Below are 42,811 nucleotides of genomic sequence, written 5' to 3'. Positions count from 1 at the left end.
TGTTGGTGTTACTACTGGTGTTGGTGTTACTACTGCACTGCCGTTTGGTTCTTTACCATATACTAATACACCATCATCATATACTGCCATATTAGGATTATTTACGCAGCTATTATTAGATGTTCCTGTAAGTCCCTGGAATGATGGACTAGTAGTGTAATCCCATAAACAAGGTGCTTTAATTCTGAACTGGCATTCACTTCTTTGTTCACTTTGTCCACCTGGATATATTTTAGCTCCTACTAAGCTGATTTCAACGTAATAAATTCCCTTTTCTTCATCCCATGGTTTTAATGCAGAGATTGTTTCACCATGTTGTTTGTAGTTAGCAGAAACCTCCATGTTGCTTGCGCTATATCCGGCAGCAATAACCTGGCTGATATCTACAAAATATCTATATGTCAGCTTGTCAGTAATTCTTGCAGGCCAAGCAGTATGATTAAATACTACTGATTTAATTTCAATAAAGCTTCCTGTTGTACGTAAATCCTGAGCATTGATACCAGCTTGAAGATAAATTTCCTCTCCAACTGTTTCTACTGCTGATACATTACTAAGAACTGTTCCGCCGTACTCTTTATACATTTTTGCCATTAATCCTGTAAATCCAGCATTGTAATCTGTTGCTACTTCATTGTTTACATAATTTGTTCTGTCATCTGTATAGCTGTCATCTGAACCTGGTCCACCTACTAATGCTCCTACTAATGTATGTCTATTTGTTGCAGGTGCTCCGCCACAGTTATTTTCCCAGCCGCCATGTGCTGTTCTGTGGTGAGGATTAACTGGTGCGTTTTCTCCAAATCCACATACAAAGCTGCGTCCTGTGCTTCCTAAACAATAATCTGCCTGTGCTTTTGCAAAAGCTTTTAATTGTGTTGCCAAAGTTGCATCACAATCTGCTTCTTCTGCATAAACACTTGCTAAAAATGCTTCTGTACTTGCATATCTTAAAGAACCCCAAGTATCTCTAAATGCTAATCCTTTTGGAGTGTAATTTATTTTTTTGCCATTCAATCCAACTGACCAGTATTTCAGGTTATTTTCAATAGCTGAAACATATTTTGCATTTTGTGTTAATCTTGCAAGAAGTAACGATGTACCAATTTGTTTATTATCCCAGCTCTGAGTCCAGTCATAAGAAATGTCAGTTGTTCCTTGAATCATTTCCCAATTGTTGGAGTAAGTCATTGCTTTGTTAAGATAAGATTCCTCTCCTGTTTTCATGTAAATCCATGTACTTGCCCATGAAATATCATCTGCATATCCACTGTAAGATCTGTAATATGCACCTGCTACGGAATTATAATAAGTATCACTAGCCATTGTTTCTGCCAATGCTAATAAGCTTTTTGCTTTTGCAATACAAGTAGCTGCATAGGCTGGATCACTTTCTGCAAAAATAACAGAAGCTGCTGCCAAAGATGCTGCTGTGCTGGCTGCAACACAAGAACCTGGATGACTTGCATCTACATAATAAGATGGTCTATCCATTTGCATAATTTCTGCTGCTCCCCAGAATGCATGATCAGCACCACCATCTCCTACCTGGAAATAGTACTTGTCTGCTGTAGGATGACATTTAATAAAATAATCGTTTGCAAATTTAATTTGCTCTAATATGTATTCATCTTGACCTGTCTGTTGGTAAACTTCTGGATCTTCATAATAGGACCATGCTAACATTGCAGCAGTATAAGACATAGGAAGGTTGAATTTCACATGATCACCAGCATCAAACCATCCTCCTGTTAAATCCAGACCATTATCCTGTCCATCTGTCAGACAGGTATCTGAACGCCAGTTTGTTCTAATGTCATCCTGTAAAGGACCAGATTCCTGAAGTTCATAGAATACTAATGATTTTTGAAGAACTTCTGCATAATTATAAGAAGAAGCTGCTAAAGCTCCTGCACTTTTACCGCCAACCGCAATACTACTTAATGCTAAGGATGCGATTAAGGTAGTTCCTACCATTTTCTTAACTAATTTCATAATTCCCTCCTTATGAGTAAAATCCCGGCAGCTATGTTCCTGCTGCCGAGATCCTTGGTTTATAAGTTATTTATTGTCTCAATCCTCTAATTAGCTTGGAATATTACCATCTACTAATACACCATCATATAATACGGCTGGACCGTTTACATATGAGTAGTCATTAGACTGGTTGTAGTTTGCCCAGTTGGACTGTGCAATACGTACAGCTAATTGAACCTGACCTGCTGGAGTTAAAGTTACGCCTGATGCATTGAATGTAACTTCTACATAGCAGTTAGCAGTTGAAGTAGGATTGCTCATAGTTACAACATTGTATTTTACATTTGATGTTAATGCTGCATACCATGGAGCTACAGTTGTTTGTAATGCTGCATGGTCAACATAAACGTTTTGTCCAGTTGCTCCATCAGATGTGAAGTAGTAACGTAATGTAATCTTAGATACATCTACGCTGCTTTCAGTTGTAGTGAAAGTGAAGTTTCCACCAAGTGTATTGCTGGATGCTCCGCCTTGTGGGCTGAAAGTTACATTTACATCTTTACCTGTTCCTGCTGTTGGAGTAGGTGTTACCACTGGAGTAGGTGTTACCACTGGAGTAGGTGTTACTACTGGAGTAGGTGTTACTACTGGAGTAGGTGTTACTACTGGAGTAGGTGTTACCACTGGAGTAGGTGTTACTACTGGAGTAGGTGTTACTACTGGAGTAGGTGTTACTACTGGAGTAGGTGTTACCACTGGAGTAGGTGTTGGATTTGGATCTGGATATCCTTCTGGGAACAGAATTGCTAATGTACCATTTGCTACAGCATATTCTACTTGTGCCCAGAATCTATGATATCTCATAGTGAAATCTGTTCCACTCTGGTAGCAGGATAATAATCTCTGGAAGTCAGGATCATTTGCATACTGTGGACGTAAGTCATAGAATGTCACACCAGATTTAATCTGTGCACCTGTTGCAGTTGTTCCTGTAAATCCTGCTGGTACATATACTTCTTGTTCGAAGAAACGGTCAAAGGAACCGCAAACTTCTACTGTAGAAATACCCTTAGAATCTGAGTAATTATCATTAATGCAGTCAAGAAGTCCTTTTGCTGTATCATAGTATACTTCAGCGCTTGTAGCTGGAGAATACTTAGTAGTTGCTGCTGCATAATATAACAATGCATTTGCTAAGGAACCAGCAATACCAAGATCCTGTCCGTATGCTTTTACTTCTACATGAAGACTTGGATTTCCTGTAGATGTTCCTGTCCAAGTATCTGGCTGTCCTTCCCAGTCAATTGTTGATGGAATTTCAAATGTTCCATTGTTGAACAAATGAACTTCTGACTGAGCCCATGCTGCCCACTTGTCAACTAAAGCTTTAACCTTAGTATCTCCTGTGTTGTAGTAGTATTCACACATACGTTGCATTGACCAAGCCTGCATACCAAACCATGTGTTACTTCCTGGATCAGCATATACTGGATTCTCTAAATATGCCATTCCGTAGAATGTGGAAGTTCCTGCTGGATATGTGCTGTACTGACCATTGTAGGAGTTTGTACAACCACCTGCAATCGCACCTTCAGCTGATTGTAACCATGTATATAATTCAATCTGTCTCTGCAAGCTCTTAGCCCAGTCGGACTTAGCTGTAGCAGACTTTGGAATAAACTGTGTATCATTTGATAATACCCATGCAGCCATTGGATTCTGATATCCAAAGTGAGAATGAGAAGAACCAATTCTCCAAGCCCAAGTATCAGTTGTTGCACCACCCCATGAATAGTACCATGACATTAAGTAGTGAGCTGAATCACGGCCACTTGCTGGTGTAGTAGATTGTGCACCAATCTTCATAAAGTATTTATCAAAGAATGAGTATCTTAAATAGTCACCCATTTTACTAGCTTTTGAAATCAAAGCACTGATATCAGTATTTGTTTCAGCAGCCCATCCTTTTGCTTGATACATAGCTTGAATCAAACGTGCATCAGCATCAGGAGCATTTGTATAACGCCATTGTTTTGCATAACTGTTATCAATTGTGAATAGTGGTAAGAATCCGCTGGAACCACCCCATTTGAATGCTTCCCATGATGGATGTGGAATTGTTTCCCAAGTTGATTCCTGCTCACCACGTTGGAATGTATTGATGTAAGATGGAGTAGTTGTTCCATCTCCTCTTTGTCCATAACCATAGAAGTTATCAACGTCGATTAACCAATGCATACCATAAATTTTTGATGTACCATATGTATTAGTCAATTCATAGTAAAGTGGATCTTGTCCAACGCTTTTGCCGAATTGTAACTGACTTGGATATTGATCTGGTGTACCATATTCATTTGCTAATGTAGCTGGACTGGAAGGATTGTATCCTGTCTGTCCTGGCTGATCTGCATCTGTTGGAATATAATATTTTTCAACTACGTCCCAAGCTTTTGTAAGTCCGGACCAGTTTCCTGAGAATTTACCGTTCATAGCTTCAAGCCATACTAAATAACTTGCTGCTTCAGATGTTGACTCATGTCCTTGATCAGGAGCTTCAACTAACATAGTTTCGATTGAGTGGTAAGGAATTCCCTGGCTATTGAAATAACCATTGTTTGTATCTTTCAGTTTGCTGTACATATCAAGAAAACGTTGTTCATAAGTAGCGCCAACACTACCACTTGCTGCGCTTACAGTTGCTGATGCTAATGGAGATACACATTGCACACCTACTAATAGTGTAGACCCCATAACACAGATTGCCCTTTTTAACTTCTTATTTAACATTAGACTCCTCCTTAAAAAATTTATTTACAATGCTTATTATAAAACTTCTAGAGGACAATTCAACATTTTGTGGCTATTATGTAGCATATGTTTACACGAAATGCAATTACGCCGTTTTTTTATGCAAACACACCAAAAAAAGTCGATAAAACTATATATAAGACAATGTTTTTACTAATTTTTATAGACCCACTTTTCTCTGCATGCCTTAATTTCATTGTGTATTATTTACTTTTTAGGCACAAAAATGATGTATTTATTATACATTTTTTTACTTGCTGAAAATCTGGGATTTGTTATTATTTTCTTTTTATGATACAATATTAAGTGATTGCTTTGTACTATATTGTGAATAGATTTATATAGCGGATCTGCCGCTGGAAAGAAGGTTTTATTGTTATGAAAAGAAGACTTTTGCCTATTCTTATCATACTGAATATTTTTTATAATGCACTATTTTCTCCAAATTCATCTATTCTCGTAAAAGCTGCTGATCCTGGCAATAATACCATGGAACATCCAAAAGAAAACGAAGAAAGGAGTCAGAACAGGATAACAAAAACTGAACCCGAACCAACAGCTTTTCCACCTGTAGGACCAGTTTATATGCCCGTTTTTCCTATTCTTCCAAGCAGCCCTCCATATCATTCCGTTGTTCCTGAGAAACCTGTTATTCCTCAGAAACCAGTTGTTCCTCCAATAGAAACTACCGAGCCCAACACAACTACATCTGAAACAGCAGAGAGCAAGTCTGCTTATCTCTCGCAGGTAACCGTTGCACCAACAAAAGAAACCATATATCTGGCTCAGACTTCAAAACTGTCATTAAGATATCCAAAACAGCTTTCTATTGGTGATATAAAAATTACATATACCTCTAATGATAAAAACATACTTTCCGTATCTAAAAAGGGCGTAGTTACAGCAAAACATGCTGGCATTGGTAAGATTACCGCAACCATCAGTATTTGTGGAAAAAGCAAACGAGTTGTCTCTCGTATTGTTGTGAAAAAACCTTATATTTCATTTACAAAAAAAGTATCCTCTTTATCCGTGAGAAAGACTTATACTTTTCAGGCCGTTGGATTTGGATATGCTGACCCGGTTCAATATAGTGTTTCCGATCAGCGAATTGCTTCTATTAACAAAATTTCCGGGAAGTTTACTGCAAAACGAAAGGGAACTGTATACGTAATTGCAAAAACTGGTTCCTCATTAAAGAAATACAAAGTTCGAATTAAGTAAATATTTTTTCTGCAAAGGATGATTTCTTATGACACTAAGACATATGAAAATTTTTGTTTCGGTATGTGAATTTAAAAGCATGACAAAAGCTGCAAATCACCTATATATGACACAGCCATCTATCAGCCAGGCTATTAAAGAGCTAGAAGAGTTTTATGGTATTACTTTATTTGAACGGCTAAACAGAACACTCTACCTTACATCTGCTGGCGATACTTTATACCAGTACGCATTTCATATTGTAACTCTATTTGAAGATGCAGAACGGTGTTTGAAAAATTCTGATTCACTTGGTATTTTGAAGATTGGTGCTAATATTACAATTGGAACTACCCTGATTGCTGATTATATCCATCAATTCCATGAGCTGTATCCTGATATTACTGTAAATGTTACCATTCAAAACTCCGTTACAATCGAACAGATGATTTACAACAATGAACTTGATTTTGCGCTAGTCGAAGAACTGCATCGAAACACTTATTTAAAAACAAAAATATTTTGCTCCGATCGAATTGTAATTGCTGCTTCACCAGAGCATCCATTAGCAAGCAAAGACACCTTATCACTTAGCGATATTTTAAAGGAACCTTTACTTGTACGGGAAAAAGGTTCTGGAGTACGTGATTTATTTGAGCAGATTGTGTTAAGTGAAGGTTATTCTTTAAACCCTCAATGGGAAAGCTGTAGTTCAGAAGCACTTATAAACGCTGCCAGCAATAAACTAGGACTTGCCATTCTTTCCTATCGCATGATTTCTCAGAACCTGCATAAAAAAGAATTAATTGAATTACATGTAGAAAACTTAAATCTACACCGCAATCTTATGGTGGTATACCACAATAACAAATTATTAAGCAAAGCTGCACGTTCTTTTATTGAAATATGCATAAACAGTGGTCTTTCTCATATAATAAATTAATGATTATTGGGATTGGAGAAACACAGGTGGATCCAGAATGCCGAAAAAGAATTATTAGTGAAGCTTATGCTGACTTTATGATTGATTATGGGGTAAGTTTAGATACAATCGTTGCTAATTTAGGAGCATGCTACGAACCTCTTATTGAAGATACTGCTATAGCGTATGTTCCCATTGAAAATATTCCAAAAAATTTTTTTCAGCTCTATGGCTATGGTGCCTATCCAAACTGCTATGGTCTTTTAGACATTGGCAGCCTGGATGCTTCAGGTGTTTCAAAAATACAAAACATACCTAATTTTGATTTGTTTGGCCAGGGAGTACTGATTGGCCTCGTAGACTCTGGGATAGATTATACTCACAGTACTTTTCGCAATGTAGATGGCACTTCAAAGATAGCCGCTATATGGGATCAGACTATTGAAAGTGATTCTTCTCAGCCAGAAGGCTTTAGCTTTGGAACAGAATACACTCAGTCCCAGTTAAACTTTGCTTTAACCAGTCCTGACCCTTTTTCCGTTGTTCCTTCCACCGACGACGTTGGACATGGAACTTTTTTAGCAGGAATTGCTGCTGGAAATAGAATCGAAAGCAATTCCTTTTCAGGTGTTGTGCCAGATGCCCAACTGGCAGTTGTCAAGCTAAAACCTGCAAAAAAATATCTGCGTGACTTTTGGCGTATTCCTGACGATGCTGTTTGCTACCAAAAGCATGACTTGATTCACGGCATAAATTATCTTGTAAAGCTGGCTGAACAGCTGAAAATGCCTATATCAATACTTATTGGAATTGGAACTTCCCAAGGAGCCCATGATGAACGTGGAGCATTAAGCAGCTATCTTTCTACCATTTCGACTAAAAAGGGAGTTTCTCTTACCATTGCAGGTGGAAACGAAGGAAATACAGGCCACCATTATTACGGCACAATTGAAAAAGAAGAGGAATTTGATGAAGTAGAACTAAAGGTTGGTCCAAATGAACAGGGTTTTTCTATGGAACTATGGGCAAAAACACCAACTACTTTTTCTATTGATCTCCGTTCTCCAAACGGTGAATATATCGCACGGATTCCAGCGCGGTTAGGTGAAAGCAGGGAAATAAAATTCATCTTGGAGTCAACGGTAATTAATGTAGATTATCAAATTGCAGAATCCCAATCTGGAGATCAGCTGATACTGGTACGATTTCGAAATCCCAGCGAAGGCATATGGAAATTCAAGGTGTACAAAAGTGGAAATCTAGCACTAAATTATCATATATGGCTGCCCATGTCAAAGTTTTTAAATTACAATACTTTTTTTATAAAATCAGATCCGAATTATACCTTAACGTCACCTGGTAATACCTTTATACCAATTGTGACAACTGCCTACAATTACATTGATAAAAGTATTTATTTGGAATCTAGCCGGGGCTTTATGCGAAATGACAATATAGCTCCCACTTTGGCTGCACCTGGCGTAAATATGATTGGACCAGCACTACAGCATGGTTATACCATTGGAAGTGGAACAAGCATTTCGGCGGCTCACACTGCTGGTGTTGCCGCAATGTTTCTGGAATGGGGCATTATAAGAGGCTTTTTCCCTTCCATGAGTACTGTTGAAATTAAAATACTGTTGATACGTGGGGCACAAAGAAATCCTAATCTGAGTTATCCCAACAAAGAATGGGGTTACGGTATTCTTGATTTATATAATGCCTATGTCAGCTTACGTGGAGATGAATAAGAGGATGCCCTGATAATCAAGCATCCTCTTACTTACCCTTATATTAAAAGTTTACGTCTTCTCCATAATAACAAGCAGTTAATAACTTTTCCATCTCTTCCTGGCTTGGTGTTCTTGGATTTGAACCTGTACAAGCATCTGAAATCGCAAGAGCCGCAATCGCTGATAACTTATCATTAAATTCCTTTTCATCAATAATGCCGCCCTCATATTCCTTAATACTATTTGGAATACTTAATCTTTCATTCATGGCCTTTAATTCTGCTACCAGTGCAGCTACCAATTCCTCTGTTGAATCACCCTTTAACCCAATAAAACCTGCAATCTCTGCATAGCGCTCTGCTGCTTCTGCATTTTTTGCATTAAACTGAATTACCCTTGGTAAATACATAGCATTCGCGCAACCATGTACAATATGACCACCACTATATGCAGCCCCTGTCTTGTGCGCCATAGAGTGGACAATGCCTAATAACGCATTGGAAAATGCCATACCTGCTAAACACTGTGCATTGTGCATACGTTCTCTTGCATCCGTGTCACCTTCATAGGATTTTTGAAGATACTTATGTATCATCTTAATCGCATGTAATGCAAGTGGATCTGTATAGTCACAATGTAAAGTAGAAACATAGGCCTCAATTGCATGAGTCATAGCATCCATACCTGTATGCGCAGTTAATTTTGCTGGCATAGTCTCAGCTAATTCTGGATCTACGATAGCAACGTCAGGTGTTATATTAAAATCCGCTAACGGATATTTTATTCCTTTTTCATAGTCAGTAATTACACTAAATGCAGTAACTTCTGTAGCTGTTCCAGACGTAGACGGAATAGCACAAAACTTTGCCTTTGTACGCAGTGCTGGGAAATTAAATGGTACAATTAAATCATCAAATGATGTCTCAGGATATTCATAGAATGCCCACATTGCTTTAGCAGCATCAATTGGGGAACCTCCACCCATAGATACAATCCAGTCGGGCTTAAATGCTCTCATTGCCTCAGCACCACGCATAACTGTTTCAACACTTGGATCTGGCTCAACATTTTCAAAAAGCTGAACTTCCATACCCGCTTCCTCTAAATACTTAACAGCTTTGTCTAAGAAACCAAAACGCTTCATAGAACCACCGCCGACTACTACAATTGCTCTTTCTCCCTTCAAGTTCTTAAGCTCTGCAAGAGAGTCCTTGCCATGATACAAATCTCTAGGTAATGTAAATCTTGCCATAATAAATTCCTCCTAATTGTATTATTTGTTCTACCAATGATGCACTTTGAACCTACTATACTGCATATTTATCCATTGTATTCTATCAGACTATCGGGCTATATAATAATCTTTGACTATATTTTAACACTCTGCCAAAAAATTGTAAATACATTTGTCATATTATTTTCTTGTTAAAACTTTCCTCTACTGCTGCTGGATCTAAAAAAACTATTTCATCTATATCCAATAGAAATCGCTCTCTTGGCGTCATTTTATAGTTTGGCTGAATTGCATTAAAATATTCTCTATAATACATTTTTAAGAACAAATAATTAAGCTCTTTCAAAGAAGCATATCTGCCTCTTTCCATCCTGCACTTCCACTTTGTAAAACACTCTTTCCATCTGTTTACTTTTCTAAAAAACAGCTTTTCATCTACATAAACAGTACAAATTCCTATCCCTTCAAACACTTTATAAAACCTGCTCATTTCAGAGAAATACTGTTTCGCCATTACAATTTTTTCAGGTATACCATATGTTTTCAATGCGCTCTTTGTTGCATTTTTCACAGTGCATGGACCATCTGTTAGAAAAAGCTCTCCGTATAACAGCATTTCACTTACGTAATCTTCAATAAATAGCAGGCTGGTCTTGGTTCTGCATCCATTTAACAAAACAACTGGACCTGCCAGCTCACCTGTAAGCCAGCAGTCATTTACATGGCTTTCCCCTCTATTACCCTCTTTTTTCTTCAAGTTCTTTACCATTTTTTCATTTCCTTTCCACATTTTTTCCTCTTAATGGTATCAAATGCTTTCTTTAAATACTATTAAAAAGCTATGTGGAAATAGATATCACTTATTTGGCAGATTTAATCCACTGCTCATATGCCTGCTCTGGCAACATTGGTCTGGCAAAATAATACCCTTGTATTTCATCACATTCTAGTGTTTTTAAACATTCCCACTGCTCTTTTGTTTCAACACCTTCGGCAATGACATGGATCCCCTTTACTTTGGCAACCCTGACAGCTGTCTGCACAATAGCATAATCATAAGAGTCTTGGGCAATATGATCCACCAATGGTTTGGCAATCTTTATTCTATTAACCGGAAGATTTTTTAAGTAATACAAAGAAGAATATCCTGTTCCAAAATCATCTATTGCAATAGAAATTCCCATATCTCTAATTTTTTTTAACGCAACAATAATTTCCTTATTTTCTTCCAGCTCAATGCTTTCTGTAATCTCTATTTCTATAGATTCTGGTGCCACATCATATTTTTTAAGTGTATCTTTCAAATCCAATATAAATTTTTTTTCATTTAACTGCTTCACAGAAACATTAATTGCCATTCTTAGTTTATAAAAGCTTTTTTTCTGCCACACTGCAATCTGCTGGATTGCTTTTTGCATTACCCAGCCTCCAATCGGTTTAATAAAACCTGTTTCCTCTGCAATCGGAATAAACTGACCAGGAGATATCCATTCTCCCCCCTTTGTTTTCCATCGTATTAATGCTTCAAATCCAATCAGACTTCCATCCACAGCAAGGACTTGTGGCTGATAACACAAGAAAAATTCTTCCTCACAAATAACCTTTTTCAGCATAATCTCAATTCTATTTTTTTCAAATATTATTTCACCTAATTCTTCATCAAAAGCTCTTGCCTGGTTATACCCTTCTGATTTTGCCTGTAGCATGGCTAAGTCAGCATTCTTAATAAGTTCCTCACAGCTTCTTGCATCTACATGAAACATAGATACGCCTATATTAACGGTAACACGTATCTCATATTCTTCAATCTTATATAAATCACTACTGAGCTGAATCAGATGTTCTGCAATTTCCATTCCTCTCTCTATACTATAAATTCCTTTCATAGAAATAATAAAAACATCTTCTCCGTAAGAAGCCAGTAAATCTTCTTCTCCATAACTATATTTATTCAGCCTTTTTCCAACTTCAGTCAGTACCTTTTCTCCAATATCATTTCCAAACATTGTTTTAATTAGTTTATATTTATTAACATCAATATAAAATACAAGAATTGTTTCCTCTTTCATTAACTGTTTTGCCTGTTTGTTTATTTGCTCCAGAAAATATCTCCTGCTGAGTAGACCTGTTACAACGTCCCGTTTTAATAAATCATTTAATTCCTTTGTTCTTTCTTTTACTTTCCCTTCTAACTCTGCATTTAAGTTCCGTTCCCTTACCAATAATTCATCCCTGTAAATATTTTTCTGGGTATAATTAGATATTACAAAGTAAACCATAATAATAGAAACTAGCATAAGTAAATATTCTGCTTGAATTCCTGCAAATATAATTAATAGCAAAGGTGCGGCAAAAAGCAGTACCCCATTTCTTTTTCCAACATCCCAGTTTGTCTCTACTTCGGCTTCCTGTACATTCATCTTCTCTTTTAGTATGCTTCCAATTGCCAAAAATGCAAATGCCATAACATATCCACCGTCTAATAATGAATTAGGTTCATAGACCGAATAATAATATTCATAATAATATATAATGTCGACTATAACAAATACCAAGCTGCCAAACAATGTAATTTTTAACGATAGTGCCATCTTGCCTTTTCGTATGGAAAAAAACCAAATGCAGTTCCATATAAATATTAGCAAATCAATAAATAGAGAAAGCATGGCCACCCAGTCATTTTTCACTAACATGGCGTTCTGCAAATTACGGTTTAGAAATATAACCCATACCAAAATCATACTACACAGAGATACAGCAAAGGCATCAATTAGGACCTGTATCCCCCTCCATCGTTTTAATTCTTGATAGCCTAATACTACAAAACTACTAATCATGAATAAATTGGTGGCTGAATAACCATAGGTAATCACCAGATTTTCATTGGGATCTGTCTTAAGTATCAGATCTGAAATGCACCACATGGCATCACATAAAAACCATGAAAAAACGCTGAGAAATAAAAGTATCCCAGCCCTTTTCTGCAAGGTTTCCTTTTCTTTCAAATAATATCCTTTTCGTATATAATACGCTGCTATTACTGTAACAATTGGAGATAATATGTTCCCATAAGTATTAGATTTTAAAACAACACTAGCAAAATAAGACGCATATAGTACCATTGTCAGAATAAATTTTGAAATTTTCTTCAAATTCATTCCTCCCTACTTTCATGTACAGCTGTAAAAACTAAATATGAAAAAAACCAGCCATTTCATTTAGCTTTACTGCACTTTCTTTATTTTCGTTTGCCTGTTGAACCACATCACTAGTTTTGGCAGCTATCTCGGATACTTTTGTTGCAATATCCATAGCGCCTTCAGCACCTTCACTGGCGGCTTTTGTTATTTCATCAATGGCGTTCCGAATCTGCTTAATGGATTCATAAAGTTGTTCTGACGTATATTTTATATCTATTACAACCTCCTGTACCATGTCTGCATCTGCTGCATACTGATTACTTGTCTGCATCAAAACCTCATAGTCCTTAATTACCTGATTGTCTACAAAATCCAATAAACTTTTTGAATCCGTCACCACACTTTTTACCGCATCCGACACATCATTGGTAATCTCATCAATCTGAGAAACGGCAGATTTTGAATTTTCAGCTAAAACCCGTATTTCTTCTGCCACTACAGAAAACCCTTTTCCGGCTTCACCAGCTCTTGCTGCCTCAATTGCTGCATTTAATGCCAGCAGATTTGTCTGTGACGTAATGTCTAATATGGTTTTAGACAGAACTCGAATTTCTTCAATTGCATTTGTTTTCTTAATGGATTCTCTTAACTGCTTATTCGTAACCTCATACAGCTCTGTTGCACTTTTTTGCGATAAAGAAGTTTCTGATTTTAATTTTGATGCTCTCTCCTTTATTTCCTTTGCAAGCACCTCACCACTTACTGCCTTATCTTTCATCTGGGTTACTTCATTTTCAATTTCGTATGTGGACGCATTCATTTCCTCTGTTGACGCAAAAGTTTCCTCCATTCCCGCTGATAATTGCTGAGTTGTAGCGGAAATATCTTCTAAATTTCCATGTACATATTCTGTACTTTTCACTGAATTCTCTGTAGATTCTTCAATTCTGCTAACTTCCAGCTGTATCCCCTTAATGATATCTGCAATTTTTTGCTGCATATGAAAAGAAGAATTGGCAATCTCGCCCACCTCGTCCTTACGTTTCAAAACCTTCTTTTCAAAATGAAAATCAAAGTCCCCCTGCTCCATAGACTTCATACGCTCTTTTACTAAAATGATGCCTTTAGAAATGGCATTACCTAGAAGGTATGATACAACCGCACCGGCAGCTATCATGATGATAGACAACCCCAACATCCATTTTATCGCATCTGCAATTCTGTTCTGCACAACGTCTGTGTAAATTCCCACAAACCACATGCCAACTACAGTTCCATTACCATCTTTGATTGGTACATAATAACTTTGTGCTGACTTCCCTAAAATTACAGCTGTCCCTTCATATACCTGTTTTTGTTCCAGCACTGTCTGGATTACATCCTCTGACGCTTTTGTATTTACTTTTCTCTCTCCCTTTTCATCGGTAACATTCGTTGCTATTCTGGTGTCATTCAAAAATATAGTTGCCAGGACCTCTGTCTGATTGGTAAACGCGTCAATCACTTCAAAATTATTGTTTATTACGGTATCACCTTTAAAAAGCTGATCTCCTTCTACCTTCCACTCGCCTGGATATCTTGCATCCAGTAACTGATAGCCCATATTGGAGTAATTTCTCAATTCCTCTCCGTTTTCTGATTTTACCAAATCATTTACTTCAAAGTAGAAAAAACTATTTACAGTAACAGTTAATCCCAAGATAACCACAACTGCTGCAATTATAATTTTCCATTTTATCTTCATAGTTACGCTCCTTACAACTTAAATTTTTCTTCTATTTTGATTTCATCAAAAAAAGTGACCTGGTTTCTGCCCTCTCTTTTTGATGAATACATAGCACTATCTGCATTTTTTAATAGTTCTTCTGCACTTGTTCCACTCTTAGGAAACTCTGCAACCCCAAAGCTGCTGGTTACGGTAAATTTTTTCTCTTCCTGACAAAACACACTGCTCATCAACTCTTCCCTAATTTTATTCAGATATTCCAATACTCCTTTTTTATCTATCTTCTGCATAATAATTAATCCAATCTCATCTCCTCCAAGCCTCCCAATGATATCCTCTTCATGTAATTGCTTCTTAATTCGTTCCACCAGTTCGATTAGTACAAAATCCCCTATCTGATGTCCCAGCGTATCATTAATGGTTTTAAAGTTATCAATATCTATAAACACCACGTATATTTTTCTTTCTGTGTGCTTGAAATTTTCTACCTGCATAGCTAATTCTCCGATAAACATTTTTCTATTTAAAACCTTCGTCAAATCATCGAAAAAGGCCATTTGCTTTAATTCCTTTTCCTTCTTTTTCAGCATTTGGTTTTGATTCATTAATAAAATATTCTGTTCATTCATATTTTTTTTGTACTTATGCAGCAGATTAACAACAAGAAATGCTGCTCCATACGCAATGATCCCTGGAAGCGGCCTTGTGTCCATATTTACATAAGAATAAATAGACGTCAAACTGAACGAATATGTAACCAGCACTAAAGCTGTATAAAACCCCGTTTGAACCTTACTTAATGCAAGATATACTGCAATTAATAATTGAAACTGAGCGAATACCCCCTGCACCGAATTCGTCATTAATTCTACTTTACCTATGTGTATAGATTGTTTCCCTCTGCTCATCGTTATTAATAAAACGGATAACAGAATATACAACACTATACTAACGCAGTTCATTACTGCTCCCAGCCTTTTGGGAGCATCTTCATTTTGTTTCTTTTCCCCAAGTCTTCCCATACCGTCATCTTCCTTTACATCTTCAGCTATATTGCCAATAACACTACATCTTTCTAAATAGATATTATACCACAAATACATAATATTGCACATGTTTTATTCCGTGGAAGCAATATTGCACAAAAAAACTGTCAAAAAATAATCCGATATATCTTTTCCATATCCAAATATGTCCTTAAGGTATCTGCCAGTATATCATACTGCTGCTCCTTATATCTTGCAAAGTCCATCAGCTCCACCTCTGGCAGTGATAATCCTTTTTCTGCTGCAAGGGCAGCTACAAGCTTTTTCACTATCCGTTCTTTATCGAAAATACCATGTACATAAGTTCCAAATACATTTTCCACAAATCCACCCTCTGGTTTGTTTATTCCTTCGCTGTCATTTATATTATGTATACAAGCCACTGGCAGCATAGGGTGCACGCATACTGTATTTCCCATATGAATTTCATATCCTTCAAACTCCTCACCCGAAAGTTCTTTTAGTAACCCTTCCATCGTCTGAAAGCTCCCTCTTACCCTAGTTCGCGTCTTTTCCCTTTGAAAAATAGTTTTCACAGGAAGTAAGCCCATCCCTGAAATGGTGCCACCCTCTTCTATTCCCAGTGGATCGCAAATTTGTTGTCCCAGCATCTGATAGCCACCACATATGCCAAACACCAGTTTTCCTCTGGCAGCAGCCTTTAAGACAGCTGCTTCTAATCCATTTTGGCGCATCCATAAAAGATCTTTCATTGTATTTTTTGTTCCTGGTACTATAATCATATCTGGATTTTTCAAATCAGCTAAGCATGCTGCATACCGAAGAGACACTCCCTTTATATTTTCCAATATGTTAAAATCTGTGAAATTAGAAATTCTAGGAAGTCTAATTACTACAATATCTATTGCTTCTACATTCCTTTTTACTGTAAATCGGTCTGATAAGCTATCCTCATCTTCCAAATCTATCTGCATAAATGGCGTAACTCCTATAACTGGAGTACTTAACCGTTCTTCCAGCATATGCACTCCTGAATCCAAAATAGTTTTATCACCACGGAATTTATTGATAATTAATCCCTTAACTCGTTCTCTTTCTTCTAACTCCAACAATTCCATGGTTCCAACTAACTGGGCAAATACACCGCCTCTGTCAATGTCTCCTACCAAAAGAACTGGTGCATTTGCCATTTTTGCCATTCCCATATTCACAATATCTTCTGATTTTAAATTAATTTCAGCTGGGCTTCCAGCCCCCTCTATTACAATAATGTCGTATTCCTCTTCTAATCTTCGATACGCCTCCATGACAGAAGGAATCAATTTCTTTTTGTATTGAAAATATTCCCTTGCACTCATGTTGCCAATTACCTCACCATTGACGATAACCTGTGACCCAACATCATTTGTTGGCTTTAGTAAAATAGGATTCATCCAGACAGATGGCTGGATTCCTGCTGCCTCGGCCTGCATAACCTGTGCCCTTCCCATCTCAAGACCTTCCTCTGTTATATAAGAATTTAACGCCATGTTCTGAGATTTAAACGGTGCCGTCTTGTAGCCGTCCTGGGCAAAAATACGGCAAAGTCCAGCTGTAAGAAAGCTTTTTCCAACGTTAGACATCGTTCCCTGTATCATAATTGATTTTGCCATTACCTTGTACCTCCTTCAGTACCTTAATAAATTCTATATTTTCCAGATGGTTTTTTACAGCAATCCGGTAATATCCTTTTTCTAAACCTCTATAATTACTGCAATCTCTAATTAGTATCCCTTTTTCCAAACATTTTTCGTACAAATCTGGCTCTGCCGAAAAAAATAAATAATTTGCCTTTGAACCTATTACAGCAAGATTTAGCTTTCTAAACTCATGAAACAAATACTGTCTTTCCTGATTCAGTACTTCCATGGACTCCCTTACATAATTCGTTTCCTTTAATGCCGCAACCCCCGCCATCTGTGCCAGCAGTGAAACGCTCCATGGCTGACATACCTCTTTCATTTTTTTGATCAAATCTTCATTTTGGCAAATTCCATATCCCAAACGTACTCCTGGCATGGTATATAGTTTTGTAAATGCTTTTAAAATAAAGATATTTTTGTATTTCTTCCATTTTTTCTTTACAGAATAACATTCCTCTTTCTTTACAAAATCCATAAAGCATTCATCTACTACCAGCAGGGAATTGTGCTGCCAGCACTTCTCAATTATTTTATCTAGCAACCCTGCTTCTATTAAATGTCCTGTAGGATTATTGGGATTGCACAGAAAAATAAGTTCAACATCTCCTGTTATCTGTTCCAGAAAATCCTCCTGCAACAAAAAACCTTTTTCCTTTTTTGTCTGAAAATAATTAATATGGCACTTTACCACATTTAACGCCTGCTCGTATTCAAAAAATGACGGAACTGGCAGCAATGCCTTTTGGGGCTGTACAGCTAATACAAGGGCATAAATTAAATCAGCCGCTCCATTTCCACAGATAATTTGTGGCATTGGAATGTTTTCTTTTTCTGATATAGCCATCCTCAGTTGGGTGCAGTTTGTATCAGGATACTGGTGACACAATCTGGCTCCCTTCTCCAAAGCTTCTATTACTCCGATTGGTGTTCCCATTAAATTAACGTTTGTAGAAAAATCCAGTATTTTTTGATAATGATAAATGTCCCCGCCATGCTGATACATAGTAACTCCCTTCTTCCTTACAAAATTAACAGCAAAAATCTGACTCCGTCTAACAAAAGAATACCCAATACTGCCGTAAGATAGAGAAGCTCATTTGATTTTTTAATATCACTAATTTCCACTGTTCTCAGATTATCTCCTATTGTCTGCTTATGATACAATGTTCCAAAATAGCTGGCATCTCCTCCCAGCTGAATTCCCAGTGCCCCTGCCATAACCGCCTCTGTGTGTGCTGAATTGGGACTGGCATGATGATAGCGATCTCTTCTGTAAATCTTCCATGCATTTCTTGTATCATATCCTTTTATAATAGCTGCCAGCAGCATTAGGCCAGCGGATAGCCTAGCTGGAATAAAGTTCAGTATATCATCCACTTTGGCAGCAGCTCGACCAAAATAGAGATATTTTTCGTTTTTATAACCTACCATGGAATCCATAGTATTAACTGCCTTATAGAAAAAGCCAAGTACCGCCCCGCCAAGTGCAAGGTAAAGCATTGGGGCAATGCTTCCGTCTGAAGTATTCTCAGCCACCGTTTCTACTGCCGCCTTTGTTATACCTTCTTCCGTCAAATTTTCTGTATCTCTCCCAACTATCATGGATACTGCCCTCCTGGCCCCCCTTATATCATTATGTGACAATTCCTGATATACCTTCATACTTTCCACCTTTAATGCCTTTGTAGCAAGAAGCTGCCAGCAAAAAATACTTTCCAGAAAAACTCCGGCACATCTGTTCCATCCGTAAAATGTATATAGTAGTAAAGCAGGCACTCCTGCTGCAAATACCGCCACTGCAACTACAAGGGTAATTCCCCCTATCCATTCTCCCCTTTGTGTTTTTGGAAATATACTCCTCAGCCACTTTTCTAATACCGTAACCAGCTTTCCAATCCCCCTTACTGGATGCCAAAGCCAGTGGGGATCTCCTATGAGCAAATCCAATAGAAAGCCTAGCAATAAAGCAATGCATGAATCTTTCAAATACTGCATAGTTTTGTTATCCTTTCTTTCTTATCATCAAATTCCAGAACATATCCATGCCCATTTTCTACTTGCCAGGAATAATAATCCGTTGGTGGTTCCGTATATCTTTCTAAAATGCTCATTATAGTACCACCGTGAACTACTAATCCAATTGTTTTATATCCTGCCTGAATACTTTCCTCTACTACCTTCTGAAATTCCTTGACACTTCGTCTTTTGAATACCTCTGGTTTTTCACCACTTGGAAAGGTCATGGTTCCCTGACTATCAATCCACGCCTGATAGTTAGGATTATTCTTTAATTCCATATAGTTTTTATTTTCAAATTCCCCAAAGTCACATTCTCTCAAATTTGGACAAATTACTGGTTTTTTCTTTGGATAAATGAGCTTTGCTGTTTCCTGGCATCGAATTAATGGACTGCAAAATACAGCCTCCGCTTCTGGATAAATTATTTCCTCTAACGGTTTATATGCATTTTCACATAACGGCTCGTCCGTCACCCCGATATACCGTTTCATTTGATTTCCAAAAGTAGCAAAATGCCGTATCAATATAACTTTAATCATTTTTTATCACCACTCCAACACCGCAGATTACCCGGTGGACACATTTTGCCCTGCTGGCAATGCGACAGCAGATTCTACCTGTTGTTTCTCTATACATGCGGTCAAAAGAATTTATTGGCACAATGCCACAACCCAGCTCATCCACTACAAATACTATATGTGGGTTATTTTTCATTATTTTTTCCACCAAGGTCATTACATCCTGTTCGTCTTTCAACATCCTGGCAATCCAAAGGTGAAAACAATTCACCATTGGCTTTTTCATTATTTCTTCTATGTCACATATAGCTCCATCTGCTATATCCTCTTTTTTAATACCTGTACACTGCATGGCATATTCCAGTTTTCCCTGGTATGCACCTCCTGTAATTAACCACATATATTTCCCCCTGTCACTACGCAAATTGCCATTATAAGTTCACAAATCTGCAAAAAGTATCCTGCCAAATCCCCAGTAATTCCACCAAATTCCTTAACAGACATGTACCGATAGTAACCAAATACCAACAGAGAACCCGCTATTCCGATAAGTCCTAACTTCCAGTCCAGCCATACCATAGCTGTCACACAGCAGATGATATAGCATATCATAACGTATCTTGTCACCTTTTTTCTAGCTTCGTTTGAAAAAGTTGCTGCCAATCCACTGTTCTTTGCCAATGGAAACGTAACAACTGCCAGCCCGCTAAGTGCCCTCGACAACACAAATCCTACCGCCAGAACTTCTATCTCCTTTGCTGTTATATCATACCAGACTGCAAAATCCAGCAGAATATAGATAACGCAGGTTATAACAGCAAAGGCTCCTGCCTGTGGATCTTTTAAAATTTCTAATTTCTTTTCTACAGGCTGATAGGATCTTAATGCATCTGCCGTATCCATCAGCCCATCCATATGAATTCCCCCTGTAATAAAAAGAGGGATTACTGCCAAAACTGCATGATGAAATATATTGCTCACTGGCAGAAACGCAGCCATAGCATTCCACAGATAGACTGCTGCTCCTATTACTACCCCTACAAGTGGAAAAAAACACATGACATACCTCATATTTTCTTTTGTCCAGTCTGCTCTTGGAACAGGTATTTTAGAATACATAGAAAATGCAATTAAAAAACTATTTACCAGCGCTTTCATTTTGCTTTGTTCCTCCCTGCTTTATCCAAACAGGTATGCCATGTATTACTTCTACTGCCACATCTGCTTGTTTACACAACCAACCGTTTATTTCAGCCAATACTCTTATATATCTTTCTGTCATCTGATCAACATTAGTTCCCTCTTCAAACACATTGTTAGTAACCACTACTACTTCCTCTGACTGCTCTAGAATACTGTTTAATCCAGCCTTTACTGCTGACAATGTGTTAATTTTTGCCCCTTCCTCCCCAAACATTTCATTGGCAATAAGATTAGACATACACTCCAGCAGTACCACTGATAAAGGAGGTAAACTAACACTCTCTAATCTGGTAAAACACTCTATCGTATGAAACTTTTTTTCTTTCCTCATATCCTGATGCTTTTTAATTCTTATTTCTGTCTCCTTATCAAAAGGCTGCATCGTTGCAATATAAATTAATTTTTTTTCTTTTCCTTTTTTTACGGCTAAATTCTCCGCAAATTCGGATTTTCCACTTCCACTTCCGCCTATTACTACCGTTAACACATTTACTCCTATCTGCCTGTCTGGCACTCCTATTTTCTACAAGGGCTGATATGCCTCTATTTCGATTTCTTCAAATGTACTCATTTTTAAATAAACCTCTAATGCCATATCAAGCAGTGGAAATAAGGCAACTGCCCCCGTTCCCTCACCCAGACACATGTCACAGGTAAGAAATGGCTCCTTGCCCAGTGCGTCCAGCAATCGTTTTCCTCCACTTTCCTTTGATACATGAGACGGTATAATATAATGGATAACCTCTGGTTCTATCCCAACTGCTGCCAGTGCAGCGGCGGCAGAAATAAACCCATCCATTACCACTGGAATTTTTGCGGCAGCAGCACCCAGATAAACACCTGCCAGTCCGGCAATATCAAATCCTCCTACTTTAGCCAATACATCTATCGGGTCATTTTTATCAGGTTTGTGTAGTTCAATAGCCTCCGCGATTACTTTTCTCTTCTTCTCCAGACCAGTATCTGACAATCCAGCACCCTTTCCCGTTACCACCTCAGGGGACAGTTCCAGTAAAACAGAAGAAACCGCACTACTGGTTGTAGTATTTCCAATGCCCATTTCACCAGTTGCAAGAATATGATAACCCTTCTCCTTCAATTCAAATACCGTTTCAATTCCTACCTCAATTGCCTGTACGGCCTGCTCTCTTGTCATAGCTGGTTCATACCGTATATTCTTTGTCCCATATGCAACCTTCCTATTAGGCACTTTTGTATCCCTCATAATTCCTATATCAATTGGATATACATCCACTGCTGCCTGTTGCGCCATAACACAGACACAAGAATTCATATCCATAAAATTCTCCGAAACAATTGCTGTAATCTCACTTCCCACCTGAGTTACCCCTTCTTCTACAACACCATTGTCTGCACACATAATAACAAGAGCCCTTTTATCCAGCTTAACTTTGTGGCTTTTTGTTATCCCACTAATTTGTACAATGACTTCCTCTAATTTCCCAAGGCTGTAAAGTGGTTTTGCAATACTGTCCCACCGTTTTCTACAATTCTGTTTTGCCAACTCATCCAAAGGTTCTATTTTCTTAATTATTTCATTTAATTTCATTTCTTTTCTCCAGACACTTTAATAAAAATTTGTAAGGCACTTTAGGATTGGAATAATAATATAAATGAGGAAATCCCATTAGTTGGCCTTCTTTTCCATGTATACAGTTCCACTCTATGTTTTTTTCAGGCTTTCTGGCAGTGCAGCTTTCCCCTAAACTAGTGCTTTCAAAGTAATGGTATTCATGTCCCCGAATCACTTCTCCCATTTCCAGGTTTAGTTCTGACTGTCTTGCTTCCATTTCTATATAACCAAATCGGTTCAAATGTTTTGTTTTATAAACAGTTCCTTCTATCACTCCTACCATAGGATAAGAACAGTGTTTCATATCCTCCATTGTTTTGTGAAGGTACATAAACCCTCCACACTCTGCCATACAAGGGATTCCCTGTAATAATGCAGACTTAATGCTGCTTTTCATTTCTGTGTTTTCACTAAGCTGCTCTGCAAATAATTCTGGATAACCTCCTCCTAGAATCATTCCATCTATTTTATGTGGCAGCTGCTTGTGGTGAATTGGTGAAAATTCCACTATTTCTGCTCCCATTTCTTTTAAAATCTGTAGATTCTCTTCATAATAAAAGCAAAACGCCTCGTCTCTAGCAACTGCAATGCGTGGTTTCCCACTGACCGTTGGAAATTCTGACTCTTCATAGTTAAATGAAGGGGCATTATGAGCTATCTCTATTAGCTTTTCTATTTCAACCGTTCTTTCTAATACATTTGCCAGCTCATCTAGTTTTTTGTGATAATCTTTCACTTCTTCTGGGCAGACTAGTCCTAAATGCCTGCTTTCTATTACCAGTTCTTTTACATAAGGCACATAGCCTGCCACCATTACTTCCAGTTCCTGTTCAATCTTCTTCTTTATTTCGGGATAAATGCTTTCTGCTATCTGATTTAAAATTACCCCTCTAATCTGGCTTTCCTTTTTATATTGTAAAAATCCTTTTATCATAGGCACTATAGAAAGACTCATCCCCCGACAATTTACAACAAGAATAACTGGTGTAGCAGTCAGCTTAGCCAGTTCATAAGAAGAAGCTTTATCCGTAGAAATATCTAGACCATCATAATATCCCATAACTCCTTCTAAGACAGACAACTGGAAGTCCCTTGCAGCAGAACCAAATAAATATTTTAATGTCCTCTCTTCTGTAAAAAAGGTATCTAGATTTCTGGATGGTGTTCCCAAGACTTTTGTATGAAACATAGGATCGATATAGTCAGGCCCACATTTGAATGAGGCTGTTTTAATGCCTCTTTTAACAAATGCTTGTAATAATCCGCAGGTAACTAGAGTCTTTCCACTTCCGCTTGCTGTAGCAGCAATCATAATTCTTGGCAGCTTCATAATAACCTCCTATAGACATGGAACATAGTATTTTCTCTTTGTCTCATCATTTTCTAAAATTTCAAATGCTATTTCGTAAACGTTGGACAAGTTTTCTTTTGTCAGAACTTCTTCTGTTTTTCCACTGCTATATATTTTCCCATCCTTCATCATAACAATCTTGCTGCAATACGTCGCTGCAATATTAATGTCATGGAGAACGGCAATAATGGTTTTTTCCTTCTTTTCTTTTAAGTAAAGCAGTGCATTCATCATTTCTGCCTGATGCTTCACATCTAAATTTGAAATCGGTTCATCTAATATAATCCATTGAGTATCCTGGGCAATTGCTCTTGCAGCAGCCACCCGCTGGGCTTCCCCACCGCTAAGCAGCGATACCTCTTTTTCCTTTAAATGAATGCAATCTGTAAGCCGCATTGCTTCTAATACAATTTCCCTGTCTTTTTCTGTATCTGGCTCAAACCGCCTTTGATAGGGCATCCGTCCCATCATCACAATGTCATAAACAGAAAATGCTGCCTCCATATGGGTATTTTGTGGAACAAGTGACACTTTTCCTGCCATTTCTCTTCTCTTATACTTTCTCAAATCAATTGAATCAAGTTCTATGTCCCCTTCAGTACTTTCCACAAATCTCATAATATTTTTTAGTAAAGAGGTTTTTCCTGAACCATTAGGGCCAATAATTCCATAGAAATTTCCTCTTTCAAAAACACAGTTAATCCCTTTTAGTATAGATGCCTGTCCTTTAGATGGTTTCCAGGAAAGCTCTGTAATTTTCATTTCCCCAGACTCTTCTGGTTTCCATTTTCTTTTCATACGAATACCTGCTTCCTTTTATTTCGTTGCAGCAAATAAATAAAATAGGGTGTTCCCAGCATTGCTGTAATGACTCCTACTGGTATTTCCGATGGAGCTGCTGCTGTCCGCGCAATGGTGTCACAAAAAATCATAAAAACAGCTCCTCCTATTCCCGTTAACGGTATTAGCTTCTGATGCTTAGGTCCACTCAAAATACGTATGCAATGCGGCACAACCAGCCCTACAAATCCAATAATGCCGCTGACGGAAACACAGGCTGCCACCAGTAAGGATGCAGAAACTATTATGATTTTTTTAATTTTTGCCGTATCAATGCCCAGACTTTCTGCTGTTTCATTTCCTGTCAGGATAACATCTAGTTCCTTTGAAAATATAAAAATAACAATGGTACAAACAAATACAAATATTGTTAAAAATACTACTTTTGACCAGCTTGCAGCTGAAAAGCTTCCCAATGTCCATAAATATACTTTTTCAATCTGATTGTGATGAAATGTCATAAGTAAAGATATTAATGAAGATAACATGGTACTAATTGCAGTTCCTGTTAATAAAATATTGACAACTGGAAGTTTATTTCCAACACAAGAAATACGGTATACTATTAAAACAGTAAGTAATGCACCTAAAAAAGCAAAAACCCCAATTACGCCGAACCCCATAATTGTAAATCCTATACCGCTTAGCATGGCAATGGTTGCTCCTGCTGCTGCCCCAGAAGAAACGCCTAGAATATGTGGGTCCGCCAACGGATTCCGAAATAGCCCCTGAAATGCTGCCCCTACTACCGATAACCCACATCCTGTCAACCCTGCAAACAATATTCTTGGCATTCGTATGTCCCAGACAATTCTGGTATAAACCTCTGGTATCATTTCTGTCTTAATCAAATTCTTTAGAACAGGTATTCTGTCCGCAATGATTTTTAAGCTGTCTAAAACAGTTAGGTTTGCTGACCCCAAAGACGCTGAGCATACAACACTAAAAAGCAATATTATGACCAGGGGAAAAATATATTGATTTCCTTTTTTTTCTTTTTTCATATATCCTCCCTTTCTAAAGCGGTTATATAGCATAGTTTCATAAACTACAGCTTTAAAATAGAAAATTTCTATTACACGACAAAAAGACCTCAGAAGCGTTCTGGCTGCTTCCGAAGTCTGTATTTATATTATTTAAATGCATCTGGATGAAAAATTTCTGCTAATGCTCTAATTCCTTCTGCATTTCGATATCCTTGTCTTTCTACTGTATTGTTGTCAATTCCATACACATTCCCATTTTTTACAGCACTTAACTCTTTATAATTATCTGCTGTTACAAAGCTTTCTTTCATGCCTTCTGCAATAATAATAATGTCTGGATCTGCTTCTACAAGACTTTCTAATGTATATGACCAACCTGATACATCCTGTGCAATATTATTTCCACCTGCTAGGGTAATTAACTGTCCCACAAAGGTGTCTCCGCCTGCTGTATAGTCGCCATATTCCCCAAATCCAACTACATAATATACACTAGGAGTTTCTAAACCTGCAACGGCTGCTTTTGTTTCCTCAATGGAAGTTTTCATTTCTGTTACTAATGCCGCAGCAGAATCTTTTTCATTTAAAATAGTACCTAATGTATCGAGAATTGTGTATACACCTTCTACTTCATGTTCTTCATATAAAAGTATTACTTTTATTCCAAGCTCCGTTAATTTTTCCTCTGATTCCTCAGTAAAATGTGTGGAGGCAATTACCACATCTGGCTGTAAACTAATTATTTTTTCTATATCTGGTGTTGTAAGTGTTCCCACTGATTCAATCTGTGCTGCCTCTTCTGGATAATCACAATAATCAGTACGCCCAACCAGCTTATCCTCTGCACCCAATGCAAACATTAATTCTGTAATGTTAGGTGCCATAGATACTACCTTCTCTGGCTCTGCTTCTACAGTAATGTCTCTGCCTTCGGAATCGGTAATTGTAACTGGATATTCTGTGGCAGGTGCTGGTGTTTCTGCTTCTGTTGCTTCAGATACTTCTGTATTCTCTGTTTCAGTAACTGCTGCCACTGTCGGATTGGCATCTTGTTCCTCTGAACTATTTGTTTTACTTCCACATGCTGTAAGTCCAAATGTTAATACAAGAACTAACAGCAACGGCAAAATTTTTTTATAATTTTTCATTTTCTGCTCCTTCCGCTCTTTCTTCCCTCCGAAGAAAAGCTAAAAAATTGTATATGGCAGGTTTCCTGACTTATGGTCAACTTACTTACCGCCGTCTTCTCAGATTCAACCTTATACCTTGTCCAAATACTTGATTCCGACACAGGACAACTTATACAGATTGCTTCCAATGACTATTTTATGCGGCTTTCATCCCAATTACAGTAGCGGGGGCTGTTGTGGCTTGTTACCACATTCCCTTTTAACTTATAAAAAGCACCATATTTTTCAATTTGTTATTAATTATATATAGGGTTGTGCTATTTTGCAAGCAAAAGTTATTCAAAAGAGTTGCATTTAAAACAATATCATGCTAAAATACTTTTAATTAATGGTAGTTGCAGCGCATAATGTAAAAATATACGCACAGTAAAACGAAAGTTTGCTGTGCTTTTTGTATGCAAAAATATAAGAGCAATGAAAGTTTACAGAAAAAATATGAAAGTGCAGGAGAATATTATGCCACAAAACAGAAGACAAGAAACAATTTACACAATTATGATGGTTATTGTTATGGTATATGCCATGATTTGCTATAACATAGCCTTGGAGACTGGCTCCATGAAAAACTTTATCTTTTTAGCTGCGTTAAGTGAACTTCCCATTATGGGGGTAGTTGGTTTTATATTAGATACGTTTATTGCAGCTCCGCTTGCAAAAAAAGCAGCATTTAAATTAGTAACTCCAGATACAGATAAGCCTTTTCTTATTATACTGGCTATATCCGTTCTATCTATCTGGCTAATGTGTCCTATGATGAGTCTGGCTGCAACTATACTTTTTAAAGGCGGATTTCATCAAGAAACTATTTCCACCTGGATACAAACAACAGTACTAAATTTTCCTATGGCATTTTTTCTTCAGCTTTTTATAGCTGGTCCACTGGTAAGAGTTCTATTCAAAAGATTAATCCCAAACACAAAATGAAATTAGGAAAAGGGCTGTCATGTGACAGCCCCTTACTATTTTTAATTTTCTTATTTTGTAAAGCTTATTGACTTATAACCTGTCCATCGTATAAAACTTCCACATTTCCTGCGACAAAGTTAGTATAAGAAGACCAGTCTGCTTGATTAAATCTTGCACCAATTGTCAGATTTCCACCTAACAATTCATATGCCTGGTTAAAGGTTACTTCTAAGTATCCATTATAAAATGTTCCTGTTACATAAGAAGTATAATTTACATACCATGGTGCTGTTGATAAGGATAAACCAGCATTATCACACCAGAATTTCTGCTCTTTGTTTCCATCCTTTGTGTAATAGAAACGGATTTTTAACTTGCTTAAATCCATTGCTTCTGTTCCACCATTGGTAATGGTATAAGTCTGTTGAATTGAACTCGTTCCACTTGTAGTCACCTTTACAACTGGCTTTACATTTATTGAGGCAGTTGGCGTTGGCGTTACCACTGGCGTTGGCGTTACCACTGGCGTTGGTGTTACCACTGGCGTTGGTGTTACCACTGGCGTTGGCGTTACCACTGGCGTTGGCGTTACCACTGGCGTTGGTGTTACCACTGGTGTTGGCGTTACCACTGGCGTTGGTGTTACTACTGTACCACCAGTCACCGTAACAACAGCTGTAACTGTATCTGTTCTGTTGTACTGTGTTACAGATGCAGAAATTGTTGTTGTGCCTGCCTTCTGGGCATAAACCGACCCATTAGCCACATATGCAATAGAAGGATCTTCTACTGTATAAGACACCTGTGCATCATCTGCCAGATTCGACAGAGAAATTGCTGCTGATGCTCCAACATCAAGGGAAACATCACTGATAACTGGTCTATCCTTTATGCCAAATTGTACATTAAAATAATTTGCAGTGTCAAAATAATAAACTACAATTCCACCCCATGTTAAATCTGCGTGTGCTGTCTGACTAAATGTCATTGTACAAGGCCAGCCTGTAAGCTTACAGATGCTGTCGTCTGTTATCCATGTTCCATACATACTAGATCCCGCTGGTCTATTAATGTACTGAGCTGGAATTTCTGTTTCACCTGCATACAATACAATTGTTTCAGATGCAGAAATATTAGCTGCTGCAAGATCCACCTTATAGGAATCATTACATTCCAATACGGAACCATCTTTATTCATCCAAACAGACAACTTCTGCCCATCATAAAATTCAACTAGTACTTCAACAATTCCATCTACTACGGAACTATCCTTTAATATGTTTTCAGATAATGTTAAAGTACCATTTGTATAATCAACTTTAACTACCTCACCAAATCTTAAATACTTACACCATGTGTGATCAGGTCCTACGCTTCCACTTGTCTGGTATACAGAAACTCTGCGAACCTTTGCACCATTGTAGGAAACTGGATTTGTTATAGAACTTGTTGTTCCAGTAGCTGCTTCATAGGTTGGTGTAGTATATTTAATAAAATACTCGTGCCAGTCAGCACCACTTGAGAAAGTAAATACCAGATCAGCAAATTTTCCATATTCATTAGATCCTAATGTATTAAACTGACTATTAATATAAGATGCTTTTATCGTAACAGTTGCTGTATCAGAATTGTACGTATAATCTGTACCCTCTGTCAAACCGTTAATACCCGAAAATGTATTTCCATTTAAAGTTAGCGGTATTGCTGTATCTTCTGTTACCTGTTCTGAATAGTAAATCTCATCATAGCCTGTTGCATAAGAGGAACGTCCAGTCATACTAGCTTCTAGCATCTCACCAATCACCAGATTTTTCCATGCATAGTTTACCGTATCAGTTCGGTTAATGTAAGAACCATTGTCCCATGCCATTAAGCACACACCATATTTACGGGCAATTTCACCCATATAATCATCATATTTTAGTTCTTCACCGATTTCATTACATTCTGCTCCTGAATCGGCACCTAATAGTCCCCATTCACCAATTATAACACCAATACCATTTGCCGTAAATTGGTTGTAAATCATGGTAAACGCTGTATCTGCCAGTTCTCTGGAGGTTTCCTCTCCTCCATTGATCCCTTCATCAAATCCAGTTGTCCCTAAATTTTTACTAAAACACCATTCACTATAGTAATGAATTGTTGCAATCAGATTCTCATCGTTTAAGCTGGTCATCAGATTATATAATGGCTCACCCTTTGTATGATTTGTAACGTAAGTAGGCATAACAATCATTCTGGTATTGTTGCTTCCACCTGAAGAACGAATCACATTATATGCTGCTAAATTAATGGCATCTAACTTATCTTGTGCTGTCATACTTCCTGTATCTGTGAAAACAGGTTCATTAATTGTTTCAAAACACACACGATCTGGTTCATCTTTAAAACAATCTGCAAGCTGCTGCCAGAATTGTGTATACATTACATATTCTTTTGAAGTATTATTTCCGTCCCAATATTGTAACCAGATCCAGGAATCATGGTGAATGTTAATCATAACATATAAACCTTCCTCCACTGCCCAGTCAACTACTTCTTTATAACGCGCTAACCACGTTGAGTCAATTACGTAGCTTCCGTTTACTTCTGAATATCTGCGATGTATCGTCATTGGCATACGAATACTGTCATAACCTTTTGCTTTTACTGCCTGAATTAATTCTTTTGTTACAACTGGATTTCCCCATGCTATTTCCCCTTTATCTGTAACGTTTAAATCACCATCAAAGCCGTCAAAAGAGTTTCCTAAATTCCAACCCTGCCCCATTGCCATAACATAATCCTGAGAACGGGTAGATGGAATTACCTTATCTGTACTAGGAATGGTTCCTGTTCCTCCGTAAAAGCCTGTCAGGCTGATTTCCACGCCTGGATTGTCTACATAGCAAAGGTTTACTCCCCACAAATCTCCTTCTGTTAAAGATTTTTGCAGGTCAGCCATGGAGATATAATATGTATATACACCGTTTTCTTCTTTAGAATTATCAAGAGAAACTAGGTTGCTTTCCCATCCACTCCATGCACTGGTATATGGCATAAAGTTCAATAAGCTTGTATAACTTTTTATTGCAGATACCTCAGATACTGTATAAGTGATTTTTAAATAATCATACTTGTCCACATCGAAGAAGCTGGCAATATAACTATCATATTCTGCTCCCGTTCCACGTCCTGCATTAATTGAACTTGTTACAGCACCACTTAAAAGACTTGTTTCATTTGAAGATTCTTCCTGACCGCCTGTTACTGTACAAGCATACAGACCCGTTAATTGACAAGTACAGTCTGCATTTTCTACATAACTCAGGTTAATTCCTGCCACTTCTCCCGAAGACAAAGAACTCTTAATGCTTTCCACAGACACATATGCTGTGTATACTCCATTAACTTCTGTTGAATCTCCAATTGATACCATGTTGCTTTCCCAGCCGCCCCATGTACTTGTATATGGCTGAAAATTAAGTACGCAGGTTGATGCAGATGCTGCACTGTCATCAGATACTGTGTAAGTTACTTTAAAATAATCCGGCGTAAAGTCATTCATGCTCTGAATAAACCCATTATACGCTGTTCCCGTTCCACGTCCTGCATCACTGGAACTAGTTACTGTACTGCTTAGAATACTTGTTTCTTCCATCTGACCAGATGGAGTTGCTGCTGCTTTTGCAGTCCAAGAAGGCAGTTGAATAGAAGTTACCACCATCACAAAGCATAAAAGTATTCCTAATGATTTTTTTATACCTTTCATTTTGTTTCCCCCTATATTAGATATTGTATGCAAACATGAAATATTTTAATATTTGCTATACTCATCTATTATATCATGCATTTTAATAATATCCTATACTTTTTGTACAATATGTATAGTTTTTATATTACTGTAAATCTTTTATGTATATAACAACAAAAAGTACCTCATATAAAATGGGTTTCAAACGGCACATTGTTACCTTGGCAGCTAATTCCATCCTTTGAGGTACCTTTTATTTATTGCTAATCCTTTTATAGATTCTAATTACATATTCTTTCTTCCCACCAGCCAAATGCAACTCTTCCACTTGCTGCCTGGCTTCCTGTTTCCTCTAGTGTCAAATAGATTAAAAAGGAACCACCTGGTGGAAAAATAAATTTCCCGTTTTCTGTATCTACCAGAGTTGTTTGTGGCTGGCCACTTCTAATAAATGCTTTTGTTCCTCCCTTTGGTTCTTCCGTTACATACGACGCTGACTGTATCTTTACTTCTGGCCTGGGAATTGGCTGTATTGCTGTATTAGACGCAGTAACCATTGCTGACTTTTGTATTGTTCCCGAAGGCACAGCATTAAACCAAAACTGTGCCTGAAAAGGAGCTGTGGAAATGTCAGAGACCGTCCAGACATTTACATGCAGATTTACTCCTGAATCACATGGATTATATAGCCTCGCCCATGCACTGGTACCATTTCCAAATTTTAAATTATCCGCATATCCTACAAAGTATTTTCCCTGCTGGGATTTATACAGTTCAATTGGTATATCTACTGTTTCTGCCATATTACAATACTGATTATACATAATAATTTCCTTTAAACTCACATATAGATTTATTTTACTCTATTTTATGTACTTCGGTCATTTTTGTTAAAGCAGCAGCCTTTTAGTTACTCCTGAAATATAACTTCCTGTAGAACCCATTTACTTTTATATATTCTTTTGACACATTCATGAATGCCCTAGCCTTTTCATATACTATATAAAAATCATAATTTACGGGAGGATACAAATTATTGATTCAGAACTGTGGTGATGCTATTATAAGTGAAGATTATGCAGATTTTATAGTTGAATTAGAAAATATCCCTGAACGTTTAAGGGAAAATTATGATTTTTGCTCAAACAATGTTAATGATAACTATTCTATTGCCTATACACCTATTGCCACTCTACCAGAAAATCTAATTCATCTTTATACCTACAGCATCTATCCCCGCTGTTTTGGCTTACTCGATACTGGTGCATTAGAAGACTCTGGAGTCGCAAGAATTCAACAGATTCCTGCTTTAAATTTGACTGGTCAGGATGTGCTGATTGGTATTATAGATACCGGCATCGATTATACCCATGAAGCATTTATCAATCCAGATGGAACTACCCGAATTGCTTCAATCTGGGATCAGACCATTCAAAGTGAATCTGCCTTTCCAGAAAACTTATTTTATGGTACTGAGTATACAAAGGAGCAGATTAATCTGGCCCTTGCCAGTGAAGACCCGTTTTCTATTGTTCCCAGTACAGATGATAACGGACATGGTACATTTCTTGCTGGAATCGCAGCTGGAAATCCCAGCAAGGCAAATGATTTTTCTGGTATTGCAACAAGTGCAGAGCTTGTAATTGTAAAATTGAAACCTGCCAAAAAATATTTGAGAGACTTTTTTTACATTCCAGAAGATGCCGTTTGTTATCAAGAAAATGATATTATGTTTGGCATTAAGTATTTGGTTCAGACAGCCAGAAATTTATCCCGTCCTATTTCCATTTGCATTGGAATTGGTTCTTCACAAGGATCACATGATTCCCGCAATCCACTCAGCATCTATCTTTCCGCTGTTTCGGATCAGGTGGGTATTGGAATTTCAATTGCAGCTGGCAATGAAGGAAATTCTGGTCATCATTATTCAGGTACTATTAACGAAGATCCAGGATATGATACAGTAGAATTAAATATTGGAGCAAACACCAATGGATTTTCAATGGAGCTATGGGGAAACAGTCCTAATTCATTTTTTATTGATATTCTTTCTCCAGATGGGGAATACATTCCTCGTATCCCAGCTCGCTTAAAAGAAACCCGGCGGCTGTCCTTTATTTTTGCTCCAACTATTATATTTGTTGATTATGAAGTCATTGAATCACAAACAGGAGACGTACTTATTTTAATTCGATTTCAAAATCCAACTGAAGGAATATGGCGTTTCCGTGTATATTCCACTACAAATTACAATCCATACTTTCATATCTGGCTTCCAATCACCAACTTTCTAAGTACTAGCACTTTTTTTACAAAGCCAGATCCAAATACGACACTTACCTCACCAGCTAATACCATATATCCCGTTGTTGCTACTGCTTACGATTATACCAATCAAAGTTTATATATAAATGCCAGCAGAGGTTATACAAGGACAAATGTTATCAGTCCCTCCTTTGCCGCTCCTGGTGTAAATCTTATAGGACCAGATTTAAATAACACCTATACCAGACGCACAGGAACTAGCATAGCTGCCGCATTTTCTGCCGGTACTGTTGCCATGTTTTTAGAATGGGGCATTGTAAGAAAAAACCAGCCTCAAATGGATACCCTGCAAATTAAAAACTTTCTGATTCGCGGTGCAAGAAGAGATGACTCCATGACATATCCAAATCAACAATGGGGCTATGGTACTTTGGATGTCTACAATTCATTTAACCGTCTTCGGGAATAAGCTGCTCTAACAATATACTCTTTCTTTTAAATACTAATTAAATGGAGGGATTTTTTGAAAAATATACTAACATCATTATCAAGCATCACTGTTTTACTTTCCATCGCTTTTTTCACTTTATTTATTGAAATAAATAGCAATCCCTCAGTAGTGAACACCAGTTTCTTTTCTCAAGCAATCACACAAGAGCCTGCTGCATCAGAAAAAAAACACACCATTGGCTGGTCTGTTTATGATAGTTCCTATGAATACTTTGAATCTATGCAAAATGGGGTTTTAGATCAAGCGGAGGATCTTGGGATTGACGTTATCTCTCATAATCAGAATAGCAATGCACTGGAAATGGTTATTGGTTCTATAAACTTAATAAAAGAAGGGGTAGATGCATTACTTATATCCCCTGTGAATCCTGGTGGAATGCCTATTATTGCTGAATTTGCCCACGATAAAAATATTCCCGTTATTGTAATTGATGTTGGCACAGGCGGAGCAGATGTAAATGCATTTATTGTTTCAGATAATTTTGGCGGCGGTATTTTAGCTGGCGAGTATGCACTGGAACTTATAAAGAAATATTCTATTCCAAGCAAAAATGCAGCAATCCTTAAAGTAGAAGAAACATCCCAGCTGGCAAGACTTCGCGGTGTAGGTTTTGGTAATGTATTACAGGACGCTGGATATCAGATTGTATCCAACACTACCGCCAACAGTTTGACTTCAGAAGCCTACGAGCAGACTAAACGTATTCTGGAAACGTATGGCGATGATCTAGCTGTAATATTTAGCGAAAATGACAGAATGGCACTAGGCGCCGCACAAGCAATCAATGAAGCTGGCAAAAAAGGAGAAATTCTCGTAATTGGATTTGATGGCGAACCAGCAGCAATTGAAGCCATAAAAAGAGGCGATATGCAGGGAACGATTGCCCAGCAATCTTATCGCATGGGAGAATTAGGTGTACAGCTTGCAAATTCCATTTTTAAAAATGAACCTATTACTTATGACACTCCCTCAACCAAAGAATTACTTATGGAAGTATATTTAATCGATGAATCAGGAAATCCCAGAATGTGATTCTTCTTTTCCAAGAAACCCACACATTTTCTTCTGCACAACTGCAATAACTGGCCCTAGCGCAAATGCCATGATGACGGTAATCATACCAACTCTGCTTCCTAATAGATATCCCAAAAAGGCGGCTGCTATATCCCAGCAGCACCGAACCAATTTAAATGGTATTTTCTTCTGTTTTGCTGCAATAATAAAAGGTATTGCATCATATGGTGCAGTTCCTAAATCTACTGCCATATAAACTGCTGCGGCGATAATAAATATGGATAAAACCGGTATTAGAATCCCAATTCGAACTGCAAGCAGCTGAAACATGCTCATAGGTAATGTCCGGTTCCAGAACCACCGAAAAAAATCCATGGAATATCCCACTAGAATCATATTAGCAAGAGTTCCAATTCCGATTTTTGTGCGATCATATCGAATTATTATTCCTAATAACACTAAGTTAAACAACACCTGCCAGTTGCCTAGTGATATTCCTAAACGGTTTGAAATTCCCAGATTCATAGATGTACACGGGTCGGTTCCCATATCTATATTTACAAGCAGTGATAACGAAAATCCCATCATGATAACTGCCGCTATTACTGCTGCTGTTCGTTTACCCATATTTTTTTTACAAAAATAGTTCTTCATTGCTTTCATCCTTATTCCAAAATAATAACTGTAGTTTAACAGAATTGAAGTATATTGTAAATTAGATTGTTAAAATTAGAACAAGTATTATAAAAGAGACAACTCCCTTGATAAGGCATAAATAAAATCTACACCATCCCAGACAAGAGAAAATGCCAGTGTCTGACCCACCTCTACAATTCTGTCTGGTCCAAAGGTTTTCCTCTCCAGTAAAACTCTTTTCAACATTTCACGATTTACTCCATAGGCCGCAATGGTCTGGCAGCCCCTATTCAGTACAGGCAGCAGTCCCTCTATGGTTTCTCCCTGGGCTTCTATAAAAAACCCTCCTGGTACGGTGTGTTCCAACATTTCAGGAAACAAACCTCCTGACTCTACCCTGATAATATAATTATTTTCATGGATAATTTTCATATCCTTATAAATTGCTGACAAATAATATGCCTGCTCCCATTTCTTTATCGCAGTTACTGCATCAATTTTGTAATGCTGTTCCACATAGGAACTAAAACTACTCCAAAATTTGTACCTGGCAAATCTCACCTGCTCCTTATCTCCTATCCAGTAAATGATTCTGGGAGAAGAACAGGCATTCTGATCGAATAAATACGTATCATTATAAAAATCATACAAGAAAGGATTCATTTCCTTTGTCTCCAAAACGGCTTGTGCCCCCAGCACTGCAGCTGATTTTCTATCTCCAAACGTCAGTTCCAGTGCAGATGGTGGTAAAGGTATTTTCCTAATTTCCTGGATTGTATGACTGCCACCCCATATTATTCTTGCATCGCAAAGTTTTGATATGATTTTAGTGATTTCTTCCTGATGACCATATCTTAAAATAACAATTCTTCTTTTCCAAAATTCTAATTTCTCACAAACCAAATTAATACAACGGCAAATCAGTTCAGACTGTAGGGTACTCTTCTCTGGAAGACGAATTACTACACTATTTCCCGATAAGAGCGCCGCTGAAAGGCTAAATGCAAACAATACTGGTACATTGGATGGAACAATGTGAAAGGTCACTCCTCTTCCCAGACGGTTTTGTGCCATAGACTTATAGGAAAGCGCCATTTTATCCAGATGACTTTTTCTGCACCAAAAAGCAAAGGCTGCCACATCTGCCATTGCTAATACAGCATTTTCTCTTCTTACGCATTCTGATAATTCCTGTAAGAACTCACAGGTTTTCCTTGAAAAAGGAGATAATACTTTTTGCTCCGGGAGCTGAAACAAAATGGAGCTGTCTCCTGTCAGATAACTAATTTGTTCTTCAATCTGCTGTGTAAACATCACTGCACCCCCTTATTTCTGCCTGCTTCAGTCTGCCCAACACTTGAAAATAAACTCCTTTTCTCTGGCAGGGACAATCATCCTCACCTAAAATAACTCCTTCATCCTCTGTTAACAAATTATGCCCTGGATAGCTGCCTGGCAACAGAGACATTGTCTGAATAATTCCCTTTTCCCCTGTCTTTGCAACTGAAAAATCTTCTGGTTTTCGTATCATAATTCCCGAAAAATCTGAGCAGTGTAAATGTCCATACTCACATTCCATAAAAATACTGCCTGTCTGCTCTGCCATTCCATAATAATCATGTATCTGAGTAATGCCAGCTATTTCTTTTAACTTTTTCTGAAAGTCTGTCCGTGAGACAGCTTTGTCTGCCAGCCTCTTCCAACCGCCTCCATGCACTATCATTCCATTGGAAAAATCAAAATAATACTCTTTCATTTCCGATAACTTCTCAAAAAAATTCCAAACTAAAAAAGTAAAGCCAAATACAAAAAAAGATTCTTTTCCGTATCTATACAAGAAATCCTGAATCTTTTCATAATCTGGCATCATATTTTCCTTTAATGCAAAAGTTCTGTTTTTTCCAAAAATAGAAAAACCCGTAATTCCAGCCGTTCTTGCAGAAAATCCATTTTCATATTCAATCGTCTGTGGTCTGTCAATCACCAACATAGGTACTCTTTTTTTACCTAGAAAATCTCCTCCAATGGCAGTCAATGCTTTCTGCTGCATGATTCTTGTTTCACCATCTAAAATTATTCTGGATTTATTAGTTCCTGAAGTACCAGATGAACTTGCCACCTTGTATAAAGCTCCTTCTGGCAGACTACTTAGTGTCAAGCGTTTTAATAAACCTACTGGAAGAAATGGAAGCTCACTGTAATGGGATATTGATTCTTTCTTGTACTGTACTGCCTTTAGCATTTCCCCGTAGTACAAACAATTTTTCTGATGAAAACTTGTTAATAACATAAGCTTTTCTGTAAATTTTATATCCTTTACTGCTTTATCCTCTTGATAAGGAGATTCTGAAAAATCAAAATCAAACAACAGCATACCAATTCCTCCCTTACAATTTACGTAATACTTAAATAACGTTCTAGTTCCCTATATATAATTTTTCCGGACTCACTTATTGGAATGGTATCTAGTAAAATACAGGAATAAGATTGAGTATTTATTTGAATATGCTCTGTCAGGTACTCATATACTTTATCTACAATAGTTTCCTCCGTTGTAAAAATAATTAGCTTTTCCTGATAACTAATACAAGCAATTTCTGTACCAGGATACTTTTCCTTTAACAGCCTCTCACAATCATCCAGGCTAATCCGGCTTCCAAATAACTTAATAAAGCGGCTTTTTCTACCTACAATATAATAATAGCCTTCACTGTCCATTCTGGCCAAATCTCCCGTTTCTAGTATTCCCTGACGTTCATCCTGTTTTTGCAAATCCATCCTGCATTCTGCATATCCCAGTGATACATTGGAACCCTGATAAACCAGTTCTCCTATCAAACCCTGCTGTTTTATTTCTTTTCCTTCTGAATCAACTATAAAAAATTTTCCTTCTGGAATGGGAATTCCAATACTTCCTGGCTTATCCAGACATTTTTCTGGTGGAAGATAACTCATTCTTGCCGTTGCCTCTGTCTGCCCGTACATAATATAAAAACGTACTTGACTTTTTACTGCCCACTCACCAATTTCCTTTTGTAGTGTTTCTGATAACCCGCCCCCTGCCTGAGTCAGCACATGTAAATGAGTACTCTGTCTTTCAAAAAAACGAATTTTTTTTAATAACTCATAGGTATAGGGTACACCTGCCAGGCTCGTTGCGCGCTCTTTTTCAAAGAAATTCCAAAAGGACTGCTGTACTATACTGGATTTGGTTAACAGAACACTGCCTCCTGCCAGCAAATGGCTGTGAATAACAGACAAACCATAGGTATACTGCATGGGCAGCGAAGTGATAGCTCGTTCCTCTTTATCTATTTGCAAATACTTGACAATTGCTTTTCCATTCTCTATAATATTTTTTCTGCTCAATCGGACTAGCTTTGGGCTTCCTGTGCTTCCTGAGGTCGTAAGTAAAAGTGCCAGATTATCTGCCATGGGATATGGCGCATATTCCGTCTGATACAGCTTATACCCAAAGCATTGAAATAGAACTGGACAGCTATTTAAAATATATTCTTTTTCACAATTATCTGGCACCCATAAGTATGCTGGCTGATACTGTTTGAGTAATGAGTCCAGTATCTCTTCCTTCAGCTTTGCATCTAAAAGCAATGGAACACATCCAGCTTCCATGATTCCCAGGTACCCAGTCACAGCACCTGGCGAATTTTCACACAAGCAGAATACCAATGCCCTCTTTAGCTTTATTTTGACAAACCGTCTCACCAGTTCCACCAATGCACCATACGTAACAATGGTTCCATCCTCTGAACAAAACGCCCTCTGGTCTGTTGGCCTTTTTTCTATTCCAAAAAGCATAGAACGCCTCCTTTTTACCAGTTACTGCATGCTAACTCCCAGTTTCTCCAGTATTTCTATTCCAGCAGAATATTGGTTAAACGAAGTAATATCTAATGTTTCAAATGAAATGTCAAATTTTTCTTCTAGTTCTGCCACAATACTCATATGTCTCACCGAGTCCCATTTGGGATAACGGTTATATACCATTTTTTCATCATTTAGTTCCTCTTCCGTTGCACCTAAATGTTTTTTTAACACTTCCTGATATTTTTCTAAATTTGTCATTTTTCCCTCCTAAAATCCTTTACTATTTATTTTCAATCCTTTATACTAATTCAAAAAAGAATGGATGTGCTAATATGTTTAATCAAGCTGAAATCAAAGAAATTCTTCCTCATCGCTCCCCAATTCTTCTTGTTGACCAGGTTTATCAGTTGATTCCTGAGAATTCAATTGAAGCAGGTATTTTTTTAGAACCTTCCTGGGACATTTTCCAAGGGCATTTCCCTGGACAGCCAGTACTTCCTGGCATTTATATAACGGAATGTCTGGCACAGACGGCTTCCATTCTGCTTCTTACCATCCCTGGTAATCAGGGAAAACTGCCTTTACTAAGCTGTGTATCAAAAATGAGATATTTACGTCTGGCAGTTCCTTCTGATACCCTGGTTCTAAACGCAGAGCTTGTTACCAATGGTGGAAATGACGTCTATGACTGTAAAGTGACAGCCTATTTAAAGGATGAAACGGCGGCATCTGGTTTAATTACCCTTACCCTGAAATAATCTTATCCTATGAACAAGATACCCATTTACAGTAAAAACGTTTTTCAAATTCTGCCTTTAATTCCTCTTGAAATTCAGGTGCTGCTATTTCTATCAGCTGCCTGGCTCTTTCCTTTAATGTATTTCCATGCAATTGTGCAATTCCATATTCTGTTACAACATAATCCACATCACAGCGGGAAGTCGTTACCGCTGCACCAGGAGTGAGCAGTGGCACAATTTTTGACACAGTGCCTTTTGCCGCTGTTGCTGGCATGGCCATAATGGTTCTTCCACCTTTTGACAGATTAGCACCTCTAACAAAATCAACCTGTCCACCAATGCCAGAAATCTGCTTTAACCCTACTGATTCTGAACACACTTGTCCCATCAAATCTACCTCAACACAAGAATTAACAGACACTACATTATCATTTTGACAGATTACTCTTGGATCATTTACATAATCTACTGGTTTCATGCAGACCATTGGATTATTATTTACAAAATCATATAAACGGTCTGTACCCATTAAAAAAGTGGCTACACATTTATCCTTGTCTATTTGCTTATATTTATTTGTAATAACACCTTTTTCAATCAGCTCTACTACTCCGTCAGAAAACATTTCCGAATGAATACCCAAATCCTTTTTGTCTTTCAAAAACAATAGTACTGCATCTGGAATTGCACCAATTCCCAATTGAAGACAATCTCTATCCTTTATTAGGGACGCAACATTTTCTCCAATTTTTTTTTGTACCTCTCCGATTTTAGGAGGCTGCAACTGGATAATTTTTACATCCTCAGGCACAATATAATCAATTTCACTGACATGTATAAAATTGTCGCCTAGTACTCTTGGCATTTCTTTATTCATCTGTGCAATTCTGATTGCCGCACTTTTTGCACCTTCCCATGTATAATCACAAGATAGCCCCAGCGAACAATACCCATGTTCATCTGGCTCACTTACCTGAAGCAAAGCAACATCTGGACGCAGCTTTGTACGAATCAGTTCTGGTATCTCAGAAAAGAAAACAGGTGTATAATCCCCTCTTCCCTCTGCAACAGCATCTCTTGTAGATGCTCCTAAAAAAAGTCCATTATGTCTGAAATGCTTTTCCATGCCAGGTTTACAGTATCCTGCTTTCCCCATTGGAACCATATGCACAATTTCTACATTTTCATAACTATATTTTTCCGCATATTGTACCAAGGCATCTGTCAGAACCACTGGTTCACTACACGCGTGAGCAACCACAACCCGGTTCCCAGATTGGATGTGGGAAACCGCTTCTTCTGCTGTACAAATTCTGTCTCCATACCTCTCTTGCCAATCCATACTACACTATCCTCTCCATTCTGTTTTCCTATCAGCTATAAAAGTTCTTACTGTTTTTTTCTTCTGTTTAATAACAACTTGGCTTGTTGAATTAAATCATCGCTTACCCCTGTCACTAAAACAACCTGTTTCAGACTAGGAAAATTTTCTTTTAACACTTGGTTTACCACATTTTCCATTGTCAGCTCAGCGGAGGGGCATCCGCTGCACTGTCCAAGCAACCGGACATGCAGCACGCCATCTTTCAGTTGTTCCACCCAGATATCACCTCCATGAAGAGATAATTCTGGACGAATTTTTTCATCCATTGCTTGTTCTAATGCTTCTATTGAAATCTCATCCATAAAGGCGCCTCCGTTAAACTATTTATTCTGTAACATGGGCAATTTCTTTTGCCAGCTTTTTCTTAAATGCCAGCTTGCCCTGCCTTGCAATCATAATTCTCTGCGCCTGTGGAGAACCAGCCCCATGCATAGATTCTGTACGATAGCCTACTGCGGCTGAACCAAGAGCAAGATTTTCTATTAATCTTAAAATTCTAAATCTGTTTTCTGTGCTGACACCTGAAACACCCTTAAAATATTTATCAATATAAGCACCTAACTTAGGATCTCTAAAATCTTTTTCAGATGGTGCTGTTACCATTAAGCCCCCTGCAATGTCTTCTGCAAGTCTGACAATTTCATAAGGAAATCTGGTA

General features: G+C 37.7%; 36 protein-coding genes and 1 riboswitch (1 of these 37 running past the window's edge). Of the genes, 7 read left to right on the top strand and 29 right to left on the bottom strand.

What is annotated here, in order from left to right; translation table 11 throughout:
- Together BM305_RS06700 and BM305_RS06685 are read right to left on the bottom strand one after the other, a co-directional pair.
- The coding region (locus tag BM305_RS06700; protein WP_177214593.1) for a glycoside hydrolase family 9 protein at positions 1-1,995 on the bottom strand (1,995 nt) is incomplete at its 3' end.
- 90 nt (positions 1,996-2,085) lie between these two features.
- Entirely contained in the window at positions 2,086-4,764 is a 2,679-nt protein-coding gene (locus tag BM305_RS06685) for a glycoside hydrolase family 48 protein (protein ID WP_177214592.1), read from the bottom strand.
- A 399-nt stretch (positions 4,765-5,163) separates the two neighbouring features.
- Here BM305_RS06685 and BM305_RS06680 point away from each other — a divergent pair, with 399 nt between their 5' ends.
- From BM305_RS06680 to BM305_RS06670, 3 genes are read left to right on the top strand one after another with little or no spacing between them, the layout of a single operon-like run.
- Positions 5,164-6,009, top strand: a complete 846-nt coding sequence (locus tag BM305_RS06680; RefSeq protein WP_092559924.1) for an Ig-like domain-containing protein — start codon at positions 5,164-5,166, stop codon at positions 6,007-6,009.
- 28 nt (positions 6,010-6,037) lie between these two features.
- Positions 6,038-6,931: a LysR family transcriptional regulator gene (locus tag BM305_RS06675; RefSeq protein WP_092559923.1), complete on the top strand. Its 894-nt coding sequence runs from the start codon at positions 6,038-6,040 to the stop codon at positions 6,929-6,931.
- Positions 6,931-8,661: a S8 family peptidase gene (locus BM305_RS06670; protein ID WP_177214591.1), complete on the top strand. Its 1,731-nt coding sequence runs from the start codon at positions 6,931-6,933 to the stop codon at positions 8,659-8,661. Before BM305_RS06675 ends, BM305_RS06670 begins: the two co-directional genes overlap by 1 nt.
- 43 nt (positions 8,662-8,704) lie before the next feature.
- On the opposite strand, the gene BM305_RS06665 is transcribed toward BM305_RS06670, so the two are convergent.
- From BM305_RS06665 to BM305_RS06585, 17 genes are all read right to left on the bottom strand, one after another.
- Positions 8,705-9,895, bottom strand: coding sequence for an iron-containing alcohol dehydrogenase (locus BM305_RS06665; RefSeq protein ID WP_092559921.1), 1,191 nt, complete (start codon positions 9,893-9,895; stop codon positions 8,705-8,707).
- A gap of 157 nt (positions 9,896-10,052) precedes the next feature.
- The gene (locus BM305_RS06660; protein WP_092559920.1) at positions 10,053-10,667 is read right to left on the bottom strand and encodes a hypothetical protein; all 615 of its coding nucleotides are present in this window, start codon (positions 10,665-10,667) and stop codon (positions 10,053-10,055) included.
- 70 nt (positions 10,668-10,737) lie between these two features.
- On the bottom strand, positions 10,738-13,029 hold the full coding sequence (locus BM305_RS06655; protein WP_177214590.1) for a putative bifunctional diguanylate cyclase/phosphodiesterase: 2,292 nt from the start codon (positions 13,027-13,029) through the stop codon (positions 10,738-10,740).
- 37 nt (positions 13,030-13,066) lie between these two features.
- The gene (locus BM305_RS06650; protein ID WP_092559918.1) at positions 13,067-14,761 is read right to left on the bottom strand and encodes a methyl-accepting chemotaxis protein; all 1,695 of its coding nucleotides are present in this window, start codon (positions 14,759-14,761) and stop codon (positions 13,067-13,069) included.
- An 11-nt stretch (positions 14,762-14,772) separates the two neighbouring features.
- Entirely contained in the window at positions 14,773-15,846 is a 1,074-nt protein-coding gene (locus BM305_RS06645) for a GGDEF domain-containing protein (protein ID WP_177214589.1), read from the bottom strand.
- A gap of 50 nt (positions 15,847-15,896) precedes the next feature.
- Positions 15,897-17,402, bottom strand: coding sequence for a cobyric acid synthase (locus BM305_RS06640; protein ID WP_092559916.1), 1,506 nt, complete (start codon positions 17,400-17,402; stop codon positions 15,897-15,899).
- The gene (locus BM305_RS06635; protein WP_092559915.1) at positions 17,365-18,435 is read right to left on the bottom strand and encodes a pyridoxal phosphate-dependent aminotransferase; all 1,071 of its coding nucleotides are present in this window, start codon (positions 18,433-18,435) and stop codon (positions 17,365-17,367) included. Before BM305_RS06635 ends, BM305_RS06640 begins: the two co-directional genes overlap by 38 nt.
- 17 nt (positions 18,436-18,452) lie before the next feature.
- Positions 18,453-19,427 (bottom strand): adenosylcobinamide-phosphate synthase CbiB, encoded by a 975-nt coding sequence (gene cbiB, locus BM305_RS06630; RefSeq protein WP_092559914.1) that lies wholly within the window; start codon positions 19,425-19,427, stop codon positions 18,453-18,455.
- Positions 19,415-19,990 (bottom strand): histidine phosphatase family protein, encoded by a 576-nt coding sequence (locus BM305_RS06625; RefSeq protein ID WP_092559913.1) that lies wholly within the window; start codon positions 19,988-19,990, stop codon positions 19,415-19,417. The genes cbiB and BM305_RS06625 overlap by 13 nt, the downstream gene beginning before the upstream one ends.
- The gene (locus BM305_RS06620; RefSeq protein ID WP_092559912.1) at positions 19,983-20,369 is read right to left on the bottom strand and encodes a bifunctional adenosylcobinamide kinase/adenosylcobinamide-phosphate guanylyltransferase; all 387 of its coding nucleotides are present in this window, start codon (positions 20,367-20,369) and stop codon (positions 19,983-19,985) included. Before BM305_RS06620 ends, BM305_RS06625 begins: the two co-directional genes overlap by 8 nt.
- The gene (locus BM305_RS06615) at positions 20,360-21,127 is read right to left on the bottom strand and encodes an adenosylcobinamide-GDP ribazoletransferase (protein ID WP_092559911.1); all 768 of its coding nucleotides are present in this window, start codon (positions 21,125-21,127) and stop codon (positions 20,360-20,362) included. The genes BM305_RS06620 and BM305_RS06615 overlap by 10 nt, the downstream gene beginning before the upstream one ends.
- The gene (locus tag BM305_RS06610; protein WP_092559910.1) at positions 21,108-21,659 is read right to left on the bottom strand and encodes a bifunctional adenosylcobinamide kinase/adenosylcobinamide-phosphate guanylyltransferase; all 552 of its coding nucleotides are present in this window, start codon (positions 21,657-21,659) and stop codon (positions 21,108-21,110) included. The genes BM305_RS06615 and BM305_RS06610 overlap by 20 nt, the downstream gene beginning before the upstream one ends.
- A 36-nt stretch (positions 21,660-21,695) precedes the next feature.
- On the bottom strand, positions 21,696-22,742 hold the full coding sequence (gene cobT / locus BM305_RS06605) for a nicotinate-nucleotide--dimethylbenzimidazole phosphoribosyltransferase (RefSeq protein ID WP_092559909.1): 1,047 nt from the start codon (positions 22,740-22,742) through the stop codon (positions 21,696-21,698).
- Entirely contained in the window at positions 22,729-24,096 is a 1,368-nt protein-coding gene (locus BM305_RS06600) for a cobyrinate a,c-diamide synthase (protein WP_092559908.1), read from the bottom strand. The genes cobT and BM305_RS06600 overlap by 14 nt, the downstream gene beginning before the upstream one ends.
- A gap of 9 nt (positions 24,097-24,105) precedes the next feature.
- Positions 24,106-24,915, bottom strand: a complete 810-nt coding sequence (locus BM305_RS06595) for an ABC transporter ATP-binding protein (RefSeq protein WP_242940480.1) — start codon at positions 24,913-24,915, stop codon at positions 24,106-24,108.
- Complete coding sequence (locus BM305_RS06590; protein ID WP_092559907.1) at positions 24,912-25,961, bottom strand: FecCD family ABC transporter permease; 1,050 nt, start codon at positions 25,959-25,961, stop codon at positions 24,912-24,914. Before BM305_RS06590 ends, BM305_RS06595 begins: the two co-directional genes overlap by 4 nt.
- Positions 25,962-26,089: 128 nt before the next feature.
- On the bottom strand, positions 26,090-27,091 hold the full coding sequence (locus tag BM305_RS06585) for an ABC transporter substrate-binding protein (RefSeq protein ID WP_092559906.1): 1,002 nt from the start codon (positions 27,089-27,091) through the stop codon (positions 26,090-26,092).
- A gap of 38 nt (positions 27,092-27,129) precedes the next feature.
- A riboswitch (cobalamin riboswitch) is annotated at positions 27,130-27,369 on the bottom strand.
- A gap of 220 nt (positions 27,370-27,589) precedes the next feature.
- On the opposite strand from BM305_RS06585, the gene BM305_RS06580 reads away from it, so the two are divergent.
- Positions 27,590-28,057 (top strand): DUF2798 domain-containing protein, encoded by a 468-nt coding sequence (locus tag BM305_RS06580; RefSeq protein ID WP_092559905.1) that lies wholly within the window; start codon positions 27,590-27,592, stop codon positions 28,055-28,057.
- Positions 28,058-28,121: 64 nt separating this feature from the next.
- Here BM305_RS06580 and BM305_RS06575 read toward each other — a convergent pair whose 3' ends face one another.
- Together BM305_RS06575 and BM305_RS06570 are read right to left on the bottom strand one after the other, a co-directional pair.
- Positions 28,122-31,793, bottom strand: coding sequence for a cellulase family glycosylhydrolase (locus BM305_RS06575; protein WP_092559904.1), 3,672 nt, complete (start codon positions 31,791-31,793; stop codon positions 28,122-28,124).
- A 263-nt stretch (positions 31,794-32,056) separates the two neighbouring features.
- Positions 32,057-32,599, bottom strand: a complete 543-nt coding sequence (locus tag BM305_RS06570; RefSeq protein WP_092559903.1) for a DUF6143 family protein — start codon at positions 32,597-32,599, stop codon at positions 32,057-32,059.
- 212 nt (positions 32,600-32,811) lie between these two features.
- Between BM305_RS06570 and BM305_RS06565 the strand changes: the two genes are divergently transcribed.
- Both BM305_RS06565 and BM305_RS06560 read left to right on the top strand, forming a co-directional pair.
- Positions 32,812-34,509 (top strand): S8 family peptidase, encoded by a 1,698-nt coding sequence (locus BM305_RS06565; protein ID WP_092559902.1) that lies wholly within the window; start codon positions 32,812-32,814, stop codon positions 34,507-34,509.
- A gap of 54 nt (positions 34,510-34,563) precedes the next feature.
- On the top strand, positions 34,564-35,583 hold the full coding sequence (locus tag BM305_RS06560; RefSeq protein WP_177214588.1) for a substrate-binding domain-containing protein: 1,020 nt from the start codon (positions 34,564-34,566) through the stop codon (positions 35,581-35,583).
- On the opposite strand, the gene BM305_RS06555 is transcribed toward BM305_RS06560, so the two are convergent.
- The 5 genes from BM305_RS06555 to BM305_RS18945 all read right to left on the bottom strand — a co-directional run bounded on the left by BM305_RS06555 (position 35,563) and on the right by BM305_RS18945 (position 40,287).
- The gene (locus BM305_RS06555; RefSeq protein WP_242940479.1) at positions 35,563-36,219 is read right to left on the bottom strand and encodes a YczE/YyaS/YitT family protein; all 657 of its coding nucleotides are present in this window, start codon (positions 36,217-36,219) and stop codon (positions 35,563-35,565) included. The two genes, BM305_RS06560 and BM305_RS06555, sit on opposite strands and share 21 nt — an antisense overlap.
- Positions 36,220-36,306: 87 nt before the next feature.
- Entirely contained in the window at positions 36,307-37,515 is a 1,209-nt protein-coding gene (locus tag BM305_RS06550; protein WP_092559899.1) for an acyl-CoA reductase, read from the bottom strand.
- The gene (locus tag BM305_RS06545) at positions 37,496-38,575 is read right to left on the bottom strand and encodes a LuxE/PaaK family acyltransferase (RefSeq protein WP_092559898.1); all 1,080 of its coding nucleotides are present in this window, start codon (positions 38,573-38,575) and stop codon (positions 37,496-37,498) included. Before BM305_RS06545 ends, BM305_RS06550 begins: the two co-directional genes overlap by 20 nt.
- 20 nt (positions 38,576-38,595) lie before the next feature.
- A complete protein-coding gene (locus BM305_RS06540; protein WP_092559897.1) occupies positions 38,596-40,020 on the bottom strand; it encodes an AMP-binding protein in 1,425 nt (474 codons plus the stop codon).
- Between the two features lie 21 nt (positions 40,021-40,041).
- On the bottom strand, positions 40,042-40,287 hold the full coding sequence (locus BM305_RS18945; RefSeq protein WP_177214587.1) for an acyl carrier protein: 246 nt from the start codon (positions 40,285-40,287) through the stop codon (positions 40,042-40,044).
- A 74-nt stretch (positions 40,288-40,361) separates the two neighbouring features.
- On the opposite strand from BM305_RS18945, the gene BM305_RS18940 reads away from it, so the two are divergent.
- Positions 40,362-40,787, top strand: coding sequence for a hotdog family protein (locus BM305_RS18940; RefSeq protein ID WP_177214586.1), 426 nt, complete (start codon positions 40,362-40,364; stop codon positions 40,785-40,787).
- A gap of 7 nt (positions 40,788-40,794) precedes the next feature.
- Here the strand turns inward: BM305_RS18940 and BM305_RS06530 are convergent, their stop codons facing one another.
- The 3 genes in view from BM305_RS06530 to BM305_RS06520 are tightly spaced (at most 47 nt apart) and all read right to left on the bottom strand, a layout consistent with a single transcriptional unit that may run on beyond the window.
- Positions 40,795-42,111: an acetyl-CoA hydrolase/transferase family protein gene (locus BM305_RS06530; protein WP_092559895.1), complete on the bottom strand. Its 1,317-nt coding sequence runs from the start codon at positions 42,109-42,111 to the stop codon at positions 40,795-40,797.
- Between the two features lie 47 nt (positions 42,112-42,158).
- Positions 42,159-42,455: a NifU family protein gene (locus tag BM305_RS06525; protein WP_092559894.1), complete on the bottom strand. Its 297-nt coding sequence runs from the start codon at positions 42,453-42,455 to the stop codon at positions 42,159-42,161.
- Positions 42,456-42,477: 22 nt separating this feature from the next.
- A protein-coding gene (locus BM305_RS06520) for a 4-hydroxyphenylacetate 3-hydroxylase family protein (protein WP_092559893.1) crosses the window boundary here: on the bottom strand, positions 42,478-42,811 show its end. The gene runs 1,118 nt beyond the window's last position; only the last 334 of its 1,452 coding nucleotides appear in the window; the start codon falls outside the window, past its right edge; its stop codon occupies positions 42,478-42,480.

Source organism: Anaeromicropila populeti (assembly GCF_900112775.1).
Taxonomy (GTDB): domain Bacteria; phylum Bacillota; class Clostridia; order Lachnospirales; family Lachnospiraceae; genus Anaeromicropila_A; species Anaeromicropila_A populeti.
This window is presented reverse-complemented; position numbering and strand designations above follow the sequence as displayed.

Bases quoted from the DNA above. Each gene is read 5' to 3' on its own strand.
- BM305_RS06595 (WP_242940480.1), bottom strand. From the start codon at position 24,915: ATGAAAAGAAAATGGAAACCAGAAGAGTCTGGGGAAATGAAAATTACA.
- BM305_RS06660 (WP_092559920.1), bottom strand. From the start codon at position 10,667: ATGTGGAAAGGAAATGAAAAAATGGTAAAGAACTTGAAGAAAAAAGAG.
- BM305_RS06685 (WP_177214592.1), bottom strand. From the start codon at position 4,764: ATGTTAAATAAGAAGTTAAAAAGGGCAATCTGTGTTATGGGGTCTACA.
- BM305_RS06600 (WP_092559908.1), bottom strand. From the start codon at position 24,096: ATGAAGCTGCCAAGAATTATGATTGCTGCTACAGCAAGCGGAAGTGGA.
- BM305_RS06620 (WP_092559912.1), bottom strand. From the start codon at position 20,369: ATGTGGTTAATTACAGGAGGTGCATACCAGGGAAAACTGGAATATGCC.
- BM305_RS06545 (WP_092559898.1), bottom strand. From the start codon at position 38,575: ATGCTGTTGTTTGATTTTGATTTTTCAGAATCTCCTTATCAAGAGGAT.
- BM305_RS06635 (WP_092559915.1), bottom strand. From the start codon at position 18,435: ATGTATCAGCATGGCGGGGACATTTATCATTATCAAAAAATACTGGAT.
- BM305_RS06530 (WP_092559895.1), bottom strand. From the start codon at position 42,111: ATGGATTGGCAAGAGAGGTATGGAGACAGAATTTGTACAGCAGAAGAA.
- BM305_RS06570 (WP_092559903.1), bottom strand. From the start codon at position 32,599: ATGTATAATCAGTATTGTAATATGGCAGAAACAGTAGATATACCAATT.
- BM305_RS18945 (WP_177214587.1), bottom strand. From the start codon at position 40,287: ATGACAAATTTAGAAAAATATCAGGAAGTGTTAAAAAAACATTTAGGT.
- BM305_RS06665 (WP_092559921.1), bottom strand. From the start codon at position 9,895: ATGGCAAGATTTACATTACCTAGAGATTTGTATCATGGCAAGGACTCT.
- BM305_RS06615 (WP_092559911.1), bottom strand. From the start codon at position 21,127: ATGAAAGCGCTGGTAAATAGTTTTTTAATTGCATTTTCTATGTATTCT.
- BM305_RS06550 (WP_092559899.1), bottom strand. From the start codon at position 37,515: ATGTTTACACAGCAGATTGAAGAACAAATTAGTTATCTGACAGGAGAC.
- BM305_RS06645 (WP_177214589.1), bottom strand. From the start codon at position 15,846: ATGTATTTGTGGTATAATATCTATTTAGAAAGATGTAGTGTTATTGGC.
- BM305_RS06640 (WP_092559916.1), bottom strand. From the start codon at position 17,402: ATGGCAAAATCAATTATGATACAGGGAACGATGTCTAACGTTGGAAAA.
- BM305_RS06580 (WP_092559905.1), top strand. From the start codon at position 27,590: ATGCCACAAAACAGAAGACAAGAAACAATTTACACAATTATGATGGTT.
- BM305_RS06680 (WP_092559924.1), top strand. From the start codon at position 5,164: ATGAAAAGAAGACTTTTGCCTATTCTTATCATACTGAATATTTTTTAT.
- BM305_RS06590 (WP_092559907.1), bottom strand. From the start codon at position 25,961: ATGAAAAAAGAAAAAAAAGGAAATCAATATATTTTTCCCCTGGTCATA.
- BM305_RS06540 (WP_092559897.1), bottom strand. From the start codon at position 40,020: ATGCTTTTTGGAATAGAAAAAAGGCCAACAGACCAGAGGGCGTTTTGT.
- BM305_RS18940 (WP_177214586.1), top strand. From the start codon at position 40,362: ATGTTTAATCAAGCTGAAATCAAAGAAATTCTTCCTCATCGCTCCCCA.
- cbiB (WP_092559914.1), bottom strand. From the start codon at position 19,427: ATGCAGTATTTGAAAGATTCATGCATTGCTTTATTGCTAGGCTTTCTA.
- cobT (WP_092559909.1), bottom strand. From the start codon at position 22,742: ATGAAATTAAATGAAATAATTAAGAAAATAGAACCTTTGGATGAGTTG.
- BM305_RS06525 (WP_092559894.1), bottom strand. From the start codon at position 42,455: ATGGATGAGATTTCAATAGAAGCATTAGAACAAGCAATGGATGAAAAA.
- BM305_RS06675 (WP_092559923.1), top strand. From the start codon at position 6,038: ATGACACTAAGACATATGAAAATTTTTGTTTCGGTATGTGAATTTAAA.
- BM305_RS06585 (WP_092559906.1), bottom strand. From the start codon at position 27,091: ATGAAAAATTATAAAAAAATTTTGCCGTTGCTGTTAGTTCTTGTATTA.
- BM305_RS06670 (WP_177214591.1), top strand. From the start codon at position 6,931: ATGATTATTGGGATTGGAGAAACACAGGTGGATCCAGAATGCCGAAAA.
- BM305_RS06575 (WP_092559904.1), bottom strand. From the start codon at position 31,793: ATGAAAGGTATAAAAAAATCATTAGGAATACTTTTATGCTTTGTGATG.
- BM305_RS06625 (WP_092559913.1), bottom strand. From the start codon at position 19,990: ATGATTAAAGTTATATTGATACGGCATTTTGCTACTTTTGGAAATCAA.
- BM305_RS06555 (WP_242940479.1), bottom strand. From the start codon at position 36,219: ATGAAGAACTATTTTTGTAAAAAAAATATGGGTAAACGAACAGCAGCA.
- BM305_RS06650 (WP_092559918.1), bottom strand. From the start codon at position 14,761: ATGAAGATAAAATGGAAAATTATAATTGCAGCAGTTGTGGTTATCTTG.